This is a genomic window from Oceanidesulfovibrio marinus, assembly GCF_013085545.1.
GTDB classification, from domain to species: domain Bacteria; phylum Desulfobacterota; class Desulfovibrionia; order Desulfovibrionales; family Desulfovibrionaceae; genus Oceanidesulfovibrio; species Oceanidesulfovibrio marinus.
Genome location: NZ_CP039543.1, coordinates 3,151,641 through 3,208,007, shown reverse-complemented (window position 1 = coordinate 3,208,007; position 56,367 = coordinate 3,151,641). Strand labels below are relative to the sequence as shown.

At 62.5% G+C, this 56,367-nt stretch carries 54 protein-coding genes and 2 tRNA genes (2 of these 56 running past the window's edge); 22 read left to right on the top strand and 34 right to left on the bottom strand.

The window, feature by feature from the left end; genetic code table 11:
• Positions 1–567 carry the 3' end of a glycosyltransferase gene (locus E8L03_RS14195; RefSeq protein WP_171267694.1) on the top strand. The gene continues 633 nt to the left of window position 1, outside the view, so 567 of the gene's 1,200 nt are visible here — the last part of the coding sequence; its start codon lies beyond the left edge, outside the window; it ends in the stop codon at positions 565–567.
• A 133-nt stretch (positions 568–700) separates the two neighbouring features.
• On the opposite strand, the gene E8L03_RS14190 is transcribed toward E8L03_RS14195, so the two are convergent.
• Positions 701–1,549, bottom strand: coding sequence for a hypothetical protein (locus E8L03_RS14190; RefSeq protein ID WP_144234221.1), 849 nt, complete (start codon positions 1,547–1,549; stop codon positions 701–703).
• Positions 1,550–1,698: 149 nt separating this feature from the next.
• Here E8L03_RS14190 and E8L03_RS14185 point away from each other — a divergent pair, with 149 nt between their 5' ends.
• A complete protein-coding gene (locus E8L03_RS14185; protein WP_171267693.1) occupies positions 1,699–3,291 on the top strand; it encodes a leucyl aminopeptidase in 1,593 nt (530 codons plus the stop codon).
• Between the two features lie 250 nt (positions 3,292–3,541).
• Here the strand turns inward: E8L03_RS14185 and E8L03_RS14180 are convergent, their stop codons facing one another.
• On the bottom strand, positions 3,542–4,402 hold the full coding sequence (locus tag E8L03_RS14180; RefSeq protein ID WP_171267692.1) for a 1,4-dihydroxy-6-naphtoate synthase: 861 nt from the start codon (positions 4,400–4,402) through the stop codon (positions 3,542–3,544).
• A 151-nt stretch (positions 4,403–4,553) separates the two neighbouring features.
• Here E8L03_RS14180 and E8L03_RS14175 point away from each other — a divergent pair, with 151 nt between their 5' ends.
• The 4 genes from E8L03_RS14175 to E8L03_RS14160 are packed head-to-tail and all read left to right on the top strand — an operon-like array spanning position 4,554 to position 8,351.
• Positions 4,554–5,222 (top strand): TetR/AcrR family transcriptional regulator, encoded by a 669-nt coding sequence (locus tag E8L03_RS14175; RefSeq protein ID WP_144234224.1) that lies wholly within the window; start codon positions 4,554–4,556, stop codon positions 5,220–5,222.
• A complete protein-coding gene (gene mqnE / locus E8L03_RS14170; RefSeq protein WP_171267691.1) occupies positions 5,216–6,340 on the top strand; it encodes an aminofutalosine synthase MqnE in 1,125 nt (374 codons plus the stop codon). Before E8L03_RS14175 ends, mqnE begins: the two co-directional genes overlap by 7 nt.
• The gene (gene mqnC, locus E8L03_RS14165) at positions 6,334–7,482 is read left to right on the top strand and encodes a cyclic dehypoxanthinyl futalosine synthase (RefSeq protein ID WP_244963531.1); all 1,149 of its coding nucleotides are present in this window, start codon (positions 6,334–6,336) and stop codon (positions 7,480–7,482) included. The genes mqnE and mqnC overlap by 7 nt, the downstream gene beginning before the upstream one ends.
• Positions 7,479–8,351: a menaquinone biosynthetic enzyme MqnA/MqnD family protein gene (locus E8L03_RS14160; RefSeq protein WP_171267690.1), complete on the top strand. Its 873-nt coding sequence runs from the start codon at positions 7,479–7,481 to the stop codon at positions 8,349–8,351. The genes mqnC and E8L03_RS14160 overlap by 4 nt, the downstream gene beginning before the upstream one ends.
• Positions 8,352–8,589: 238 nt before the next feature.
• On the opposite strand, the gene metK is transcribed toward E8L03_RS14160, so the two are convergent.
• From metK to E8L03_RS14135, 5 genes are all read right to left on the bottom strand, one after another.
• Complete coding sequence (gene metK, locus E8L03_RS14155; RefSeq protein WP_144234227.1) at positions 8,590–9,759, bottom strand: methionine adenosyltransferase; 1,170 nt, start codon at positions 9,757–9,759, stop codon at positions 8,590–8,592.
• Positions 9,756–10,472, bottom strand: a complete 717-nt coding sequence (locus E8L03_RS14150) for a DUF502 domain-containing protein (protein ID WP_235896517.1) — start codon at positions 10,470–10,472, stop codon at positions 9,756–9,758. The genes metK and E8L03_RS14150 overlap by 4 nt, the downstream gene beginning before the upstream one ends.
• Positions 10,469–11,341, bottom strand: coding sequence for a pantoate--beta-alanine ligase (panC, locus tag E8L03_RS14145; RefSeq protein WP_171267689.1), 873 nt, complete (start codon positions 11,339–11,341; stop codon positions 10,469–10,471). The genes E8L03_RS14150 and panC overlap by 4 nt, the downstream gene beginning before the upstream one ends.
• 135 nt (positions 11,342–11,476) lie before the next feature.
• Positions 11,477–12,910 (bottom strand): adenosylhomocysteinase, encoded by a 1,434-nt coding sequence (gene ahcY, locus E8L03_RS14140; protein ID WP_144234229.1) that lies wholly within the window; start codon positions 12,908–12,910, stop codon positions 11,477–11,479.
• Between the two features lie 17 nt (positions 12,911–12,927).
• Entirely contained in the window at positions 12,928–13,845 is a 918-nt protein-coding gene (locus tag E8L03_RS14135) for an ArsR/SmtB family transcription factor (RefSeq protein ID WP_144234230.1), read from the bottom strand.
• Positions 13,846–14,094: 249 nt separating this feature from the next.
• On the opposite strand from E8L03_RS14135, the gene E8L03_RS14130 reads away from it, so the two are divergent.
• The 8 genes from E8L03_RS14130 (at position 14,095) to E8L03_RS14095 (ending at position 21,309) form a co-directional block, all read left to right on the top strand.
• Entirely contained in the window at positions 14,095–14,574 is a 480-nt protein-coding gene (locus E8L03_RS14130) for a DciA family protein (protein WP_144234231.1), read from the top strand.
• A gap of 131 nt (positions 14,575–14,705) precedes the next feature.
• Positions 14,706–14,996 carry a hypothetical protein gene (locus tag E8L03_RS14125; protein WP_144234455.1) on the top strand — a complete coding sequence of 97 codons (291 nt, stop codon included), beginning with the start codon at positions 14,706–14,708 and terminating at the stop codon, positions 14,994–14,996.
• Positions 14,997–15,211: 215 nt separating this feature from the next.
• Positions 15,212–15,285: transfer RNA gene (locus E8L03_RS14120), tRNA-Gln, on the top strand.
• A gap of 19 nt (positions 15,286–15,304) precedes the next feature.
• A tRNA-Glu gene (locus E8L03_RS14115) sits at positions 15,305–15,382 on the top strand.
• Positions 15,383–15,692: 310 nt separating this feature from the next.
• Positions 15,693–16,643, top strand: coding sequence for a GAF domain-containing protein (locus E8L03_RS14110; protein ID WP_171267688.1), 951 nt, complete (start codon positions 15,693–15,695; stop codon positions 16,641–16,643).
• 4 nt (positions 16,644–16,647) lie between these two features.
• Positions 16,648–16,833: a hypothetical protein gene (locus E8L03_RS14105; protein WP_171267687.1), complete on the top strand. Its 186-nt coding sequence runs from the start codon at positions 16,648–16,650 to the stop codon at positions 16,831–16,833.
• Between the two features lie 718 nt (positions 16,834–17,551).
• On the top strand, positions 17,552–19,558 hold the full coding sequence (locus E8L03_RS14100) for a methyl-accepting chemotaxis protein (protein ID WP_167512342.1): 2,007 nt from the start codon (positions 17,552–17,554) through the stop codon (positions 19,556–19,558).
• A gap of 548 nt (positions 19,559–20,106) precedes the next feature.
• Positions 20,107–21,309, top strand: coding sequence for an iron-containing alcohol dehydrogenase (locus E8L03_RS14095; protein WP_144234233.1), 1,203 nt, complete (start codon positions 20,107–20,109; stop codon positions 21,307–21,309).
• 144 nt (positions 21,310–21,453) lie between these two features.
• On the opposite strand, the gene E8L03_RS14090 is transcribed toward E8L03_RS14095, so the two are convergent.
• The 15 genes from E8L03_RS14090 to E8L03_RS14020 form a co-directional block, all read right to left on the bottom strand.
• A complete protein-coding gene (locus E8L03_RS14090; protein ID WP_144234234.1) occupies positions 21,454–22,146 on the bottom strand; it encodes a DUF1847 domain-containing protein in 693 nt (230 codons plus the stop codon).
• Between the two features lie 192 nt (positions 22,147–22,338).
• Positions 22,339–23,721 (bottom strand): aspartate aminotransferase family protein, encoded by a 1,383-nt coding sequence (locus E8L03_RS14085; RefSeq protein WP_171267686.1) that lies wholly within the window; start codon positions 23,719–23,721, stop codon positions 22,339–22,341.
• A gap of 78 nt (positions 23,722–23,799) precedes the next feature.
• On the bottom strand, positions 23,800–25,311 hold the full coding sequence (locus E8L03_RS14080) for an NAD-dependent succinate-semialdehyde dehydrogenase (protein ID WP_244963530.1): 1,512 nt from the start codon (positions 25,309–25,311) through the stop codon (positions 23,800–23,802).
• Positions 25,312–25,321: 10 nt separating this feature from the next.
• A complete protein-coding gene (gene ald, locus E8L03_RS14075) occupies positions 25,322–26,449 on the bottom strand; it encodes an alanine dehydrogenase (protein WP_171267685.1) in 1,128 nt (375 codons plus the stop codon).
• Between the two features lie 115 nt (positions 26,450–26,564).
• The gene (locus E8L03_RS14070; RefSeq protein WP_171267684.1) at positions 26,565–27,050 is read right to left on the bottom strand and encodes an Lrp/AsnC family transcriptional regulator; all 486 of its coding nucleotides are present in this window, start codon (positions 27,048–27,050) and stop codon (positions 26,565–26,567) included.
• 100 nt (positions 27,051–27,150) lie between these two features.
• Positions 27,151–28,341: an ectoine hydrolase DoeA gene (doeA, locus tag E8L03_RS14065; protein WP_171267683.1), complete on the bottom strand. Its 1,191-nt coding sequence runs from the start codon at positions 28,339–28,341 to the stop codon at positions 27,151–27,153.
• Positions 28,342–28,350: 9 nt separating this feature from the next.
• Positions 28,351–29,343, bottom strand: a complete 993-nt coding sequence (gene eutC / locus E8L03_RS14060; protein WP_171267682.1) for an ectoine utilization protein EutC — start codon at positions 29,341–29,343, stop codon at positions 28,351–28,353.
• Positions 29,344–29,361: 18 nt separating this feature from the next.
• Positions 29,362–30,372, bottom strand: a complete 1,011-nt coding sequence (eutB, locus tag E8L03_RS14055; protein WP_171267681.1) for a hydroxyectoine utilization dehydratase EutB — start codon at positions 30,370–30,372, stop codon at positions 29,362–29,364.
• Entirely contained in the window at positions 30,369–31,199 is an 831-nt protein-coding gene (locus tag E8L03_RS14050; RefSeq protein ID WP_171267680.1) for an aspartate racemase/maleate isomerase family protein, read from the bottom strand. The genes eutB and E8L03_RS14050 overlap by 4 nt, the downstream gene beginning before the upstream one ends.
• A 167-nt stretch (positions 31,200–31,366) precedes the next feature.
• Entirely contained in the window at positions 31,367–32,752 is a 1,386-nt protein-coding gene (gene ehuR, locus E8L03_RS14045; RefSeq protein ID WP_144234242.1) for a MocR-like ectoine utilization transcription factor EhuR, read from the bottom strand.
• Between the two features lie 54 nt (positions 32,753–32,806).
• Positions 32,807–33,244, bottom strand: coding sequence for a universal stress protein (locus E8L03_RS14040; RefSeq protein ID WP_171267679.1), 438 nt, complete (start codon positions 33,242–33,244; stop codon positions 32,807–32,809).
• Positions 33,245–33,268: 24 nt separating this feature from the next.
• Entirely contained in the window at positions 33,269–34,555 is a 1,287-nt protein-coding gene (locus E8L03_RS14035; RefSeq protein WP_144234244.1) for a TRAP transporter large permease, read from the bottom strand.
• On the bottom strand, positions 34,552–35,136 hold the full coding sequence (locus E8L03_RS14030) for a TRAP transporter small permease (RefSeq protein ID WP_144234245.1): 585 nt from the start codon (positions 35,134–35,136) through the stop codon (positions 34,552–34,554). Before E8L03_RS14030 ends, E8L03_RS14035 begins: the two co-directional genes overlap by 4 nt.
• A gap of 167 nt (positions 35,137–35,303) precedes the next feature.
• A complete protein-coding gene (gene dctP / locus E8L03_RS14025) occupies positions 35,304–36,353 on the bottom strand; it encodes a TRAP transporter substrate-binding protein DctP (protein ID WP_144234246.1) in 1,050 nt (349 codons plus the stop codon).
• A gap of 85 nt (positions 36,354–36,438) precedes the next feature.
• Positions 36,439–37,632, bottom strand: a complete 1,194-nt coding sequence (locus E8L03_RS14020; RefSeq protein ID WP_144234247.1) for a M20 metallopeptidase family protein — start codon at positions 37,630–37,632, stop codon at positions 36,439–36,441.
• A 1,117-nt stretch (positions 37,633–38,749) separates the two neighbouring features.
• Here E8L03_RS14020 and E8L03_RS14015 point away from each other — a divergent pair.
• The gene (locus tag E8L03_RS14015; RefSeq protein WP_144234248.1) at positions 38,750–39,178 is read left to right on the top strand and encodes a ferritin-like domain-containing protein; all 429 of its coding nucleotides are present in this window, start codon (positions 38,750–38,752) and stop codon (positions 39,176–39,178) included.
• Between the two features lie 173 nt (positions 39,179–39,351).
• Here E8L03_RS14015 and E8L03_RS14010 read toward each other — a convergent pair whose 3' ends face one another.
• Both E8L03_RS14010 and uxx1 read right to left on the bottom strand, forming a co-directional pair.
• Entirely contained in the window at positions 39,352–40,569 is a 1,218-nt protein-coding gene (locus E8L03_RS14010) for a glycosyltransferase family 2 protein (RefSeq protein ID WP_171267678.1), read from the bottom strand.
• 290 nt (positions 40,570–40,859) lie between these two features.
• Positions 40,860–41,060 carry a UXX-star selenoprotein family 1 gene (uxx1, locus tag E8L03_RS21115; protein ID WP_144234250.1) on the bottom strand — a complete coding sequence of 67 codons (201 nt, stop codon included), beginning with the start codon at positions 41,058–41,060 and terminating at the stop codon, positions 40,860–40,862.
• 986 nt (positions 41,061–42,046) lie between these two features.
• Here uxx1 and E8L03_RS14000 point away from each other — a divergent pair.
• From E8L03_RS14000 to E8L03_RS13985, 4 genes are all read left to right on the top strand, one after another.
• On the top strand, positions 42,047–42,406 hold the full coding sequence (locus E8L03_RS14000; protein WP_171267677.1) for a DUF4019 domain-containing protein: 360 nt from the start codon (positions 42,047–42,049) through the stop codon (positions 42,404–42,406).
• 343 nt (positions 42,407–42,749) lie between these two features.
• Positions 42,750–43,433, top strand: coding sequence for a DUF2959 domain-containing protein (locus tag E8L03_RS13995; RefSeq protein ID WP_171267676.1), 684 nt, complete (start codon positions 42,750–42,752; stop codon positions 43,431–43,433).
• Positions 43,434–43,548: 115 nt separating this feature from the next.
• Positions 43,549–44,142 (top strand): MarC family protein, encoded by a 594-nt coding sequence (locus E8L03_RS13990; protein WP_171267675.1) that lies wholly within the window; start codon positions 43,549–43,551, stop codon positions 44,140–44,142.
• A gap of 42 nt (positions 44,143–44,184) precedes the next feature.
• Positions 44,185–45,141, top strand: coding sequence for a DUF1835 domain-containing protein (locus tag E8L03_RS13985; protein WP_171267674.1), 957 nt, complete (start codon positions 44,185–44,187; stop codon positions 45,139–45,141).
• A 78-nt stretch (positions 45,142–45,219) separates the two neighbouring features.
• Here the strand turns inward: E8L03_RS13985 and E8L03_RS13980 are convergent, their stop codons facing one another.
• From E8L03_RS13980 to E8L03_RS13965, 4 genes are all read right to left on the bottom strand, one after another.
• Complete coding sequence (locus E8L03_RS13980; RefSeq protein ID WP_144234255.1) at positions 45,220–45,615, bottom strand: OsmC family protein; 396 nt, start codon at positions 45,613–45,615, stop codon at positions 45,220–45,222.
• 228 nt (positions 45,616–45,843) lie between these two features.
• Positions 45,844–46,200: a hypothetical protein gene (locus E8L03_RS13975; RefSeq protein ID WP_144234256.1), complete on the bottom strand. Its 357-nt coding sequence runs from the start codon at positions 46,198–46,200 to the stop codon at positions 45,844–45,846.
• 3 nt (positions 46,201–46,203) lie between these two features.
• Positions 46,204–46,797: a DUF8043 domain-containing protein gene (locus tag E8L03_RS13970; protein WP_144234257.1), complete on the bottom strand. Its 594-nt coding sequence runs from the start codon at positions 46,795–46,797 to the stop codon at positions 46,204–46,206.
• Positions 46,798–46,919: 122 nt separating this feature from the next.
• Positions 46,920–48,557 carry a glycosyltransferase family 9 protein gene (locus tag E8L03_RS13965; protein ID WP_171267673.1) on the bottom strand — a complete coding sequence of 546 codons (1,638 nt, stop codon included), beginning with the start codon at positions 48,555–48,557 and terminating at the stop codon, positions 46,920–46,922.
• A gap of 122 nt (positions 48,558–48,679) precedes the next feature.
• Between E8L03_RS13965 and E8L03_RS13960 the strand changes: the two genes are divergently transcribed.
• Positions 48,680–50,002 (top strand): malic enzyme-like NAD(P)-binding protein, encoded by a 1,323-nt coding sequence (locus tag E8L03_RS13960; RefSeq protein ID WP_171267672.1) that lies wholly within the window; start codon positions 48,680–48,682, stop codon positions 50,000–50,002.
• Positions 50,003–50,236: 234 nt separating this feature from the next.
• Positions 50,237–51,184 (top strand): pseudouridine synthase, encoded by a 948-nt coding sequence (locus E8L03_RS13955; protein ID WP_171267671.1) that lies wholly within the window; start codon positions 50,237–50,239, stop codon positions 51,182–51,184.
• Positions 51,185–51,195: 11 nt separating this feature from the next.
• On the opposite strand, the gene E8L03_RS13950 is transcribed toward E8L03_RS13955, so the two are convergent.
• The 5 genes from E8L03_RS13950 to E8L03_RS13930 form a co-directional block, all read right to left on the bottom strand.
• Positions 51,196–51,942 carry a TlyA family RNA methyltransferase gene (locus E8L03_RS13950; protein ID WP_171267670.1) on the bottom strand — a complete coding sequence of 249 codons (747 nt, stop codon included), beginning with the start codon at positions 51,940–51,942 and terminating at the stop codon, positions 51,196–51,198.
• A 5-nt stretch (positions 51,943–51,947) separates the two neighbouring features.
• Positions 51,948–52,547 carry a DUF6125 family protein gene (locus E8L03_RS13945; RefSeq protein ID WP_216367907.1) on the bottom strand — a complete coding sequence of 200 codons (600 nt, stop codon included), beginning with the start codon at positions 52,545–52,547 and terminating at the stop codon, positions 51,948–51,950.
• Between the two features lie 12 nt (positions 52,548–52,559).
• Positions 52,560–53,423, bottom strand: a complete 864-nt coding sequence (gene folD, locus E8L03_RS13940) for a bifunctional methylenetetrahydrofolate dehydrogenase/methenyltetrahydrofolate cyclohydrolase FolD (RefSeq protein WP_171267669.1) — start codon at positions 53,421–53,423, stop codon at positions 52,560–52,562.
• 78 nt (positions 53,424–53,501) lie between these two features.
• Positions 53,502–54,809: a phosphopyruvate hydratase gene (eno, locus tag E8L03_RS13935; protein ID WP_171267668.1), complete on the bottom strand. Its 1,308-nt coding sequence runs from the start codon at positions 54,807–54,809 to the stop codon at positions 53,502–53,504.
• 86 nt (positions 54,810–54,895) lie between these two features.
• Positions 54,896–55,717 (bottom strand): type III pantothenate kinase, encoded by an 822-nt coding sequence (locus tag E8L03_RS13930; RefSeq protein WP_171267667.1) that lies wholly within the window; start codon positions 55,715–55,717, stop codon positions 54,896–54,898.
• Between the two features lie 205 nt (positions 55,718–55,922).
• Here E8L03_RS13930 and E8L03_RS13925 point away from each other — a divergent pair, with 205 nt between their 5' ends.
• Positions 55,923–56,198, top strand: a complete 276-nt coding sequence (locus E8L03_RS13925; protein WP_144234265.1) for a hypothetical protein — start codon at positions 55,923–55,925, stop codon at positions 56,196–56,198.
• A 94-nt stretch (positions 56,199–56,292) separates the two neighbouring features.
• Here the strand turns inward: E8L03_RS13925 and E8L03_RS21010 are convergent, their stop codons facing one another.
• Positions 56,293–56,367: the end of an addiction module antidote protein gene (locus tag E8L03_RS21010; RefSeq protein WP_235896518.1), read on the bottom strand. 786 nt of this gene lie beyond the right edge of the window; the window shows 75 of its 861 coding nt (coding positions 787–861); its start codon lies off the right edge, out of view — the gene reads right to left on this strand; the stop codon is at positions 56,293–56,295.

The following is a 56,367-nucleotide window of genomic DNA, read 5'->3' as shown; positions in this document are numbered from 1 at the left end:
GCCATGGCCATCACCCGCCGCGCCTACCACCAGTACGGCGTGGACGCGCTCTGGCGCACCAACATCGTGGACGACGTCTCGCTTACCGTGCTTGCCCAGATGCTGGGGTTCCCCATTGTCAACGCCTCGCGCGCCTGCCTGGTTTCCCCGGCCGCAGGCACGACCTTCTCCTTCTGGACCGCGTGGCTCACGCGCCAGATCCTCTACCTGCGCTTCTGCATGCCAGGCACGTGGATCGCCGCGGGCCTCGGCTTTCTGCTGCTGGCGTTGCCGCCGTTCCTCGCCGTTGGACTTCTCCTCGCCGCCGTGCTTGGCTGCGCTCCGCTCTGGGCCGGGCTGGCCGGCATCGTCTACCTCGCCGTCGGCGCCGTGCTCCTCGCCAGCACGCGCGACCTCATCCCGGAGCGGCCGCCCCTCAAGCCCTGGCTCCTGGCCGGGCTGGCCACCCTCGTGCTCTCGGCATGGTGCTACCTGCGCACGTGGACCGCGCGCCGCATGTACTGGGGCATCAAGGCCTACGCCGTGGGCCGCGGCGGCCGGGTGAAGCAGGTGGATACTGTTCGCTGAGGGAGGCACGGCTATGCCTCCGGCGGCTGGGGGAATACTATCCCTCTGGACCCCAGAATAGGGTCCAGGGAGCAATGCTCCCTGGCGGGGTTCAAGGGGCAGAGCCCCTTATCATGAAACAGAGAACTGGTGCTTAAATCATCTGATTGAGCAGCATGCCCGCCTGTGGGGCGGCGTACTGGGCTGCGGCAGCCATGTCGTAGGCCGAGGGAGCGGCGGCGCCGCTTTCTTCGGGCACGGCCTGGGCGATGAGGCGCTGGAGGCGATCCGGCGTCAGAGTGGTGGGGTCGAGCTCGGCCTGCTCCAGAGTGGTCACGGTCTCGTCGGTAAGGGCGCCGCCCTCTGCCAGGCTGTCGCGCAGCATGTCGATGAGCGAGGGCAGGTCCACGTCGTCCAGACTGCCGCCCAGATTGGCCGCGTTGAGGGCGGAGGCCATGTTCTGGCTCACCTCGGGCGTGACGGCGAAGAACGTTTCCTGGAAGCCGTTGTCGAAATAATCGTTAAGGGCGTTGTTCAGCTCGCCGTTGAGCTGTCCCATGAGCGTGTCGCCGGCGGCGAACCCGTAGTTCTTGTCCACCATGCGCACCACGTTGAGCAGGCCCTTGCCCAGGTTCTCTTCGGACAACGGACCGTCGCCCACGCTCTTGTAGATGATGCCCATGGCGGCTGTGGCGGCGTCGTCGCCGAATTTGCCACGGATGAACTCCGCCGTCTGCGCCAGGGCGCTCCCCAGGCGGGACGCGTCCGGTTGCTCGGTTTGGGTGCCTGCATCGGTCTGCTCAGAAGCTGCGGCGTCGCTGGGCGCGCTTTTCGTCGCGGCGTTAGGAGAGTCTTGAAGCCGGCGCGCCATGTCCAGGCCGAACGCATCGCTGGCGTCCGATGCGCGGCGGGAGCTGCCGGACAGGGTGAAGCCTTGGCCGGATGCGGCGCCGTAGCCCGAAAAGGACTGGAACAGGGAAGTTGTCGTACCGTCGATCTGCATGGGAAATCCTCGCTGGATTACCCTTTGGATCGGCAGATGTGCGCAAGGCTTTAGTGTTCCGGGTTATTCTTTGTGATTCCGCGATCAGGGTTGCACGAATGCGGTGCGCGACGTAGATATGATAGCTCCGAACAACACCCGGAGGACCAATGCCCATAGAACTCACCCCCCTGGAATCTACCCGTTGGGAAACCGACGCCTTGCTCCTGTTCGCCTTTGAGCCTGATGACGAGCATGCCGCCGAAAGCCTCGGGCCCGAGCTTTTCGCCCGCTTCCCGGGCCTCACCGCCCGCACTCTGAAAGCCGCGCCCTGGCTGGCCGAGCATACCGGTCTGCTGGACTGCCGCGGCACATCCCTGGATGTGTGCGTGCTCCACGCCCCTGGCAACGCCCCCATACGGCGTGTTCTTATCCTGGGGCTTGGCAAGCGCGCGGATCATACGGCGCAACCCGATGCGGGCCCCCAACGCCTGCGCGAGGCAGGCGCCGTGGCGTTGCGCAAGGCGCGGGAGCTGCGCTGCGACTCCGTAGCCATTCCCGGCGCTGCCCTGGAGACGCTGGCCGAGTACCTGACATTGCGCTATCCCCTTGCCACGCTTCCGGAAGCATGGGCGCTCGAAGAGCTCGCATACGGAATGTATTGCGGATTGTATACGTATCGTAAACACAAGACGGAAAAGGATCCCACGCCGCCCGATCCGTCTACTATCAGTCTGTTTTTGCAGGAGTCTCCTGCGCCGGAGCTGGAGCAGGCCGCCTTGCGCGCGGAGGCTACGGCCCTTGGTATTACGTTTGCGCGCGATCTGGTGAACGGGCCGCCCAACCATATCACCCCGGCCGCCATGGCCGACGCAGCACAGGCCCTGGCCGATGCCTATGGGTACTCCTGCCGCGTGCTCGACGCCCAGGACTGCGTCGACCTCGGCATGGGCGCGTACGCCGCCGTGTTTCGCGGCAACCCGGAGGCGGCACGGTTCATCGTGCTGGAGCACACTCCCGAGGGCCACGCCGAGGACGCGCCCCTGGTCTTTGTGGGCAAAGGCGTGACCTACGACTCCGGCGGCCTTTCGCTCAAGCCGTCCAACAGCATGGCCACCATGAAGGATGATATGTCCGGCGCGGCTGCCGTGCTCGGTCTGTTCCGCGCCCTGGGCGAGCTCAAGCTGCCGCGGCGCATCGTGGGTCTGATGCCCTGTGCGGACAACATGCCCGACGGCAAGGCCACCCGCCCCGGCGATGTGGTCACCAGCCTCTCCGGCCTCACCGTGGAAATCCTCAACACCGACGCCGAGGGTCGTCTGCTGCTCTGCGACGCCCTGGCCTACGCCAAGCGCTATGACCCGGCCGCGATCATCGACCTCGCCACCTTAACCGGGGCCTGCGTCGTGGCCCTGGGCTACGGTACGGCCGCCGTGTTCACGGAGAATGAGGCCCTGGAAGAGACCATCCGCGAGCTCAGCCTGGCCATTGGCGAGCCTTTCTGGCCTATGCCTCTGTGGGATTCCTACGCCGACGTGCTTAAGAGCGAGATCGCCGATATCAAGAACGTGGGCCCGCGCGAAGGCGGCGCCATCCATGCCGCCAAGTTCCTGGAGAAGTTCGTGGATCCGGATACGCCGTGGGCGCACCTGGATATCGCCGGCCCGGCCTGGGCCGAAAAGGCTACGCCCCTGTGCCCCGAAGGCGGCACCGGCTTTGGCGTGCGCACTCTTGTCCAGCTCGTTCTGCGCTGGCAGTCGTGATCGCCTGATATATTCGATGTGTGGTGCGAGGGGCTCTGCCCCTCGCGCACCCCGCCAGGGAGCTTAGCTCCCTGGACCCAACTTTCTGGGGCCTACGATTCTCCAGGACAGGAGATTCGGACCGGTGCGCGACGCGAACCGACCGTAAAAATTCTGGTCCTTAGAATAAGGATCAAGGGGACTGTGGTCCCCTTGCAGGGGGCTTGTTGGGGGACGGCGTCCCCCAACGCCGGGGTTCTTCTCGCCTTCTTTACTCCGGAAAAATCGCCGTCACAGGCGCGCGGTCCTGCACGTCGCGGGCGCCGTTGAGGAATGTCCGCACGCAGGCTTCGCCTTCGGAACCCAGCTCCATGCTGAAGTTGTTGACAAAGGTCTGCACGTGCTGGCCGATGACGCGGGGGTCCAGCTCCTGGGCGTAGCCGGCGATGAACTCGCTAGCGCGTTCCGGGTGGGCCAGGCCGGCGGCCAGGCTTTTGCGCAGGGCCTGCTCCATGGCCACATGTGCTTCCCGGCCAAGAATCCGACGCATCACGATGACGCCCAAGGGGATGGGCAGCCCCTTGGCCTCTTCCCACCACGCGCCCAGGTCCTGCACCTTGGTCAGGCCATGCTCCTGAAAAGTAAAGCGGCCCTCGTGGATGATAACGCCGGCGGGAATCTCGCCGCGCTCCACCGCGCCCATGATCTCCGAGTAGAGCATGACCGGCCGATTCGCCTCTGTTGATGGGCCCAGCCCTTTGCTGCGGCCGCAGAGCTCCAGAAGAAGCGCGGCTGTGGTCATGCGGCCGGGGATGGCGATGGGGCCGGCCCAGATGTCCTCGATGGAAACGTTCTGCTGAGCCAGCAGAAGCGGGCCGCAGCCGTAGCCCAGCGCGCCGCCGCAGCGCAGCACCACGTACTCGTCCAGCATGAAGGCCGCGGCATGGGCCGAGACCTTGCACACGTCCGGCTCGCTGGCCAGGGCCATGCGGTTCAGCTCCTCCACATCGGCATAGGTGGTGTCGAAGGTATACGGGGGCGGCGTCATCTCGGGTTGCGCCTCCGGATGCAGCAGGCCGTGGAAGATGAATGTATCGTTGGGACAGGGGGATATGCCGAGTCGCAGCTTCATTGTCGTATCCGATGCCAAAGGAAAAAGGTGGAACCCGGATTGACAGCATCCGGGATGAGTCCTACAAACGCCCTGAATGACCAGGTGGTCATTCTGATACAAACCGCTGTTTCACGCAACCATGCTCCCCAAGTGAGCTGCCGTAAAGATCATGGAATCCATCCATCAAAATACTGACGCCCCGGCTTCAGCCACGTTTCTCAATTTGCCGGAGGAAAAGCAGCAACGCGTCTACCAGGCCGCGCTGGACGAGTTCTCGGCGCACGGCTTCGGCAGCGCCAGCTCCAACCGCATCGCGCGCGCTCTGGGCATCGCCAAGGGCTCGCTCTTCCAGTACTTCGGCAACAAGGAGCGCCTCTTCCACTACGTATTCGACCGTGTGGCCGGGCAGTTTGCCGAGCCTTTGCGCTCCGTACGCGACGCTACCCGCGATGAGCCTCTGGGCCAGCGCATCCGCGAAGCGCTCCTGACCGTCAGCGCTTTTCTGGAAGCGCACCCCGAGGTCTACCGCCTGTACACGCGCATGCTCTTTCAGGAGTCTTTTCCGTTACGCGAAACACTGCTGTCACGAGTCCGCAGCCTGTCCACGAAATACTGGCGCTCCCTGGTGGAGGACGCCAAGGCCCGCGGCGAGCTGCGGCCGGATGTGGATATGGAAGCGGCCGTCTTCTTTCTGGACGCGCTTATGGATCGATTCTTCCAGGCGCGCACCTTACCCTATATGGACACCGGCTTCGGCCTGCACGACGACGCCCGGCTGGACGCGTGCATCGACGCCCTGGTGTCCTGCATCGAGCGAGGTTTGATCGCACCATGCTGAACCCCCGATTCTACGAGGCCCTCGGAATAGACGACATCCGGGAAAAAGTGCAGGCGAGCGAGCGCCTGACCATCGAGGACGGCCGGCGGCTCTTCGAATGCCCGGATCTCTCCTCCGTGGCCGCTCTGGCCCATTATGTGCGGATGCAGCGCCACGGCATGCGCGTTACCTGGGTCCGCAACCGCCACGTCAACTACACCAACGTCTGCGCCAACGACTGCCGTTTCTGCGCGTTCCACCGCCGCGTGGGCGAGGAGGGCGGCTTTACCCTGAACCTGGACGAGATCGTGGACAAGGCGACCTCGGCAGGAGACATCACCGAGCTGCACATCGTGGGCGGCTGCCACCCGGAGCTGGGCCTCGACTTCTTCGAGACAGCCCTGCGCACCCTGCACAAGAAGCTGCCCAACACGAGCATCAAGGCCTTCACACCCGTGGAGATCGAGCATTTCGCCAAGCTGGAGTCCATCTCCACCCGCGAGGTACTGGAGCGGTTGAGCGCTGCCGGCCAGGAGATGATGCCCGGCGGCGGCGCCGAGATCTTCGACCCGGATGTTCGTGCGCGCATCTGCCCGGAAAAGGTGAGCGGCGACGAGTGGCTGCGCATCTCCAAGGAGGCGCACTCCATGGGCATCCGCACCAACTGCACCATGCTTTTCGGCCACGTGGAAAGCGTGGAGCACCGGCTGGACCATCTGGACAAGCTGCGCCGGCTGCAGGACGAGACGAACGGCTTCATCTGCTTCATCCTCCTGCCGTTTCTCATCAAGAACAGCGCGCTGGAGCTGCCGGAAGGATTCGCCGGCGTCTCGGCCCCGGATATCCTGCGGACCCTCGCCATCTCCCGGCTCATGCTCGACAACATCCCGCACATCAAGTCCTACTGGGTCATGCTCGGGGTCAAACTGGCGCTCACGGCACTGCACTACGGAGCGGACGACTTCGACGGCACCGTGGTGGAGGAGAAAATCGGCCATATGGCCGGCGCCTCCAGCGAGCAGGCCCTGACGCCGGAGGGCATTGTGGCCATGGCCTGCGACTGCGGCTTTACCCCAGTGGAGCGGGACGCCCTTTTCCGGCCCAAGAACACCGAACCGCAAGGAGAATCGCCGTGCTGATCGCAACCCTTCCGGACGCCGTCCGCTCCGTGGCCGACGCTGTTCTCGACGGGCAGCGCATCGGCAAGGACGAGGCCCTGCTCCTGGCCTACGAGGCTGATCTGCATACCCTCATGCGCCTTGCCCACGCCGTTCGCATGCGCAAGGCCGAGCAGCGCGGCGATGTGGAAAACGGCGTGGCCCGGGTTACGTATGTTGTGGACCGCAACATCAATTACTCCAACATCTGCAGCTGCGGCTGCAAGTTCTGTGCGTTCTTTGCCGCGCCCGGCGATGCGCGCGGCTACGTTCTTTCCACGGAAGAGCTGGAACGCAAGGTGGCGGAGACCGTGGCCCTGGGCGGCTCGCAGATCCTCATGCAAGGCGGTCACCATCCGGAGCTGCCATTTTCCTTTTACGAGGACATGCTGCGCCACATCCGGGACACCTTCCCGACCATCCACATCCACGCCTTCTCCCCGCCGGAGATCGTCTACTTCTCCGAGCTGTACGGCATGGAGGTGGCCGAGGTCATCCGCCGGCTGCACGAGGCCGGCCTGGCCTCCATTCCGGGCGGCGGCGCCGAGATTCTGGTGGACCGCGTGCGCAAGCACGTCGCCCCCAACAAGTGCTCGGCCGGGGCATGGCTCGGCGTAATGCGCGAGGCGCATCAACAGGGGCTCAAGACAACCGCCACCATGATGTTCGGCCATGTGGAAACGCGCGCCGAGCGTATCGACCACATGCTGGCCGTGCGCGATCTCCAGGACGAGACCGGCGGCTTCACCGCGTTCATCCCCTGGGGCTTCCAGCCGCACAACACGGCCCTGGCCAAGGACGAGAACGGCGCGGCCCGCCGCCCGCCCACAAGCTGCAGCTACATGCGGGTGCTCGCGCTCTCGCGCATCGTGCTGGACAACGTGCCGAACATCCAGGCCTCCTGGGTGACCATGGGACCGCAGATCGCGCAGCTCGCCCTGCTCGGCGGGGCCAACGACTTCGGCTCCACCATGATCGAGGAAAACGTGGTCGCGGCCACGGGCGTCAGCTTCTCCTTGCCTGAAAACGATATCCGCCGCCTCATCCGCGAGGCCGGATTCACACCGCGCCGCCGGCGCATGGACTACACCCTGCGCGACGACGATGCCGAGGACAAACAATGAGCGCATCGACTGAGCAGCACACGAAAATATCCATGAAGCTTGGGCGGATAGGCTACCTCAACGTCCTGCCCATCTACGAACCCATCGAGTCCGGCGATCCCGACGTTCTGGGCGATCTCGACTTTGAGATCGTAAGCGGACCGCCATCTTACCTCAACGACCGCATGGCCGCTGGCGAGCTACCCATCTCGTCCATGTCCTCTGTGGAGTATGGTCGCCGGCACGAGCAGTATCTGCTCATCCCGGATCTGGGCATTGGCAGCCGTGGACCAGTGCAGTCCGTGCTTCTGCTCTCACGCAAGCCCATCAAGGAGCTCAACGGGGGGGGCATCCTCGTCAGCGCCCAGACGCACACCTCGGCCACGCTTCTGCGCATGCTCCTGGCCGATCACTACGGCCTCGATTCATTGCGGTATACCACGGGAAACGCGACTGCGATTCTAGAGTCCGGCGAGCGGCCCCAGGCCATCCTCTGCATTGGCGACGAGGCCCTGACTCTGCGCCGCCACCCGGACTATCCGGTCCGACTGGACCTGGGCGAGGCCTGGCGGGAGTGGACTGGCTTGCCCTTCATCTTCGGGCTCTGGGGTGTGTCCCGCAAAACCTTCCAGGAGCAGCCGGCGCAGCTTCGCGCCGCGGCACGCGCTCTCCTTGCCAGCAAACGCGCCGGCGTGGCCAAGCTGCCCAGCCTGCTGCCTGCCGTCTCCCAAACCACCGGCATGACCGTGGACGAGCTCACCGATTACTTCGCCGGCCTGGTCTACGACCTCGGCCCCGAGGAGCTCGACGGGCTGCGCGCCTTCTACGCTGCGCTTGCCCGCCACGGCATCATCGACTCGGCTCCTGCGTTGGAGTTTATCGATATCTAAGGACGTAGGGGAGTTGGGCTCTGAGAGACGTTGTCCCGCAAGCTCTCTGTCAGGGGAGCAATGCACGGAACGGCATCCCCCTAAATTACCGTGGGCACATCCCGCAAGGAAGCCCGCGAGATTGCACAACACAAAGGCCGCGTCTTCCGAAGAGGGCGCGGCCTTGTGCATGGGGAAGCGGGGAGCGGTTCCTCCCCCCGCAAGAGTCACATTGTCTGGTCTTGCAGCAGACGCCGCCTTAGACCTTGGCGGCCGTACGGAGATCGTCCACAGCGTCGGTCCGTTCCCAGGTGAAGTCCGGGTTGGTGCGGCCGAAGTGGCCGTAGCAGGCGGTCTTCTTGTAGATGGGGCGGAGCAGATCGAGGCGCTTGGTGATGTAGAAGGGCCGGAGGTCGAAGACCTCGTTTACGGCTTTGGTCAGCAGCTCGTCCGGCAGCTCGCTGCTACCCATGGAGGTAACCAGCACGGAGACAGGCTCGGCCACGCCGATGACGTAGGCGATCTGCACTTCGCAGCGGGGCGCCAGGCCGGCGGCCACCACGTTCTTGGCTACGTAACGCGCCATGTAGGCGGCGGAGCGGTCCACCTTGGACGGGTCCTTGCCGGAGAAGGCGCCGCCACCGTGGTTGCCCATGCCGCCGTAGGTGTCCTGGATGATCTTGCGGCCGGTCAGACCGCAGTCGCCCATGGGACCGCCGATGACAAAGCGTCCGGTGGTGTTGATGAAGATGCGGGTATCCTTGTCGAGGTACTCGCCGGGGATGGTCTTGTTGATGACCTCCTCGCGCACGGCGTCCACGAGGTCCGAGTGGGTCACGTTCTCGGAGTGCTGCGTGGCCACGACAACGGTGTCGATCTTCTTGGGCACGCCGTCCTCATAGAGGAAGGAGACCTCGGTCTTGCCGTCGGGACGGAGGAAGTCGAGGATGCCTTCCTTGCGCACGTAGGCCAGGCGCCGGGAGAGCTTGTGCGACCAGTAGATGGGCGCAGGCATGAAGGTCTCGGTCTCGTCGCTGGCAAAGCCGAACATCATGCCCTGGTCGCCGGCGCCCTGGCTCTCGGGGTCGTCGCGGTCAACGCCCTGGGCGATGTCGGCGCTCTGCTTGTCGATGGACGAGATGACCGAGCAGGTCTCCCAGTCAAAGCCCATGTCCGAGTGGTTGTAGCCGATATCCTTGATGGTCTCGCGGACCACGGAGGGGAAATCGGCGTAGCCGGTGGTGGTGATCTCGCCGGCAATGAAGGCCAGGCCGGTGGTCACGAGGGTCTCGCAGGCCACGCGGGCGTTCTTGTCCTGGCTCAGAATAACGTCGAGGATGGCGTCGGATATCTGATCGGCCACTTTATCGGGATGGCCTTCGGTAACGGACTCGGAAGTAAAGTGGTACTTTCCCTTGTTCGGTATCATGTGGTCTTCTCCCTGGATTTCTTGAGCCCAGGCATTTTCAGGGCTCCATTCATTTTGCTTTTCCTCTGTTGCTCCGGGCTGAGAATGCCGCCGGACATGAGGAGCTTGAACGATTCTTCCACGCTCATGTCCAGAGGGATGACGTCATCCTCGGGCACGATGAGGTAGAAACCGGTAGTCGGGTTCGGCGTGGAAGGCAGAAACACGTTGATGCATTTCTGCTCGGTCTTATGCTGGACCTCGCCGGTGGCCACCCCCGTGACATATGCCAGGGCGTACAGCCCGCGGCGGGGGTACTCCAGGAGAACCACACGCTTGAACTCCTTGGAAGAAGTTATGGTGATGGTTTCCAGAAGCTGCTTCACGGCAATGTAGATCCAGCTCACGAAGGGGATCTTGGAGAGGAACCACTCCCAGAACTCGAGAAGCTTGCGGCCGATGAAGTTCCGTACAAGGAAACCGCTGAGGAACAGGACCATGAGCAGCAGCACAAGGCCCAGACCCGGGATATGGAACGGCAGGAGCTCGTCCGGCCGCCATGCCGGCGGGAGAACGTTCCAGATGCGGTCCACCCAGGTGACGAACAATCTGAGAAAGAAGATCGTCGCCACGAGGGGTACGAGAACAAGGATGCCGGCGACGATGTTCACCTTGAAGGCGGATTTCATCTCGGCGACAAGCCGCTGGAAAAAACGTCTTAGTATAGATTTCACTTCTCAGACTCGCGCCCGCTGGGCGGATCGATACGCAGGTTGTCGATGAGCCGCGCCTTTCCAAGACGTAGCGCAACGGCGACCCGGCAGGGGCCATCGGCGCGTGTCATGGGGACAAGGCTCTCGGGGTCAACGAACTCCAGATAATCCAGCTCTCCCAAAGGGAGATTCTTGGCGTAATACGATTCGACATACTGTCTGACCGCGGCTATGTCGCGCTCGCCTCCGGCCACCACATCCTGCGCCGCGGCAAGCCCCTTGTACAGCTGGGGCGCCTGGGCGCGTTCTGCTTCGGTGAGGTAGGCGTTGCGCGAGCTCAAGGCCAGGCCGTCGGCCTCGCGCACGATGGGCATGCCCACGATCTCGGTGGGCAACATCAGGTCGCGGACCATACGCTTGATCAGGGTGAGCTGCTGGTAGTCCTTCTCGCCGAACATGGCGATGTTCGGCATGGCGAGGATAAGCAGCTTGGTCACCACGGTGGCCACGCCGCGGAAGAAGGTGGGCCGGCTGACGCCGCAGAGACCTGCGGCCAGGCTCGGCACCTCCACCCAGGTGGCGTGGTCGGGTGCGTACATCGAATCGCGCGTGGGGGTGAACAGAACGTCCACGCCGTGCTCGCGGGCGAGCGCTTCGTCGCGCTCGGCGTCGCGGGGATACGTGTCGAGGTCTTCACCGGGACCGAACTGGGTCGGGTTTACGAACAGGCTCACCATGAGCCTGTCGGCGTTCTTTCGGCCATGGTCTATCAGCGTAAGGTGCCCTTCGTGCAAGTAACCCATGGTGGGCACGAGGGCGGTGCGCAGACCGGAGCAGCGCCATTCACTGGCGCGGGTCTGCAGATCGTATGGGTTGGTTACAATTTCCATGGCGTTTGTCCGGGGTGAGAATTTCGAGTGAAGCGTTAGCCTCTACACGTGCTGGAGGTTCGTTGTCCAGAGAGCGGACCCGGCGCCGGACAGGCGCCGGGAATGTCTCCATGGTTCCGGGAGCGTCCGGATTTCCTAATAGCGGTAGTGGTCCGGTTTGAAGGGACCTTCCACTGGCACGCCGATGTAGTCGGCCTGCTCCTGGCTGAGCTTCTCCAGCTTGACGCCCAGGCGCGCCAGGTGCAGCCCGGCGACCTCTTCATCCAGCTTCTTGGGCAGCACAAAGACCTCGTTCTTGTGGTCCTTGGCGGCCAGCTCCAGCTGCGCGAGCACCTGGTTGGTGAAGCTGGCGCTCATCACGAAGCTGGGGTGGCCGGTGGCGCAGCCCAGGTTCACAAGGCGTCCCTCGGCAAGCACGATGATGGAGCGGCCGGACTCCAGAGTCCATTTGTCCACCTGCGGCTTGATCTCGTCGCGGGTGCACTTGGGGTTCTTCTCCAGGTAGACCATCTCGATCTCGCTGTCGAAGTGGCCGATGTTGCAGAGGATGGCCTCGTCCTTCATCTTCTCCATGTGCGCGCCGGTCACCACGTGGTAGTTGCCGGTGCAGGTGACGAAGATGTCGCCCAGGGGGGTGGCCTCGTCCATGGTGGTCACTTCGAAGCCTTCCATGGCGGCCTGCAGGGCGCAGATGGGGTCGATCTCGGTAACCAGCACGCGGGCGCCGAAGCCGCGCATGGACTGGGCGCAGCCCTTGCCCACGTCGCCGTAGCCCACAACCACGACCACCTTGCCGGCCACCATCACGTCCGTGGCGCGCTTGATGCCGTCGGCCAGGGACTCGCGGCAGCCGTACAGGTTGTCGAACTTGGACTTGGTCACGGAGTCGTTCACGTTGATGGCCGGGAAGAGCAGGGAGCCTTCCTTGGCCATCTGGTAGAGACGGTGCACGCCGGTGGTTGTTTCCTCGGAAACGCCGCGGATCTTCTCGGCCACGCGCTGCCAGCGGGTCTTGTCCGTCTCGTAGCTCTTGGCCAGGCGGTCCATGATCATCTGGAACTCTTTGACGTCGTACGACTTGTCCAGAAGGGACGGGTCCTTCTCCACCTTGACGCCCTGGTGGATGAGCAGGGTGGCGTCGCCGCCGTCATCCACGATCAGGTCCGGGCCGGAGCCGTCGGGCCAGGTCAGGGCCATCTCGGTGCACCACCAGTACTCCTCCAGGCTCTCCCCCTTCCAGGCAAAGACCTTGGCGGAGCCGGCCTCGGCAATGGCGGCCGCGGCGTGGTCCTGGGTGGAGAAGATGTTGCACGATGCCCAGCGGATGTCCGCGCCGAGCTCGTAGAGCGTCTCGATGAGCATGGCGGTCTGGATGGTCATATGCAGGCTGCCGGTCACCTTGAGGCCCTTGAGGGGCTTTTGCGGCCCGTACTTCTTGCGAAGCTCCATGAGACCGGGCATCTCGTTTTCGGAAAGCTGCATTTCCTTGCGTCCCCAGGCGGCCTGGGAGATGTCCGCGACTTTGTGGTCGAGGCTCAGGTCGAGTTCGGGGGCTGTCGACTTCAGCATGCTTCCTCCAATGCGCTTCAGCGTTTGCGTGTTTTCAACAAGCGGACGAACAGGCCTTCGTTCACCGGGAACTCGGCCGATTCCTCCACATCAAATCCATACGTGTCGAGCCAGGAGTCCATCTCCTCGTGCTCGAATCCAAGCCAGCGGTCGCCGTAGCGTGAACGCATGGTCTCCCGCTGGTGTTTGGCAAAATCTGCGAGAATGAAGACGCCGTCCTTCTTGAGGACGCGCGACGCTTCGGCCACGCCTTTGCGCGGCTCGCTCAGGTGGTGGAACACCAGGCTGGTCACGACGCAGTCGGCTTCCCCGTCGCGCACGGGCAGGTGCTCCAGAGCGCCCAGGCGCAGGGATACGTGGCTGCCGTTTTCGCTGAGCCTGTGGCGGGCCGCATCCAGCATCTTGGATGAGGAGTCCACGCCGATGACGTAATCCGACTTGCGCCGGAGCACGTCCAGCAAACGGCCGGTGCCGCAGCCCAGATCCACCGCAGTGCCGCATTGCGGCAACCGCATCTCGATCTCGCCGGAAAGGTCGAGGCTGCCGAGAATCTCCCGCGAGAGCTTGTCCCACTTGTCGGAGATGGAGTCGAAAAATCGCGTCGTGGCGTGGGCTCTGTCCTCCAGGGCGCGCGCCGCCGCACTCAGGTCCTCGGTCTCGGCCTCCTGGTCCGGAAACATCCGGCGCAGGGTGGTCACCAGCTCCATGGCCGGGCTGTCCTTGTCCGCCTCATAAAAGACCCACAGCCCGTCCCGGCGCGAGGAGACCAGGCCGTTGTCGGCCAGGATCTTCAGGTGGCGGGAGATGCGCGACTGGCCCATGCCCAGCACGGAGACGAGCTCGTTCACGTTGAGCTCGTACTCGGAAAGCAGGCGGACAAGACGCAGCCGGGTTTCGTCGGCCAGCGCCTTGCAAAGGGGCAGGGCTGTCAGCATGGGTCGTGTGGCGGAGATCTCTCGTGGTGTTCCGGGTGGCTCAATCGATAAATCAAGATATCTTGATGCAGCTATTTATAGGCCCTGGCTCCCTCTGTCAAGCCGAATCCCGAAACATGGATGCTTTGTCAGGCCGGGGAAATACTGTTAGGATGGCCGCTCTCGACTTGACCTTTTGGCATTTATCTTGGTATGAGCGACAACTTTTCGTCTGGGCGTACGCGTCTTGGATGACGAGGGAGCCCGGTCATGGACCGAATCGGACGTACCCTGCCGCGATTTCTCCGCGCCAGCCTTGGCGCGGACCTGCCATTCCGCCTAGTGTTGCTGTGGCGGCACTGGGATGAGATCGTGGGCGAGGAGGTCGCGAGCCTGGGCCGGCCTCTGGGCAGACGAAAAACCACGCTGCGCATCGGCGTCGAGGACGTCATGGCCATGCAGGAGCTCACCTTCCATGCGCCGGACATACTCGATGCGGTGCACGGATTTTTGGAAGAGCCCGTGTTCGACACGGTACAGGGCGAGCTCCTGGGCGACAGGCACGGCGTGGATGCCGAGCGATTGACGATTCCCGTACGGGAAAAGCCAGTGAAGCCGGCCCGGATCGGCAGCCTGTCAGGCAAATTTGTGGACAATCCAACGATTGCGGAAGCCTACCGCAAGTACGTGGAATTTTTTAAAGAGCAAGAAAGCGGTAAGCAAAACCGCAATTCGGAGGAAGACACATGAGCGATGAAACGAAAGAGCAGGAAGTGACGGAAGAGACCGCCGCTGAGGCTACCGAGGCTCCGGCCGAGAAGAAGGCCGACGAGAACGAGCTGACCCTGGACAGCCTGGGCCTGAGCAAGCCCCTGGACAAGATGACCGCCAAGGAGCTCCGCCAGCTGGTCATGGACAAGATTCCCCAGATCACCGGCGCGTCCGGCATGGGCAAGGAAGAGCTCGTCGCTGCCATCAAGGAAGTCTTCGGCATTGTTGACGAGGAAGGCGCCGTCTCTCCCTACAAGAAGCAGATCTCCGGCATCAAGAAGGACATCGCCGGCCTGCGCGAGGAGCGCCTCCAGGCCAGCTCCCGCAAGGACCGCGAGATCCTGCGCAAGAAGATCAACAAGCTGAAGAAGCGCTCGCGCCGCCTCGCCCGCGCCGTGTAGCACCGCGCTTCGCGAAACACTCCGTAGCGGCGCGTCTGGCAGCGCTCCCGGTTCGCCGCGAAGTCCGGCCGGGAGAAGGGCGCCACAGCCATGTTCGCGCATGGTTTATGCCGCGCGGAAAGCAGGAACAACGCCGCCTGTAAAAAAAGCGGTCCTGGAGGCCATAAATGGTTGACAGGGAGGTTCCGGCTTATATATAGACTTCGTTCTCGCGCTGGGGGATCGTCTAGCGGCAGGACGACGGGTTCTGGCCCCGTTAACCAAGGTTCGAATCCTTGTCCCCCAGCCAATTTCATTTTCCGTCCTGCGTCCCCATCGTCTAGCCTGGTCCAGGACACCGGCCTTTCACGCCGGCGACAGGGGTTCAAATCCCCTTGGGGACGCCACCCGACCTTTCAGGGCTCACACAACCGTGTGGGCCCTTTTTTTGTTTCTGGGTTTGTCGCTGCTCAATTCGAGGGGCGGTTTCCTCTGCCCGTTGAAGCCAAGACATCAGGGCTAAAGCTAGCGCTGGCGGCGGGCATGTGCCCGGGCGGCTTTCAGTTTGCGATACTGATAAAGAGACTTGTGTATTTGCCTTTCTGCTTGCTACAGGAACAAGGAAGAAAATGAGGCCAGCGCCAAGGTGCGCGTTGCATCGAATAGGGGAGTTCATAGATGTTCTGCAATATTTAAGGGCGAGTGTAGAGGTGAGTAGTGAGAAGCTTACATGAGGGCATTAAAGAACGGTACGAAAATGCAAAGCATCATGTTGTTCGTTTCGCATCAAATATACAAACGATAAAATTAGTTGCTCAAATTGCGATAACAATCGTATCCCCAATCGTCTTCTCGCTATATGTTGGTCAACTCATTACTGCTGATCTTAAAGTAGAAAATATTTCAGTTTGGTGGACTATTAGCTTTGGATTGGTGCTAGGAGTTCATATAGCAAGTGCAGTTTTTTTATATTTTATAGCAGAATATAACACAGCTAAAGATTTTGCCTTTTATGAAAAGGCTTTGACTAAAGTTAATTATTACGAAAGGTACCATGAAGAAGTTTCCAATTTTCATATGGCCTTGAGGAAAGTAAATTTAAATGCAAAATCACTAAGTTTAAGATTAGTATCTGTTGAGGATCTAAAGAGTGATAAGACATATTTGGATACACTACTGGATCCAATCAAGCCTTGCCTATGTGAAATATTCAATTATAACCGATCTGCACATATGAACTTCGCAGTGTTCCTTGCCAATGAAGAGGAAAGGAAACTCGAGTGTGTTTATAGATATAGAAGCATGAAGTTAGAACGAATCAAGAAAGATATGCCAAGCAGATCGTGGCCCTACGGAGTTGGTCACGTGGGGGCTTGCTTTGTTGATGGTGATCCTATTGCGATAGATGATTTGACTACATTTGGTTACTATTCAAAAAATAAAAAGGATGATGATGATAAGTTTTATCGTGCTGCGATGTCTGTCCCTCTATGTCAAACAACAGCTTTGGCATTATCAGATGGGTATAAAGATGATATCAAGCCTGTAGGGGTTATAATTCTCACAAGTAGCCATCCTGGCCAATTTACGAAATATCATCTCGCGATGCTTGAGCTCTTGAAAAACCAAGTAGAAATGGTTATATCTAATGAAACCGTACAGGGGTAATGTCATGAGAAAGAAAAGCATTCCAGGCGGTTATGAGTTTATTAGACCTTCGGGGTTTGAAGATTTTCAATCCCCCTTTAGAGATTCAAGGGTGATTACCCTGGAAAAGGAATCCCCTAAGAAATCTGCTCATGAGATCCGCAAGGAAGAAGAAGTGAAAGTGCAGTGCTGTTCAACGGCACCGGCATAAGTTTGGCTTTCTCTAAACTCACTGCGATCAAAAGCCGCCTTGCCCGCCAAGGCGGCTTTTAAATTAATTTGTGTTTAACGAAAAAACAAAAGTTTACCTTTTAGTTCGATAAAGCCTCAGTCGTAAATTTGGTCGGGACATAGCAGTGAAAACCCGTTTTCCACGCCAGTAATCCGAGTGAAAATCGGTGAAATAAGGCTTCCAGCGTATCCTTTCACGCCGGCGACAGGGGTTCAAATCCCCTTGGGGACGCCACCCGACCTTTCAGGGCTCACACAACCGTGTGGGCCCTTTTTGTTTCATGTCATTTCTGTGTCACGAAATAAAGTGGCGTATGCGTTAGGCTTTCGGAGTCAGCTGGTCATCCTATGTGGGAATCGTTGTTATGACGTAGAGATATGCGCGGCGTAAATTTGAAAATCAGATAGCATCGATAGTAATTGCAAAAGAACGTATTCCTTGTCCGCAAGTTTCATTGTGCGGGCGGTGTGACTGGAGTGTGATGAATATAATTCCATAAATTCATGTTGCGTGATAATGATTCCTGGGGTGTAATTCGACCGTAAAGTCGGGGCACTATATGCCGATGGAAAGAATACAGCACTCAAGGAGGTGTATAGTGGGTGTACGTGGAAAATTGATCACCGCAATAGTCCTGCCCATCATTATTTCTGTCGCCATTGTCTCTGTCGCCATTTCGGTTCGGATACAGGACGCCATGAAAACGCGATACCATGAGTCGTCGCGGGAGAGTCTCGTCCTGGTGCAGCGGTACGTGAACGAAATCCTGAACCAGGCCAAGTACACCAGCGCGTTCATGGCGACTCTGCCCGAGGTCAAAGGGGCCATGGGCAAGTGGACCCGCTACTTTGAGCAGGATAAGCCCACGCCGGCCGGCGCCGTGGCCACGGACCCCTCCGAGATCCTGATAAAACGGATGTGCGACGACATGATGAGCGCGCACCCGGACTTCGCCTACGTGTACATGGGCTTCGAGGACGGCGGGTATACGCAGAACGCCGAGGAGGTCATGGCCACCGATTATGATCCGCGCCGCCGGCCGTGGTATACGCAATCCAAGCAGTCCGCCACCGACACCACGCTGCTCTCGGCGTACATCACCACGCAGGGTGTCCCGAACATCGGTGTCACCACCAAGATCTACAACGACTCCGGCAAGTTCATCGGCGTTTCGGCCGTTGATATCAGCCTGGGCGACCTTACAGAGATCGTATCCAATCTCAAGATAGGCGAGACCGGCTATGTGATGCTTGTCCAAAATGACGGCACGATCCTTTCCGATCCCCACCATTCCGACAACAACTTCAAAAAGATCGGCGACGTTGAAGGCGATGCCTACAAGCGCATCAGCAACACCGCCGACGGCGACCTGGACAATCTGGAGCTGGACGGCGTTGGATACGACGGTGTTGTGCTCACCTCCAAGGAGACGGGCTGGAAGCTCGCCGCCCTGGTCGAGACCAGCGAGATCAACGCCGCAGCCAACCAGACCATCATCAATGTGTTGATCATCGGCTGCATCGTGGTGCTGGTCTTCGGCGTTCTGGGAGGCCTGTACGCCACGGTCGGCGTTGTGCGTCCCATTCGCTCCCTGGTGGATATGACCAAGGACATAGCAGCCGGAAACTACGACTCCCTGCCAGACGCGGCGAAGTTCAAGTCCGAGTTCGCCGTCTTGTTCGAGAACATGCGAACCATGGTCAAGGAGCTGGTGAAAACGATTTCCCTGGCCGAGGACAAGACGCGAGAGGCCGAGGTCAAGAGCGCCCAGGCCAACGAGGCGCTTGACCAGGCCGAGGATGCGCGGTGCCAGGCAGAATCGGCAAAGACCGAGGGCATGCTCCAGGCCGCGCAGCAGCTCGAAGAGATTGTGGAGCAGATATCCTCGGCCTCCACGGAGCTCTCCGCACAGATCGAGGAATCAAAACGCGGCTCGAATGAGCAGCGGAACATGGCCTCCGAGAACGCCACGGCCATGGAACAGATGAACGCCTCGGTTATCGATGTGGCCTCCAGCGCCTCGAAAAGCTCGGACAGCGCCATGCGGACCAAGGAGGAAGCGCGCTCCGGCTCGGAGATCGTGGACCAGGTGGTGTCCTCGGTCGGCACCCTGGTTCATGAAACAGACAAGCTGAGCCAGGAGATGGAGCAGCTCGGCAGCCAGGCCGAGTCCATCGGCAACGTCATGAACGTGATTACGGACATTGCCGACCAAACGAACCTTCTGGCGCTGAATGCCGCCATCGAAGCGGCGCGGGCCGGCGAGGCCGGCCGCGGCTTTGCTGTGGTTGCCGACGAGGTCCGCAAGCTGGCCGAAAAGACCATGGGCGCGACCAAGGAGGTCGGTGCCGCCATTCACTCCATCCAGGACTCAACCGCCATGTCGATTGATTCCATGCAGGAAACACGGCGGGTGGTGGAATCGACCACCAGCCTGGCTACCCAAGCCGGCGAAGCGTTGGGCAACATTCTGCAGCTAGTCGACGAGGTGGCAGGCCAGGTGCAGTCCATTGCCTCGGCCGCCGAGGAGCAGAGCGCGGCATCCGAGGAGATCAAGCGGGGCACCGGCGAGATCAGCCGGATTGCCGAAGAAACCGCGCACGCCATGGACGAGTCGGCTGTGGCCATGGAGCAGCTCGCGCGCCTTTCCAACAAGCTGAGCCAACTCATCGACGGGTTGAAGAATATCGGGGAAGGGCCGTAGGGATAGCGTCTGGACGTCAGAGAAACACCCGCGCCGCGCGGGCACGCGCGTCAATATGAGATGAAGCCGGTCAGGGACACACCTGGCCGGCTTTTTTTTCGGAAATCGCCCCGCATGGCGCCATGGGAAAAGGTGTAGAGGAGTTGCCAAGAATCCTAATAGTTGCGTGATGTTCTGTGGGTTCAGCTGGCGGAACCAGTTTTTTTTGAAATGTATTGCCTACAATAGACATTTCTTGATATCACGCTTGCAAAAGCTTTCGGGACGCGTCGGGCATGCCTGCGTGACGGGGATTCTGATGATCTGCAGGGTGCGCGCCGCATGAGGAAGGCTTCGGCTGGATTACGGCCCATAATTGGGTCAAGTTTTGGTGCTATGTGAAAAAGCATTCGCAAGACCTGAAGCGGGCAGCGTCAACTGAAACCGCTTACATCGGGGCAAGCCATTAAGGAGGATTCGTCGAACTGAGCAGGCCTGTCGCATATCATGCACCTTAGCCCATGAGACTCAAAGACGCTATTCGACAACCAATAGTTAAGGAGAATGTCATGAGCAGTTGGGAAGCCAAAATCGACATCAACCGTGTTTTCGTCCTGCAACCCACACGTCCCCTTACCTACTTCGGCGTCGGCGCCGTTCAGAAAGTCAATGATATCCTCGAAGGCCTTACCCAGAAAGGAATGGGCAACATCCTGGTCGTGACCGATAACTGCGCCTACAAGGCCAGCGGCGCCTGGGATACGGTCGAACCGGCCCTGAACAAGCATGCCAAGTCCTGGAAACACTACGACAAGGTCCGTCCCAACCCCACCTATGACAACTGCGAGGAAGCCGCGGCGGCTGGCCTCGAAATGAAGGCCGACTGCATTCTGGCCATCGGCGGCGGCAGCTCCATGGATACCGCCAAGACCGCTGCCGTGCTGATGAAGCATCCCGGCAAGAAGTCCGTTGATTTCTATGAGAAGGGCGAAGGCATCAACGACGCCGTGCCCCTGCTGCTGATCAACACCTCCCACGGCACCGGCTCCGAGTGCGATGCCTTTGCAGTGGCACAATCCGATGGCGAGGACAAGCCCGCCATCAACTCTCCGCACATCTACGCCACATACACCATCGAAGACCCGGCGCTTACGGCAACCATGCCGATAAAGCAGACCATCTCCACCTCCATCGACGCGGTCAACCACGCTCTGGAGGCGGCCACCACCATCACCACCACGCCGTACTCGTTCGGCCTGGCCAGAGACGCCATCCGCCTCGTGTCCAAGTATCTGCCCCAGGCCATCGTGGAGCCCGGCAACCTGACCGCGCGCTACTGGCTGATGTACGCCTCGGCCATCGCCGGCATCAGCTTCGACCTTGGCCTGCTGCACATCACCCACGCCATGGAGCATGCCATGAGCACGCACGACGCCAAGGTGACGCACGGCGACGGTCTGGGCATTCTCATGCCGGCCATGGTTCAGGAAATCTATCACGCAGTGCCGGAGCAGCTCGCCGAGTTGCTCAAGCCCATCGTGCCCGACCTGGAAGGCATTCCGGCGGAACGCGACAAGGTTGTGGAAGGCCTCAGGAAGTGGTTCAACTCCGTGGGCCAGAAGACCGACATGTCCGACTACTTCACCGAGGCCGACATCCCGGCGCTGGTCAAGCTGACCATGGATTCCTCCCTGGCCAAGATGCTGCTGCCGCTTGCCCCCATCAAGGCGGACGAGAAGGTTGTGGAGCGTATCTTCAGGAACTCACTGTAATTTAAGGACAAGGGGCCTACGGCTCCGCGTCTGATTTGCCCGGAAAGGCCCGCGCATTGTGCGTGGGCCCTTTTTCGTGGAGCTCTTGCCCGTAATCTATTGTGCACACAGCCTGTTATGACATGCTGTCGCACGGCTGGTGTCTCAGGCGAGAGGGCATTTGAGGTTCCGGTAGTAGGCGTCGTACTGGTACACGGCCGTGAGCGGTGCGTGGCCAAGTAGCCGGTCCTTCACCGCCAGTACCGTGACAGGCGCCTCGGCGTGTTTGATGAACAGGGAGTCGTGGCCGACGCAGAGGCCCATCAGCACGTTGAGCTCAACGTCATGTTCGTTGGCGAGCAAGGCCTGGAGCACCGGGTTGCACATGGTCTCCTTCTCCTGGGAGGGGTCCACGTGGTCCGCCTGGGTGAGGCCGATGGCCTCTTTGGGCGTGCGGCCGGCCTTGCAGCAGATGGAGACGAGTTCAAGGCCATTGTCCGTGAAGATCTTGTGGACCACCTCGGCTTCCTTGCGCAGGCCGATGCAGAAGGCCATGCCCAGCCGGTGGTACTCCATGCGCTTGGCGAACTCGACGATCTCCTGAATGCGGGGCTTGGCCGGTTTGATGTTGGCATAGCCTTTTTCCCGGCCCGAGTAGCCGGCCGTCTCCTGCAAGGACGCCTGCGTAGCGAAGTTCATCAGCGCCGGGTCGGCGCGCAACAGCTCCAGGGAGCGCTCTTTCAGCGCCTTGTGCCGCAACGAGGGGCAGTTTTTCGGACCCTTGCCGCCTTCCTTGCGGCAGTATCGTTCACTCCAGTCGTATGGGCAGACGGCGCATTCCGGGTGGAAGTCTTGCATGGCGTGGTCTCCTGGTCTAAATGAATACCGATTCTGGGGGAGGGTAGAATTTCCGTATACTCTTGTCCACCTCGTGATACTTTGTGGTATTCACTCCACCAGCTGCTTGGTTACTCCGCCCCGTCGAATGCAAGCAAAAAAGGCGCCTCGCTCAATGCAAGACGCCTTTTTCTTTACCAATTCAATTTCGTATTACAAAGCAGCATACACCTTGTCGACAGCCGTCTTGGCCTTGGCCACGATGGTGTCGATGTCGTCCTTGGTCACGATGAGGGGCGGGGCAAAGCCCAGGATCTCGCCGTGGGGCATGGCCCGGGCGATGAGGCCCTCTTCCAGGCAGGCGCCGGCCACGGAGTAGCCCACCTTCTTGGAGGGATCGAACCGTTCCTTCTTGTCCTTGTCGGCCACGAACTCCAGGGCGGCCATCAGACCCACGCCGCGAACTTCGCCCACCATGGGGTGGTCGCCGAAGGTCTCGTGCAGCTTCTGCTGGAAGTAGCCGCCCACCTCACGGGCGTTGGCCGGCAGGTCTTCCTTGTCAACGATGTCCAGGTTGGCGTTGCCGGCTGCGGCGCACATGGGATGGGCCGAGTAGGTCCAGCCGTGGCCGATGGCGCCGAACTCGTCCGTGCCCTGCTCCAGCACCTTCCACACGCGCTCGCCCACGATAACGCCGGAAAGCGGCAGGTAGGCCGAAGTCAGGCCCTTGGCAATGGCGATGAGGTCGGGCTTCATGCCGTAGGTGTGGCTGCCGAAGTACTGGCCGGTGCGGCCGAAACCGGTGATGACCTCGTCGGCGATGAGCAGCACGTCGTACTTGTCCAGTACCTTCTGGATGGCCTGCCAGTAGCCGGCCGGCGGGGGAATGATGCCGCCGGTGCCCAGGATGGGCTCGCCGATGAAGGCGGCCACGGTATCCGGGCCCTCGGCGATGATCATCTTTTCCAGCTCGTCGGCGCAGCGCTGGCTGAACTCTTCCTCGGTCTCGCCGTCCATGCCGTTCCAGTACTGGTGCGGGCACATGGTGTGCTTGATCACGTTCACGGGCAGATCGAAGTGGTCCTGGAACAGGCCAAGGCCGGTGAGGCTGCCGGTCATGATGCCGGAGCCATGGTAGCCGCGCTGGCGGGAGATGATCTTCTTCTTCTCGGGCCGGCCCAGCACGTTGTTGTAGTACCAGACCAACTTGATGTTGGTCTCGTTGGCGTCGGAGCCGGACATGCCGTAGTAGACGCGCTGCATGCCCATGCCGGCCTTGCGCACGATGCGCTCGGAGAGCTTGATGACGGGCTCGTGCGAATGCCCCACATAGGCGTGGAAGTAGGCCAGCGTGTTCGCCTGCTCGGCAATGGCGTCGGCGATTTCCTTGCGGCCATAGCCCACGTTGACGCAGTAGAGGCCGGAGAAGCCGTCCAGGCTGCGGACGCCTTCGGCGTCTTCGATGTAGATGCCCTCGGCCTTGGTGATGATGCGGTTGGGGGCTTCACCCCGTGCAAACTGGGCCAGATGCGTCGAAGGGTGGAAGACATTCGCCCGGTCCGTTACGGAAAGCTCCGCTATGCGTGCCTTGTCCATGAAACCATTCTCCTTGTATTTCTGCGCCCGACGGGCCGGTCCAATCATCGGCCCGCTGGTCGACGCTCAGGTCAACGCCTAGGCCGCCTTGATCGCGGCGCAGATGTATTTGGTATCCAGATACTCATCCAGTCCCCAGTGGCCGCCCTCGCGTCCCAGACCGGACTGCTTGACCCCGCCGAAGGGGATGGGCCCGCCCGTGACCTTCACGCAGTTCACGGCCACCATGCCGTACTCCAGCATCTCGGTGATGCGACAGACGCGGTCGTGGTCGTTGGTGAAGAGGTAGGCCATGAGCCCCAGCTCGGCGTGGTTGGCCAGCCCGGAAAGCTCGGCCTCGCTGCCGAAGCGCGAGACGGCGGCGACAGGGCCGAAGGTCTCCTCGCTGCTGATGGCCATTGCCGGCGTAACGTCGGCCAGCACCGTGGGGTCGAAGAACAGCCCGCCCAGCTCGTGCACGCCGCCGCCGTAAAGACGGCGCGCGCCCTTGGCCATGGCGTCGTCCACGTGCTGCTGGCACTTGTCCACGGCGCGGGCGTTCATCAGCGGCCCGACGTCCACGCCCTCGGACAGGCCGTTGCCCACGCGGAGGGCCTGCACCTTCCTGGTGAACAGGGCGAGGAACTCCTCGTACACGTCCGCGTGCACGTAGATGCGGTTGGCAGCCAGGCAGTCCTGCCCCGAGGTCTGGAACTTGGCTGCCACGGCCTGGGCCGCCGCGTCGTCCAGATCCACGTCCGGGAACACGATGAACGGGGCGTGCCCGCCCAGCTCCATGCTCATGCGCTTCACCGTGTCGGCACTTTGGCGCAGCAGGGTGCGGCCCACCTCGGTGGAGCCGGTAAAGCTTACAGTTCGTATTACAGGATTGGCGCAGAGCTCGGCCACGATATCCCGCGAGCCCGGCACAACCGAGAACACGCCGGCCGGAATGCCCACGCGGTCGGCCAGCTCGGCCAGGGCCAGGGCGGAAAGCGGCGTCTCCGTGGCCGGCCGCACGATCATGGTGCAACCGGCGGCCAGCGCCGCGCCTGCCTTGCGGGTAATCATGGCCGAGGGGAAATTCCACGGGGTGATGGCCGCGGTCACGCCCACGGGGCGGCGTTTGACCAGCATCTGCCGCTGTGGCAGGTGGCCGTTCACCACCTCGCCGTTGACCCGCCGCGCTTCCTCGGCAAACCACTCCAGGAAGCTGGCCGCGTATTCGATCTCGCCTTTGGCCTCGTGCAGCGGTTTGCCCTGCTCCAGGGTCATGATCAGGGCGAGGTCATCGCGGTTCTCCAGCATGGCCTCGCCCCAGGCGCGCAGCAGACGGCCGCGTTCCTGCGGCAGGAGATCGCGCCACGCCGGAAAGGCGGCGCGGGCCGCGGCTATGGCCGCCCTGGCTTCCACCGCGCCGCAACGCGGCACGCAGCCAACGACGGAACCTTCCCCGCCCTGTTCCTCGGCCGGGTTGGTCACTTCAATCACCTCGCCGCTCTCGGCGTTTTGCCACTTTCCGTTGATATACGCCCACTCCTTGAGCAGACGCGCATCGTCCAGATGCCGCACAGCCATGCAACGGCGTCGAGGAGAAGAGATGATATCCATGGCGCACCACCTATACGGCTTGTCGGAGCGTCAAAGCCTGGTTCGGGTTGAGGTAGTCGAGGCCCAGGTCACGGGCGACGGCTTCGTACGTCACGGAACCGCGGTAGATGTTGAGCCCGTTGAGGAAGTGCGGATCGTCCTTCAGGGCGTCCAGGCCGCGAGCGGCCAGCTTGCGCGCGTACTCCAGGGTCGCGTGGTTCAGGGCGTAGGTGGAGGTCCGGGCCACGCCGCCGGGCATGTTGGCCACGCAGTAGTGGACAACGCCGTCCACGATGAATGTGGGGTCGTCATGGGTGGTGGGGCGGGTGGTCTCGGCGCAGCCGCCCTGGTCCACGGCCACGTCCACAATGGCCGAGCCGGTCTTCATGCGGGAGACCAGGTCGCGCGAGATGAGCTTGGGCGCGGAAGCGCCGGGGATGAGCACCGTGCCGATGACCAGGTCGGCGTCAACCACGTGGCGCTCGATGGCCGCTTTGGTGGAAAAGACGTTTTTGACGCGGCCGCCGTACTGGGTGTCCAGGCTGCGCAGCCGCTCGGGGCTGCGCTCCAGGGCGACGACCTCGGCCCCGGCGCCCACGGCCATCTCGATGGCGTGGCTGCCGGCAACGCCCGCGCCCAGGACCACGACCTTTGCCGGCTCCACGCCGGGAACGCCGCCCAGCAGAATGCCGGAGCCGCCGGCCGTGCCTTCCAGACAGTGGGCACCGGCCTGCACGGACATGCGGCCGGCCACCTCGGACATGGGAGAAAGCAGCGGCAGACCGCCCCTGGGCGAGGTCACGGTCTCGTAGGCGATGGCGACGCAGTCGGATGCGATAAGCGCCTGGGTCTGCTCCGGATCGGGCGCGAGATGGAGGTAGGTGAAGAGGATCTGGCCGGAACGGAGCATGGCGCACTCGGCCGGCTGGGGCTCCTTGACCTTCACGATCATGTCGGCGGTGGCGAAGATCTCCGCCGCCGTGGGTACGATGGTGGCACCGGCCTCGGCGTACGCTTCGTCGCTCTTGCCGATTCCCTCGCCGGCGGCCGCCTCGACCAGCACCCGGTGCCCGTCGTGGACCAGCTCGGCGACGCTCTCGGGAACCAGCCCGACGCGCTTCTCCTTGATCTTTATTTCCTTGGGTACACCAATCTTCATATACGCCCTCCGTTAGTAGCGTGATTAATTGAACGGCATGCTACCAGCGGAGGCGCAGAGGGTGCTTCTGAATTGGCTGGGGGTTTCGAGGATTTTTTCGGCCGGTCGGCCTGTTTCAGGAGAGTTTTTCCAGAAGCGCGTCCAGGGACGGGCCGGCGCTTTTTTTGACCGGCTTGGTGACGATGTAGCTGAAGTAGCGGTCGATGCCGATGTCGCTCTCCAGCAGCCGGTCCATGAACCGCTGGTAGCTGTCCACGTCCGTGGTTACCACGCGCATCATATAGTCCAGGCCGCCGCCCGTGGCCATGCACTCTACAACCTCAGGCATCTGCTGAATGGCGCTTTCGAAGTGCTCGAAGTCCTCGCGCTGGTGGCGCTTGAGCACAACCTCGACCATGACCGTGGTGATGGGTGCGATCTTGCGCACGTCCAGGCGGGCGGAGTAGCCCGTAATGATGCCGGCTTCCTCCAGCTTGCGCAAACGTTCCCAGGTGGGGCTGGGCGAGAGGTTCACGGCCTCGGCCAGCTTCAGCTTGGTAATGCGGCCGTCCTGCTGCAATACGCGCAAAATCTTGAGGTCGTACTCGTCGAGCTTGGGCATGGTCGCCTTCCGCGGAGTTCTCCGCCGGGCTGAGGGCGGATGTCGCAAAAGTGGGCGCGGGAGCGGAGCGAAGAACCCCCGCTCCCACGTGCGCCCGTCATTACTTCTTGATCACCAGGCTTCGGTCCAGGTTGGCCAGCGTCTCGGCTCCACCCGGGGTGATGACGATGGACTCGGTCAGCTCCAGTCCCCAGGAATCCTGCCACAGGCCGGTCATGAAGTGGAAGGTCATGTTCGGCTGCAGCACGGTTTTGTCGCCGCGGCGCAGGCTCATGGTTCGCTCGCCCCAGTCCGGCGGGTAGCTCAGGCCGATGGGGTAGCCGGTGCGATTGTCCTTGGTGATGCCGTAGCGCTCCAGCACGTCGAAGAAGGCGATGGCCACGTCCTCGCAGGTGTTGCCGGGCTTGGCCGCGGCAAGGCCGGCCTCCATGCCTTCCAGCACGGCCTTTTCCGCCTCCAGGTAGTACTGCGGCGGCGTGCCCAGGAACACGGTGCGCGAGAGCGGGCAGTGGTAGCGGTGATAGCAGCCCGCGATTTCGAAGAACGTACCCTCGCCGCTACGCATGGGCTTGTCGTCCCAGGTCAGGTGCGGGGCCGAGGCGTCCTCGCCCGAGGGCAGCAGAGGCACGATGGCCGGGTAGTCGCCGCCGGCGCCGTCCACACCGCGGATGGCCACATCATAGATCTCGGCCACGAGGTCGCACTTGCGCATGCCGGGCTCCACCTTCTCGGCGATGCGCTTGTGCATGGCCTCCACGATGCGCGCGGCCGTGCGCATGTACTCGATTTCCTGGTTGGACTTCACGGCGCGCTGCCAGTTGACCAGGGCCGTGGCGTCCTTGAACGTGGCCTTGGGCAGGTTCCGCGTGAGCGCGGCGAATGCCGCGGCCGAGAAGTAGTAGTTGTCCATCTCCACGCCGGTGACCAGACCGTCCAGGCCGCGCTCCTTGAGCCGCTCGGAGAGGTAGTCCATGGGGTGCTGCTCCGGGTTCTGGACGTAGTGGTCCGGGTAGCCGATGAGTCGGTCGTGGTCCAGGTAGGACGTGCGCATGGCGCCGTTGCGGTCCTGGCCGCGGCCGTACCAGATGGGGTCCTGGTCCATGGGTACGATGACGCACTGGTGCACGTAGAAAGACCAGCCGTCATAGCCCGTGAGCCAGGCCATGTTGGAAGGATCGGTGACGATGAGCAGCTCGATGCCGCGCGCCTCCATGGCGGCGCGGGTTTTGGCCAGCCGCTCGGCAAACTCCTCGCGGGTGAAGAACAAAGTCGGTGTTACCTGATTTTGCATGTCAGTTCCTTATGATTCGAAATCGGCGCCGCAGCCGGAAGCCATGGCGCGTTGGAAAGCAAAGGTGGCGATTGCCGTATCCTGCAGGCCCGTGCCGGTCAGGTCGGCGATGACAATGTCCAGGTCGCTTGCGCGGCCGGTCTTCATGCCGGCGATGACCTCGCCGAGCTCGGCGAAGTCTGCGTTCGGAGCCACGATGCCGGCATCGATGGCGTGGTGCAGCTCGCCCAGAATGCGCACCTGGGAGAGGCGGTCCGGCACGTAGGCGTCGGCCTTGGCAATGGCCGCGGGCTCCAGCTCGTTCTTGTGCTCGGCGTCCGACCCCATGCAGATGGCGGTCTGGCCGGGTTCCAGCCAGTCGGCCATGAGGATGGGCGAGGTAGCCGGGGTGGCCGTGACCACGATGTCCGCGCCCGTAACCGCGGCCTGGGCGTCGGTCTGGGCCGTGACCTCGATGTTCAGTCTGTCGGCCATGAGCGCGGCGGCTTTCTGGGCCGACTCGATGTGCGGGGCCCAGTAGCGGGCGCGCTTCACCGGCCGCACCAGGCTGATGGCTTCGAGCTGCAGCCGTCCCTGCTCGCCGGCTCCCAGAACGGTGACGGTCTCGGAGTCCTCGCGCGAGAGGTTCCTGGCGGCCACGGCGCCTGCCGCGGCGGTGCGCACGGCCGTAAGGTAGCCATTGTCCAAGAGCAGCGCCTCCACCAGGCCGGTCTTGGCGCTGAACAGGGTCATCAGACCGTTAAGGCTGGGCAGGCCGATCTTGGGGTTGTCGAAAAAGCCGGGGCTGATCTTGATGGCGAAGCTGTCCAGGCCGGGCACGTAGGCGGTCTTGACGTCCACCTCGCCGTTGTTCTCCTCGATGTCCAGGCGCAGGATGGGCGGCATGACAACGCCGCCGCCGGCCAGGGTGCGGAATGCGTCTTCGACGCAGGCCACGGCCTCCGGGTTGAGCTGTACGCAGCTTTTGAGCTCGGCTTCCGTCAGAATCTTGATAGTCGCCATATCACTTCCTTGGTCTGTTCATTCGGCGGCGAGGTCCACGTCCTCGCCGGAAATAATGCGGTAGTGCAGGGCGTGGTCGATGTTCCGGCCCGAAAGCAGCGCGACCACCGGAGCGTCGGTCTTCGCCTTGACCTTGCCGGCCAGAATCGCGGCCACGCCCACGGCCGCCGCGCCTTCCACGATCTCGCCTTCCTTCCAGTAGATGTGTCGCACGCCGGCCGCGATCTCGGTCTCGGAAAGCAGCACCACGTCGTCGAGGAGGTCGCGGACCATGGCAAAGGTGTATTGGTTGTCCAGGCCCACGCCGCCGCCCAGGGAGTCGGCCAGGCTGGGATACTCGCGCACCTGCACGGGTTTGCCGGCCTGCAGGCTGGCGTGCATGGCCGCGCCGCGTTCCATGCTCACGCCGACCACGCGGATGTTCAGGGCCAGGGTCTTGGCCGCCAGGGCCACGCCGGCCGCCAGGCCGCCGCCGGAAAGGGGCACCAGGAGCGTGCCCGCCTCCGGGCAATCCTCCATGGTTTCCAGCCCCAGCGTTCCCTGTCCGGCAATGACGTCGGGATGGTCGAAGGGCGGCAGCATGATCATGTGCTCCTCGGCTACCAGCCGATCCACCTCTTCCTGAGCCTCGTCCTGGCTTTCTCCCAGGATGCGCACCTCGGCGCCCAGGGCGCGGACGGCCTCCACCTTGTTGGCCGGCACGAGCCTGGACATGCAGATGATGCAGCGGACGCCGGCCTGCCTGGCGGCATGGGCCAGGGCGCGGCCGTAGTTACCGGTGGAGACGCCCACCACGCCGCGCTCCTTGTCCGCATCACTCAGGGAGAACACGGCGTTGGCCGCGCCGCGCAGCTTGAAGCTGCCGGTCACCTGGCAATGCTCCAGCTTGAGAAACACGGGCGCGCCGAGAATTTTCTCCAGACTGCTTGAGGCAGCCATGGGCGTGCGCCGGATGGTTGCGGCGATACGCTGCCTGGCGCGCAGCACGTCGCGCATGGTCACGGCTCTGTGGTTGGCGGCGGGAGTCATGGAATATCCTTGGTCATCAGCCGGCCGAATGGGGCCGCCGAGGTGTCGATACCTGCGGTTTTAAAGGAGTACCAGGCTGCGGCTTGGTTGCTTGTTATTACAGGTATGCCGATTTTCTGTTCAATTTGTGCTGCGGTCTGCATGGAACGCAATGCGGTGCAGGAGATGAACAATGCCTGGGGGGCAGGGCCGGCGCTCCTGGCTACGGCCTCTTTGGCAGCCTGCACCAGAGAATCGGTAGTGATGCGCGCCATGTCCCGGTCGTCCCCCAGGCCGAGGTAGGAGACGTGGCTGGCCTCCACGCCGTGATCCACAAAGTAGCCGACCACCGCTTTGGTGGAGTCCTCGGTGTATGGCGTGAGCATGCAGAGCCTGGAGACGCCCAGGGCGGAGCAGGCGGCAGTGGCCGCTGTGAGCGGGGTGACGGCTTTGGGCGCGGGTTGTCCGTCCGCAGCCGGCATGGCGTTCTGCACGGCTGCAGCCACCACGTCGTCGCCGATCACGGCCGAGCCCGAGGTGCAGCTGAAGTAGACGGCCTTGAGCGGCATGACCGGAGCGAGCAGGCCGGCCGCCTGGCCAAGGCGCGGTCCCATGGCGCGGAGGTTCTCCGGAGTCACGGGGTTGGCGTAGGCCACGCGGGTGGCGTGCAGCCGGAGCCGGTCGCCGCCGCAGATGCGGGCCATGAGCGCGAAGTCCTGCTCCGTGGTCATGTCCGTGGCCAGCAGGATGAGGCCAAGCCGGGTGAAGGAGCTTTCGTCGTCAAAGGCGATGGGGACGCTGCTCTTCGCGGCAGGTACGTCACCAGAACAATTTTTGCGGCCTGTCATTCCGTTCTGTTTCACAACACACCGTTATCATGAGTATTTAAACTGCTGTTCTTGCCAAGTCACGCGGCGCGTCAGGGCATCAACACGATCATTTCCATCAAGAACGGCTTTGAAGTCAGTACAATTTGAACGCAATGCCTCCTGCTGCAACCATGCATGCCACCACATCAGAACGAGTTGAGAATCAGCTCGGGCTCGAAGCTCAGGAGCTGTGCGAGCACGCGGAGCCCGCGTTTGAGGTTGCGCGTGTTGGCCGAGCCCAGGGACACGCGGACCGCCCGCACGTCCGAGTCAGGATCGAGCACAAAGGGGCCGGACGGCGCGATGGCCACACCCTGTTTCTGCGCCTGGGCCACGAACTGGTCCGTCTTCCACTGGTCGGTGAGCGACAGCCAGATATGCATCGCGTTGGGGTTGGAGCGGAACTCCAGATTTCCCAAAATGTGCGCGGCGATTCGGTTCCGTTCATGTATGGCCTTGCGCTGCCACATCACCAGCTCCTTGGCCGTGCCGTCCGTCACCCAGCGGGAGGCGATCTCGGCCATCAGAGGGGTCGCCATCCACGCGGTAGCGAGCAGGCGGTTGCGGGTGGTGAGCAGCATGCCGGGCGGGATGGCCATGTAGCCGCTCCGCAGGCTGGGCATGATGCTCTTGGTGAAGCTCGTCAAATAGAAGGTGCGCTCCTTGGCCAGGGCGGCCAGCGGCGGCGGCTTGTGCGGCACTAGCGGGCCCAGCACGTCGTTTTCCACAATGAACACGTCGTTGGCCCGGGCGATGTCCACAATGGCCTGGCGGCGGTCCTCCGGCATGAGGGTGACGGTGGGGTTGGCTAGGTTCGGAATGAGGTAGAGCACCTCGACCTTGGACTCGGCGCAGGCGCGCTCGAAGGCGTCGGGCACGATGCCGTGCTCGTCGATGGTCAGCCCCTTGAGCTTCAGGCCCAGGTAGGAGCAGAGGCCGGCCAGGGAGTGATGGCCCACGGCCTCGGCAACCACCGTGCCGCCGGGCTTGCACGCGGTCAGCAGGGCGGCCGTGGTGCCCTGGGTCACGCCGTTGGTGATGAGCACGCGGTCCTGGTCCACATCCAGCCCGCACATACGCAGCCACTCGCGGCCGGACGCGATGTGCCTCGGTATGCCCTCGTTGGGCCGGAAGGAGAAGAGCACATCATCGGGCACGTCCTTGCTGAGCTGGGCCAGGGTCCGGCTCATGCGCTCCTTGTGGATGGAGGCGGCCACGGGCTTGTAGATGGAAAGATCCACCGTGGTGTCGGCCAGACGGTCGGCGCGGAAAGGCGTGGCCTCTATGTAGCCGCGCGCCTGGACGAATGTGCCACGGCCCACCTCGCCCTGCACCAGGTTGCGGCGGCGCAGCTCCTCGTAGGCGCGGCTCACGGTCTGAAGGCTGACGCCGATCTCGGCGGCAAGCTCCCGCTGCGCCGGCAGCCGTTCGCCGGGCCCCAACAGGCCCTGGGAGATGGCGTCGCTGACATGCTGCACCAGCGAGAGGTACGCCGGCCGCTTGAGCATGGATTTATCGGGTCGCCAAGGCATTTTCGGACTCGGGTTGCATGGGTTTGTTCATGGAATGCGTGCTGTATCAGCAGGTCAGCGTTTGGTTACGAAGACGTCGACCGGCGAGTTGCGCAGGACTTTTTCCGAGGTGCTGCCCATGAGCACGTGCTTGACCCTGGACTCGCCGTGGGAGCCGGCAAAGACGATATCGTAGTCGCCCTTTTCCAACTCGTAGAGGCAGTTTATGTACGGCGTGCCCCGCCGTATCTTGGTCTTGCAGGGCACGGAGTTGAGCTCCGGGACCTTCTCGAATAGCGCCTTGAAGGCGCGCTCCACATGCTTTTCCATCTTGTTGTCCACGGAGCGGTACTCGTCGTCGGACAGGATGAAGCTCAGGTTGGTGCTGTCGTGGATCACATGGAGCAGGGTGATGGACGCCTCGTAGCGTTTGGCGAACTCCACGGATGTGCGCACGGCGTGCTCGGCATCCTCGGAGAAGTCCGTCAGGACAAGCAGGTTCTTGTATTCCATGAGCTCTCTCCTGTGTCTTCGGGTCTAATTCATCACCATGTTCGGCAGCACGAGCGCGATCTGCGGGAACACGATCAATATGGCCGTGGCCAGCAGTAGTATGAGCAGGAACGGCAACGAATGGCCGATAACCTCCAGATATGGTCGTCGGAAGATGAGCTGGGCCGTGAAGATGTCGCAGCCAAAGGGCGGCGTGGCCGAGCCGATGGCGGCCTGGAGCGTGACCAGGGTTCCCAGCAGGATGGGGTCGACGCCGGCGCTGACCACATAGGGCTGGAAGATGGGGCTGAGGATGAAGATGGCCACGATGGGATCGACGAACATGCAAGCCACGAAGTAGGAGGCGACCACGATGAGGATGACACGCATCATGGACGGGTCGGCTCCGAACAGCGGCGGCAGGAACTGCTGGGGGATCTGCAAGAAGCCGATCATCCAGGAGAATGCCTGGCCCGCGCCCACGAGGATGAAGACCACGCCGGTGATGACGCCGGTCTGCAAGAAGGAGTCCACGATCCGCGGGAAGGTCAGGCTGCGGTAGACCAGGAGCTCCAGGATGAGGGCGTAGAACACGGACGCCGCGGCGGCCTCCGTGGGGCTCAAAAAGCCGGTGTAGATGCCGCCGACGATGATGACGGGGAAGCCCATGACGGGCAGCCCGTCCTTGATGGCCCCCACGCGCTTGGCCCAGCTCGCCTTGGGCAGCAGCGGAATGTTCCTTCGCTTGGAGTAGATGTAGCAGTAGATCGAGAACAGCACGAGAATCATCAGGCCGGGCAGGATGCCTGCCAGGAAGAGCATGCCGATGGAGGTGCTGGTCGCCACGCCGTACACGATGAAGCCGATGCTGGGCGGGATGAGGAAGGCGATGTCGCTGGAGTTGATGATCAGCCCCAGGGTGAAGGAGCTGGGGTAGCCGGCCTCCAGGAGCATGGGCCGCATGGTGCCGCCGATGGCCGCCACGGTGGCCTGCGTGGAGCCGGACACCGCGCCGAAGAGCGTGCAGCTGGCGTTGGTGGTGATGGGCAACCCGCCGGGCAGGTGGCCCACAAACGTTCTGAGCATGCGGATGAGCCGCGCCGAGGACTCGCCTGAGGTAACGATGCTGGCGCTGAGAATGAACATGGGCACGCAGACCAGGGCCGGCGGCGACACGCCGGTGATGACCTGCTGCACCATGGTGGTGATCAGCTTGGGCGCAATGGCCGGCATGTTGATGTAGACGTAGATGATGAGCGAGGCCAACAGGGTGACCATGAACGGAAACCCGATCAGCAGCATTGTCGCAAGGTTGACTCCGAACAGGATCATAGCGTTGCACCCCCGATCTCTTCGTCCTCGTACTCGCTCTGCTGATCAGGGGACTGCCACGGCTCCTTTTCCGTCAGGTTCTTTATTATGGTGCGGACGTACTGAATGCAGGCCATGCCGAACCCGATGGGCACGATGACATAGAACGTCCACTTGGGCACGCGCAGGGCGGGCGTCATGTGCGACATCTTCATGGCATGGGCCAGATACTTGTAGGAGTACCAGGTGAGCACGGCCATGGTGATGGCGCTGACGAAGCAGATGAAGATGAGGAAGGCCTTTTCGAGCTTGGGGGGCATGGCGTCCAGGAAGGCCCCCATGCGGATGTGGCGCGCCTTGCGCACGCCGTAGCTCACGCCGATAAAGGTGATGAGTATGACCAGGAACTGGGAGACTTCTTCTGCAAAGTAGATACTTTGGGCAAATGTTCTGGCAAAGACGTTGACAATGAGCAACACGGCTAGAGCGGCAATGCAGAGCACGAGGATGGTGACTTCAATACCGTTGATGATGATTCCGATTCGCGTGTTGATTCTGCTTAGTATTCCATGTTTGCCCGTATGATTTTCGGTGTCACTCATGACATCCTCTCGTATTGCTCGAAGCGGCGTATGCGCAGGGTGCGACTTGGGGAGAAGCGCCCACCGCTCGTTAAGTTGTCAGGCATGGAAAGTACGAGGCGAGACTTTCCGGGCGTAAACAGCCGACGCTGCAGCGGACCTGCCGTTGCAGCGCCGGCTGCCATCATTTACTTCATGCCAAGGGCTGCCTTGGCGTTTTCGACGTCGGCCAGCAGAGCGTCCAGCACTTCCTGGGCGCCGTCACCGCCGATCTCGACGAACTTGGGATAGACCGTCTGTGCGGCGGCCTTGAACTCGGCCAGGGCCTCGCCTTCCAGGGTCGTGAACTGCACTTCCGGACGGGCTTCCTTGATCTTCTCCATGTCCGCGGCGTTGCGCTCCATTATCCACTTGCCGGCCGGGATGATGGAATCGGCCCAGAACTTGCGCATCTCGGCCTGGGCTTCAGGCGTCAGGCTGTCGAACCATTCGGCGTTCACGGTGGGAATGCCGATGAAGGGCTCGTTCTTCAGCTGGGTGAAGTAGTCCTGCACCTCGTAGAACTTCATGCTGTAGTCCGCGAAGAGCGGGTTCACCTGGGCGTCGATGAGGCCCATCTGCAGGCCGCTGTACACCTCGCCGTAGCTCATGGGCGTGGGGCTGGCGCCGTAGGCCTTGTAGTCTTCCACCAGCAGCTTGGAGGACATCAGGCGCAGCTTCAGGCCCTTGACGTCGTCCATGGTCTTGATCTCCTTCTTGGAGGTCATCCACTGCCAGCCTTCGAACATGATGCCCAGGGGCACCAGGTCGTTGTCGCGGAACTTTTTCTCCAGCAGGGGGAAGAACTTGCCGTTCCGGACCATCCAATCCAGGATCTCGGGCACCTTCTCGGTGGGGAAGAGGTAGTTGAGCGCCAGCACCTGGGCCTGGGGCACAAAGGAGCTGATCCAGGCGTAGTCGGAGAACACGAACTGCACCACGCCGAGCTGGCAGAGCTCGTTGATGTCGCCGGTCGCGCCAAGGGTGCCGTACGGGTAGACTTCGATGTTGATCTTGCCGTCCGACCACTCCTTCATGTGGTCCGAGAAGTTGTTCGCCCACACGGTCATGAAGTCGCCCTCGATCTCCTCGGAAGCCAGCTTGGCGGTAACCGCGTCTCCTGTGTACTCGCTGGCCAGCGCGCTTGTGGCGGTCAGCACAAAGATCATAGCCAAAGCAATTAGATACAACTTTCTCACGTTGCCCTCCTCACTGGGTTCAAATGGTTCAACGGCGTTTCACTGTAACGGTTCGTAACTTTAAAGGTAATGTGGCCCAGCTTCTTCAGCTGGGCTGCCTCTGCGTCTCGAAGTAGCGTAGCGCGGTGCGGACAAGGAGCTCCACGCCGTGTTTCATGACGCTTTCGTCTATGTCGAATTTTGGGTGGTGGTGGGGGTAGTTTGTCCGACCGGGGGCGCCTGCCCCCAAAAAGCAGAAGACGCCGGGAGCCCGCGCCGCGAACTCGCTGAAGTCTTCGCCGGCCAGGCTGGCCATGGGTTGGATGGTCAGGTCGTTGGCCATCTCCACGTTCAGGATTCCCGTCAGCATGGCGGTCATGCCTGCGTCGTTGACCAGGGTGGGGTGGCCGCACTCGAAGTCCAGCTCATACTCTGTGCGATGGGCGGCGCAGATGCCGGCGACCACGCGCTCGAACCGGCCCCTGGGGCTGTTCTCCCCGTTGTCGTCGCCAGAAAAGAGGTAGCGGATGGTTCCTTCCATGACCACCTCGTCCGGGATTACGTTGGAGGTGGTGCCGCCGTGGATCGTGCCGAACATGATCACCGTAGGCTCGCTCAGGGCGCTGATCTCGCGCGTCTGGATGGTCTGCACGGCCTGGATGATCGCGGCCGAGCAGATGACGGGGTCGACGGCTTCCTGCGGGTTGGCGGTGTGGCCGCCCTTGCCTTTAACGGTCAGATGGAAGTGGCGCATGCCGGCCATGATCGGCCCCACGGTCACGCCGATCTTGCCGGATTCGAGCTGGTTCCAGATGTGCATGCTCACGCAGGCGTCCACGTCCGGGTTGGCCATCACGCCTTCGTCGATCATGGCCATGGCGCCGGCCTTTTCCTCGTTGGGCTGGAACACGAACTTGATGCTGCCGTGCAGCGCCTCCCGCTCGCCGGCCAGGACCTTGGCCGCCGTGAGCATCATGGCGGTGTGGGCGTCGTGGCCGCAGGCGTGCATCATGCCGTCGATGGTGGAGCAGTACTCGGCGCCGGTCTCCTCCTGGATGGCCAGGGCGTCCATGTCGGCGCGCATCAAGAGGGTCGGGCCGGGGTGGCCGCCGCGCAGCAGCCCGGCCACGCCGGTCACGTTCAGACGGCTCACCTCCATGCCCAGCGCGGCCAGGTAGTCGGCGACGATCTGGCCTGTGCGCTGCTCTTCGAGCCCGAGCTCGGGATGGCGGTGAAAATCACGCCGCAGCAGGATGCACTCGTCTGCCACGACCTTGCATTTTTCGGCGATGTCGCTCAACGCCGCCTCCTTTGAACGATTCCGTGCTGGAGTGCCGAAGAGGACCGGTTGAGGCGCGGCCCCGGAAGCCTGCCGGCACGGCACGAATTTGTTAAAACAGTCGAACCCTATGCTCTACCAGGAAAAACGAGCCGACTGATGAAGATCCGACATAACGCGTCACCAAATGTTGCCAAAATATGAATCAAGAACAATTATTGCGCAATACATTTAATGAATCATAACAATACAATGGTTCAATATTTAGAGATTAAGTAGGAAAATCAATATATTAAGCTCATGAAAATTGTGGCGATAGTGAAACAATATAACACGATGGTAACGAAAATGTACGGGTCGACACCGTACAATTTCCACATCATTTCTAATATTTGAAACGCGCTGGGGGCTGAATAACCAAGGCATGTTTTTACAATATTGACAAGATATCTGGGGCCGCCAGGACCTGAAGAGACGCGGTGCGGCTGCGATCTGTCCTGGGCGCGGACTTTGTGTGAGAGGAAGAAGTTTTAACTTCTTAATAGGTTAAAAGAAGAAACGCGAAGAGCTCTCGCCGGCGCACGCCTGTTTCCATCCCGCGACGTGATAGTGCGAACATTATATGGATGCAGGGCGGCCGCGTCATTTTTGGCCGGCAAAACGCGACAGGAAGTCTGGAAGGCTCTCTCGGTCCGGCCTGCCCGAGACGCTTTGCCCCTCCGCAATACATGCCACCGGAACGCAGCGATTTCCCGGGACTTCCACGACCTGCGGCTTACCTGCGCATGCCCGGAAAGGCTGCCGTCATCGATCTGACCAGGAATCGGGTATATTTCCAGCGGTCCACCATTCTGCAGAGCCGTCATGGTACAAGGATAAGACCGCTCTCGCGGCAAAGCCGCCGTGGCATAGAGATCGTATGCTTGCGGAAACCAGCGCTTTGGTGGCGTTTATCCGCAACCACCATACAGTCTGTTTCCTGCCGGCGTTGGCCGAAAAGGAGATGTCCATCCATGCGGGTTTATACAGAGTAACGTGGGATAGTGGACGGTTCCGGGGTTCGGCTGGCTTCGACGTCAGCGCTCGATTCGTTGCGTGCAGGCCAATGAACCGCAATGATCATCAAGGAGGATTGACCATGGCTGTGCCACCCAAGGTATCGAAAGAGCTTCTGGACATGCTGAACGACGCCATTGCCCGGGAGATATCCGTATCCGTCTCCTACATGTGGCAGCATGTGCAGATGACGGGCATTCAGGGCTTTGCCGTCAAGGATGAGATCAAGAAGATCGCGATCGTGGAGATGAAGCACGCCGAGGATATTGCCGAGCGCCTGGTCTATCTCGGCGGCAAGCCCACCACGAAGCCTTCGCCCATCACCGTCGGCGAAACATTGAGGGATATGCTGGAGATCAACACAGGACTCGAGGTTGAGGCCATCGAGCTCTACCGCAAGATAATCGACAAGGCCAAGGACGAGGGCGACATCGTAACGGCGCAGCTCTTCCGCAAAATCCTTGCGGAAGAGGAGGAGCACCACGACACCTTCAGCGGGCTGCTGGAGTAGATGGTCGTCTGCCCAAAGCTTTCGGGCCGAGGCCGGTAACGCTGATATCGGAAAGGGCGCCTGCCGAGCAGGGGGCGCCCTCTGTCATGTTCGTTATTACCGCAATACTGGCTGACGAGATCGCAACCAGCCCGCATATCGAACGGCGTATCGTCCGTCCGCGGCGGGCAGGCTCAAGCCCTATGTCCGCCGCCATGCGCGTCCAGCCACGCCGAGTACATATTTACAATATATTCAAGCTCTTCCTGCCGGGACCACTCCAGGCTGGTCTGCGCTAGCTCGATCAGTTCGTCTTTCTTATTGATGGAAGCGATGACCCTGGCCAGGGACTGCTTCCATCTGTTCACAGCTGCGGTATCCTCAACCGCCACGGCCAGCCGCAGCGTCTGCTCGTAGGCGTGCCGGCTGGGGCAGAGGGCAGCGCGGACTTCGGCCCAGGGCAGCGCCGCGGCCGGATCGTGGGCCAGCAGCTCCAGCATAGCCGCATAGCCCTTCTCCCAGAGCGGCTCCTCCTGCAGCGCCTTGCTCAAGGCCGCGATGTCGTCCGTAGGGCAATCGGGTGCGGAGTTGTGGGGGCGCACCATGTAGGGCTCCAGCCAGGCCGTCAGCGCCAGGCCGTATCCGGCGCGGGCCGCGAGGCGGTGAAGGTCCGGCACGAAGCAGCCGCGGGCCCGGCGGTTCAGCACGGTCGCGTTGTGCGCCGTGTGGTCGTACCGTCCGGGCGTCATGCTTGTGGCGTGATGCAGCACGCTGGAGGGGACAAGCGCCAGCCGCCCCCCATTGCGGCGGAGCATGCACGAGAGGTCGAGGTCCTCGCTGCCGTTGATGAACTCCTGGCAGAATCCGCCCGCTGCCTCGAACGCCTGCTTGCGCACGAGCAGCGCGGCGGCGCTGAGCGCCTGCAACCCCCGGACGCTACGGAGCGCCTTGTGGTTGCCGGGGAACTGGCTGAAGCAGTGCACGGGATGGAGGTTGGGGTCGAACGCAACGCCGGCGTGCTGCACGCGATGCGTTTCCGGAAAGAGGAGCAGGGGCGATGCCGCGTGTACGCCTGTCTGGCGCTGCATTGCCTGCAGAAGAATTTCGAGCCAGCCCGGCGTGGCGGTGACGTCGTTGTTCAGGAAGAGCAGATACGCTGTGTCCGCGCCCTGCGCGCCGGTATTGCAGCCGCGGGCAAAGCCCTGGTTCTGCTCCAGCCGGCGGTACTCGAACGCGCCGGGAAAAAGCGACTTCCCCAGGCTCGGACACGCCTTGGGCGTTTCGTCGGTGGAACCGTTGTCCACAACCACAACGCGGAACGAGCTGCCACGGGCGCAACTTGCCAGGCTTTCCAGGCAGGCGCGGGTGTACGCCCAGAGATTGAACGCCGGGATAATGATGGTGACGGACATGGCTGCCTTTGCCGCGCAGTGTGTATGGAGGACGCCGCCGGACAGGACGTTGTGGCCACGCGCATCCGGAGCAGGGCGCCATATACTGCGGGCAGCAACGATGTAGCCGGTTTTTCGCATCAAGACCAGCCGCCGGCCTTTTTGCGCAAGGCGGAAAAGAGGACGCAACAGTGCGTTGCAGCCCGAAAGGGCGGCGCGCATATCCGCATAGCCAGCCCGGAAAGATCCGGTCCGGCGTGTTCAATCGGTTTTTGTGAAGGGCCGACCAACCTGGCCGGCGGCTACACGCCTCAGGACCCGCCGTAGCCGACGGTCACGGCGCCGTCGTCCGCAACGATGACCGGCACCTTCCGCTTTCCGCCGGAGAGCTTGAGCATTTTCTCCAGCGCGTCCTTCTTCTGCTTCACGTCGAGGTATGCATGGCCGGGGTACGCCTCACGGGCATTGGAGGTGTACGGTCAACCAGACTTTCCATAGATAGTCGCAGGCATTGTCGGCTCCAATGGAAGATGTTTGTCTATGGTTATGGGGTACCATATTTGGGAGCCGAGTCAAAGGATGGCCAGGGCGCGTGCAGTGTCCGTCGATGCAGAGGCGCATCCAGACCAGCGGCAGTTTGCGGAAAGAGAGCTCTGGCGGATTTCTCACACGGGCATGACCGAACCACTCCCTGATTTTTCCTCGATGCATTTTTCTGCCGCCTGCTGTGTAAGGAAGCGCGAAAACGCGAGCGCATTGCCAAACCATTCGGCAAGGAGGCGGCCATGCGAATCGTCGTCCTATGCGCAACCACAGCTCTGATGCTGTGTGCAACAGCCGGCGTGGCCAACGGGTGTCGAGGCGCCCATTCGAGCCGTGCCAGGGAGGCCCACCGGTATGCGTTCCGCCAGACAAGCCCGTGGAGGAACGCCAAGCCGGGTCCGCCTTCCCAAAGCGATACGGTCAACCGGCAGAATACCGTGTCGGATTCTCCTGACACTTTCTGAAATTGATCGGTACCGGACCCGGTACGACGAGCACCGGGTGTCCGACGGCGTGCGTGCGCTCTGGGCAGAGTCGCCGCGGCCGGAATTCTTCCTTTGGGGAGAACGCAGCAGCTCCAGTCAAACCGGTGCAGAGGCTGCCTTGCGCCCTGATCCCCACACGCAGAAAGACTCCATCCTCAGTTCTTTGGTCTATAGCGCGCCCCCCCAGGCCCGCGATTCAGTGGCCGGCTCTATTGGTTCAGCTCCGGGCCCCGATGGATAGGGGATGGGAGGCACGAATATGTTGCGGCGATATTGCCGCAATGGTGGTGATGGTGTATGCAAAAGACGACGTACAGGAAATGGAAGGATAGAATAACACGATACAGTTATTCATGGAATGTACTACCTGGGGGGCTTGCATGAGAAGTGTTGCAATTGCGTTTACTGTTGCGATATTGTTAATGTTGGCTGCATTTCCGCAATATGCTGTGGCGGCGGATACGGACGAGATGACAGCGGAGAAGGCCACTGCGAAGGCCGTGCCGGCAGCCGAGGCATGGCTCAAGCTGGTGGACAGCGGCGCATACGAAGAGAGCTGGGACCAGGCCGCGCCCATGTTCAAAGACAGGGTGCAGAAAAACGACTGGACCAACGCCGCCCAGGCTGTGCGCGAACCCCTGGGGCCAGTGGCGGAACGCACCGTGGAGACAACCCGGTACGCGACCGAGCTGCCGGGCGCGCCGGACGGCCATTACGTCATCATCCAGTTCCGCACCGTGTTCGCCAACAAGAAGAACTCCGTGGAGACGGTGACGCCCATGCTTACCGATGGTGGCACATGGCGGGTATCCGGGTATTATATCAAGTAGACCGCAACATATTTTTAAGAATGAAACGCAATGAGCCCGGCGCCGTGTCCGGGCTCTTATTTATGGGAAGGCGGTTTGCCTCTGCCGGATATTATCCAACATATAAAAAAGATAATCAGAGAACACCAAAGGCCGAGTTGCCGTGCAGGCCCGTGCATGACGTTATGAAGATGATAGTGCCTCGTTTGCGTTCACAGCAAACGCAATGGACAGACAAGGAAACACCGGCCGGGCTTCACAACAACCCGCGGCGTGGGCTATGCTGAGGAATAGGTATGCGCGTAATCGCCGGCACCCGAGGCCGGCCGCGCCGTCCCACCACACCAGACCTCCCGGAGCATCCATGCTGCAGCGAACTGTTCCAGCTCTTCGATATGACGGCCCTTCGTGGCGTATCCTCGTTATTCTCCTCGTCCTTTCGTGTGTAGCAGGTTGCCAGAGCGTCTACTACGACGCCATGGAGCAGTTCGGCGTGCACAAGCGGGAGATCCTTGTGGATCGCGTGGAGTCGGCTCGCGACTCCCAGGAGGAGGCCAAGCAGGAGTTCGCCGACGCGCTGGAGCAGTTCCGCAGCGTAGTCGCCTTCCACGGCGGCGAGCTGGAGCAGCGCTACGAGACGTTGCGCGCCACGCTGGAAAGGGTGGAGGGCCGCGCAGACGACGTAACCAAGCGCATCAACAGCGTGGAGAATGTGGCCGAGGCGCTGTTCGCCGAATGGGAAGGCGAGCTGGACCAGTATACCAGCGCCGAACTCCGCAGCCGCAGCGCAAGCAAACTGCGGGAAACCAGAGCCAGGTACGACCAGCTCATCCGCGCCATGCGCCGGGCCGAGGCCTCCATGCAGCCGGTGCTCCGGACACTGCGCGATCAGGTGCTCTTCCTCAAACACAATCTCAACGCCCAGGCCATAGCCTCTTTGCAGAGCGAGCTCGACGTGGTCCAGCGCGACGTGGACTCCTTGATCCGCGAGATGGAGCGCGCCATCGACGAGGCCAACAGCTTCATCAACCAGATGGTGTCGCGATGAGCCTTGCCTGATGATCCTATGATCACACCCCTTGCATGATGGGGGCGGAGCGATTATCGAGGACGGCTCGACAGGGACGCACAGTCATTCACCAGCGCAACCCAAGGAGCTCCGGGTGCCCGCTTTTTTCAATATATTCATCAAGTTCTTCGTTCTGCTCACGCCGTTCTTCGTGCTCACGGTGTTCCTCTCCCTGACGCGGGACGACACGCCGGCGCGGCGGCGGCAGATTGCCGTGCGGGTGACCATTGCCGTGCTCATCACCACGCTCGTGCTCTTTTACTTCGGCGGCGTCATCTTCGACGTTTTCGGCATCACGCTGGACGCCTTCCGCATCGGCGCGGGCAGCCTGCTGTTTCTCAACGCCGTGGCCCTGGTCTCGGGCAAGGCCGCGGCTCCGGGCGACCAGGTGGAGGGCGGCGACATGAGCGTGGTGCCGCTGGCCATTCCCATCACGGTGGGGCCGGCCACGGTGGGCGCGCTGCTCATCTTCGGCGCCAAGGAACAGACCATGGGCGAACTGCTCGTGGGCAGCGGCGCCTTGATCGCGGCTGTGCTCTGCGTGGGGGTCATCCTCTATGTGGCCACGGCCATCGAGAAGCTGCTGGGCCGCTACGGCATCTCCATCCTCACCAAGCTCACGGGGCTCATCCTCGCGGCGCTTTCGGCGCAGATCACTTTCACCGGCATCAAGGGATTCCTGGGCTAGCAAACCGGAGTCCGGATGCCGCCGATTCGAGCGGAGGCTCTTATGCCGCGGGCTCTGCACATCCGTTGCGGCAGCGACATTCGGGAGGCCATCGCCGGCCTGGGCGGAGACTTCCTGGAGTTCTCCGACCCCATCTGCCAGGGGCCGGTTCCCGGTGGTGTGGATTTCGATGCGTACCTTGAAAGCCGGGTCGCGTACCTTGCCGATACGGTTGGGGCCGGCGAACGCGGCGCCCTGCACGCAAGGCTCCGGGCAGAGTACGAAGGCCTCGGCAGGGCAGGGGAGTACGACGCCGCCATCCTCTGGTTCGAGCACGATCTCTACGATCAGGCGCTGCTGATCCGCGCGCTTTCCTGGATGCAGGAGAAGGCTGCCATGCCGGGTGATTTGCGCATGGTCCGGCCGGATGCGTTTCTGGAGCGGGAGGGGTTCCGCGGCCTGGGGCAGCTTACGCCGCAGGAGCTGGCCGGTCTGGAGGAAACGGCCGTGCCCGTCACGCCGCAGCAGCTGGAATGCGCCGTCCGAGCCTGGCGCATCTACTCCGGGGATGACCCGCAGGCCGTGCTTGAGCTGGCCAGGGACGAGAATCTACCGCTGCCGTACCTCGCTCTGGCATTGCGGCGGCACCTGGAGGAGCTGCCCTGGACAGGCTCGGGCCTGTCTCTGACCGAGCGGCTGATTCTCCAGTCCTTGCAGGACGGTGCTGGAACGCCGGCCGAGGCGTTTCGCCGGATACTCAATGGGGCCGACTGGCAGCCTTTCTGGGGCGACGCTCTGTTTTGGCCGGTGGTGCGTCGTCTGGCCGAGGCGCCGGAGCCTGCGCTCGCGGGATACGCCGGCGAGTGGGAGCCAGTCTCGCTCACGGAGTACGGACGCGCACTCCTGGAGGAGCGGGCGGACTGGCTCCAGAATAACTCGCCGAATCGCTGGTGGGGCGGTGTGGACCTCGATGCGCGACCGGTGCGCTGGAACCAGCGCACACAGTTCATCGAAGAGTAACCGCAATCGCTGTTCTCCTGCGATGTATTATCTAGCCCTCTGAATATATGGAAACGATAGGGTGCTGTATGACTGCGATCAGTTGACGAACGCAGCATCCAGCTCGATGCTTTCCTTGAGATGCTTTTTCACGTGGCAGGCGTGGATGGCCCGCTCCAGCGGCGCACGTTGCTTCTCCGGGAAGCCTTCCGGCACGGTGATCAGCGTGGTGATCTTCGTGATCTCGTTCGTCTTCTCGTCGGTCTCATACTCTATGCCGATGGACAACCCTTCCGCATCCATCTCACGCGCAGCAAAGTACATGAGTGCAAAGTAGTTGCTGCAGGTGGCCACCGCGGCCAGCAGCAGGTCGGTGGGGCTGGGTTCGGACCCTTCGCCGCCTTTTTCCGGTGGCAGGTCGGTGCGCAGGGTGTGGCCGTTCACAACGGCTTCCAACTTCATGCCTTCCAGGCGGCGTACGCTAATCTCTTTCACGAGGAATACTCCTTGATGGAATGTTGAACATCTCACCACGGTAGCGCCTCGGAAAGGCAATTGCAAAGAGAAGCGAAAGAAAGATGGCCCGGCTCCGGGCGGAGCCGCATCGTCGGGCGCGGGGAATGGTCGGAGACAGCCGGGCAGAACGTGTGGCGCTCCCCCCGGCACAAAAAAGAGGAGCGGACCGGCGGCGTGCAAGCGCCGATCCGCTCGAACAATGGCTGTCTAGCCGCGTCTGGAGAGCGCGCTCGTAATGAGCGGGGCCGTTCTCATGGCGCTGCCGTAGCCCGCATGGCGTTTTGTCTCCTGCCGGGAGCGTTTGAGCTCCTCCTTGATCCGGGCATGGAGCTTGCGCGCCTCGTCGGTCAGGCGGTTTTGCATAGACTGCAGCTGCACCAGCTTGTCGCGCAATGGCTTGAGCTCGTCCAGCGTGCCGGAGTTCCAGGCGCGTTCAATGAGCTTGCTCCGATCCTCGGCCAGGACGGCCGCCTCGTCCACCTCCCCCTCTTCAAGCAGGGCAAGCTCGCGATTGGCCACGTCGAGGGCGCGGTCCAGCAAGGCTTCGGCTTCGGCGCGGGCCATGGGCTACTCCGAAATGTCCTGGCGCAGCAGGGAGATGACTCGGTCCCACTTCTCCACGCTGGGGATGAACTCGAACTCAAGCAGGTCGGCCAGCAGAATCCAGTCCTCGTTCTCCAGGACCTCGGAAATTTCGGTGAGCACGCCGGAAATTTCCTGGGAAGCGGCGTTGAATTCGGTGCTCTTGGACATGTCGAACTCCTCGCGCAGCACGGCGATCATGCGCATGAAGTTCTGGGTCACGTCCAGAAGATCCTGGAACAGCTCAAGTGCCTCGGCGTCGTCGGCCTGGCGGAAGAGTTCGGCCACCTTGCGGCCGCCCTGGGACATGATCTGTACGACCGTTTCCAGCTCCGTGGTGATGGAAACGGCCATGTCGGTGACGGAGACGGACTTGATCTCCACCTTCTGGATGGACGAGGTCTCGATATCCTCGGCCTGGTGCGGGTAGATCTCGCTGAACGCCTCGTCGTCCACAAGCACGTCGGTCACAACGCGGCTTTCGAGGTTCTCAGATTCCATCATCTTCACAAGCAGATCTTCGAGGTTCTCGTAGTTGCTCACGGTGAGACCGGTGTTCTGGCCGTCAATGACAATCATGATGCACGCTCCGTGTGTTTGCGTATGGTATTCGGCGCCGGCTGCATGGGCGGCCGGCAAAAACTGCGCGGGGTATGCGCACGACTGGTCTTTTCCAAGAACCATGCCAAACACATGCGCGATCAGGAGTGTACGATTCGGGTCAAGGCGTCCACACAGGCGGCGTACCGTGCGGTAAGGGCGAGAATGGAGTCCAGATCCCGGCCTGCCTCCTGGGAGTTGGAGGCGAAGAGATAGCCGAGCACGCTGAGGTGCTCGCTGGACTCCAGAAGGTGCTGGATGCGCTGGAACGTCGCGAGAAACTTGCCTTTCAGCGATTCGATGGGCGCACTGGCCAGGGCGCGGCCCTGCTGCGTGAGCAGCATGAAAAGCTGCGCGGCCTGGGTCAGCTCGGCCTGGAGCTGGGCGAGGTTTCCCGGCGAGAGCGTGGCCGCATTGTGCGCGTCGAGCTTTTTTTTGATGCGCTCCAGATCGGCGGCCTCGAACACGCCGTTGTCAAAGAGATGGCGGTATGTTTCCCGCTGGATGCGCAGCCACCGCGTGCGGTCCTCACTGTCGTGGCCGGATAGGGAGCGCAGGTCCATGAAGTGATGATCGTCCGAGACCGTCTCCCAGATGCGCGCCGTTCCGCCGGATTGCGCCATGTTCTCCGGCCAGGCGCCGGTCTCCAGCCGCGTGCGCACCAGATCCGCCATCAGCCGAGGTCCCACGGCCCGGCGGCAGGCCTCGTCGCGGGGGCATTCACTGCCGTAGGCGCAGGGGTGGCAGTCCATGGCCGGCTCCAGGCAAACGTTGCCGGCGCGGTACGGTCCGGTGTCCCATGGTTGGGCCGTGGCCAGGAACACGGCGGCCACAGGCACGCCCAGCCCGGCGGCCAGGTGCATGGTGCCCGTATCGTTGCTTACCAGCAGGTCGCACGCCAGGAGCACGGCGGCGAGCTCGGTCAGGTTCGTTTTGCCGATGCAGCTCACCAACGGCGCGCCCGGCGCCATGTCCGCATAGAGCTTCTGGAAGCGCTCGCCGAGCGCGGCCTCGCCCTTGGCGCCCAGCAGCACGGGGATGCGGCCGGTCTCGGCGTGCAGCGCGGCGGCGAGCTCGGCAAAATGAGGCACAGGCCAACGCCGGCGGTCCACGCTGGCGCCCATCTGCAGCGCCACATAGCGGTTGTCGGATTCCGGTATTGTGCCGAAGTCTTCCACAGACTGGCGCAGCAGCTCGGCTGCCGCCTGCGTGTCCTCGGGTCCGGGCGACTTCAGGGCGAAACGTCGCGGCGCATCCGGCAGGCCCGAGACCTTCCAGAACAGGTCCACCAGATTGAAAGGGCTGACTCCGCGTCGCTTGGAGGAGGCGAGCAGGAAGGAGACCCACGGGTTGTCGCTGACCGAGAAGCCGAAGTCGTCCAGCAGAAAGCCGCGGCCGCCCTCCACGTGCCCCATGGACAAGAACCGCGTGAGCAGCCGCACGGGCATGGTCGCCGTGAGGTTGAAGACGTCGTCGAAGGGGAACTCCTGCCGCAACGACGTCTTGAACTCATCCAGGAACCCCAGCGCGTCCTTCCAATCCTTGTCCATCAGCGAGAGCACCCGCGATCCGGGAAAGGCGCAGACGTAGTCGAGATCGGAAAGCAGCCTGGTGGCCGGCGCAAAGTTTTCCAGGCAGAGCAGCCCCACGCCCACGCCACGCTCGGCCAGACCATGTATGACGGGTTGGGTTTGGAGCAGGTCGCCGAAGCGCGTGAGGTTGCAAAGCAGCGTGTTCATGGGTGCTGTGTTATACGGAACCGATTTTCTTGCAATCCCCAACAGTGTGCCTTACCGTGTCGCTCTTTACAATTGCGTAGCGTCTTGCCCACGTACTCAAGATTCCAGTGGAGGAAATCGATATGGCCTTGTTCACGAAGCAGGACGCCCTGGATTACCACTCCCAGGGCCACCCGGGTAAACTCGAGACTGTGCCCGCCAAGCCGTGCCAGACGCAGAAGCATCTCTCCCTCGCCTACACGCCGGGCGTTGCCGAGGTGTGCCGCACCATCGCAGCAGATCCCCATACCGCCTATGACTACACGAACAAAGGCAACCTCGTGGCCGTGGTTTCCAACGGCACCGCCGTGCTCGGCCTGGGCAACATCGGCCCTGCGGCCGGCAAGCCCGTCATGGAGGGCAAAGGCTGCCTGTTCAAGGTCTTTGCCGACGTGGACTGCTACGACCTGAACATCGACACCAAGGACCCGGACAAGATCATCGAGTTCGTCAAGCTGCTGGAGCCCGGTTTCGGCGGCATCAACCTCGAAGACATCAAGGCTCCCGAGTGCTTCTACATCGAGGATACGCTCAAAAAAGAGATGGATATCCCCGTGTTCCACGATGACCAGCACGGCACCGCCATCATCTCCGGCGCCGGCCTCATCAACGCCCTGGAGATCGCCGGCAAGAAGGCCGAGGACGTCAAGCTGGTGGTATCCGGCGCCGGCTCCGGCGCCATCGCCTGCACCAGGTTCTACGAGTCCCTCGGCGTGAAACGCTCCAATATCTTCATGTACGACTCCCGCGGCCTCATCCACAAAGGCCGCACCGATCTGAACCCCCAGAAAGAGTACTTTGCCCAGGACAAGGACCACGGCACCATGGTCGAGGTCATCAAGGGCGCCGACGCCTTCCTGGGCCTGTCCGTGGCCGGTCAGCTCACCAAGGAAATGGTCGCCTCCATGGGCGAGAACCCCATCATCTTTGCCTGCGCCAACCCGGACCCCGAGATCTCCTACCCGGACGCCAAGGAAGCCCGGCCCGACGCCATCATGGCCACCGGCCGCTCGGACTACCCCAACCAGGTCAACAACGTCCTGGGCTTCCCCTTCATCTTCCGCGGCGCTCTCGATGTCCGCGCCTCGGCCATCAACGAAGAGATGAAGGTTGCCGCGGCCAACGCCCTGGCCGAGCTGGCCAAGCAGCCGGTGCCGGACGAGGTCAAAAAGGCCTACGGCGTAGACAGCATGGAGTTCGGCATCGACTACATCATCCCCACGCCCCTCGATCCGCGCGTTATCGAGTACGTGTCCGCGGCCGTGGCCCAGGCCGCCATGGATACCGGCGTTGCCCGTGAGCCCATCGCGGACATGGACGGCTACCGCGCCGCTCTCAAAGACCGCTTCAACAAGGGTAGAGAGCGCATGTCCGCCTTCGTGGACAGCTACAAGCTGGGCTTCTAACGCGCAGCATCGCACCATCCGACCCTACACGGCGCGGCTCCGCTTTGGAGTCGCGCCTTTTTATTGTAGAAGTTAATCGCGCAGGTTGTTCCGAGGGCTCTGCCCTCGGGCACCCGCCGGGGACCAATGGTCCCCGGGCCCCAGATCTGGGGTCCAGGGGAACCGTGTTCCCCTGGCAGGGGCTTGGGGACGGAGTCCCCATGGAAAGTCCTCGTATACAAAAAGTATTACAAAATGAAATCAACCATAATTCCAGAAGAATACGCAGGGCAGCGGCTGGATAAGGCGTTGCTGCTGTTGTTTCCGGAAACGAGCCTGCGCCACAGGCGGCGGCTCGTTTCATCCTGGGACATCCGGGTGGACGGCGTGGTCCGCGGGCCGGCGTACAAGGTGCGGGCGGGCGAGACCCTGACGGCGGCGGAGCCGGCAGAGGCAGAGGTCGCCGCGGAGACTAAGGGAGCGAGCATCCACGCGGTGTCTCGGCCGTGGGCGGCGCTGTACAAACCGGCCGGGCTGGACAGCGAAACCCTGGCCGGTGGTGCGCGTCCGGGGCTGGACCGCTTGTGCGCGGAGCTCGATGCGCAGACGCGTGCCGCAGAGAACGCGGCGTTAGGTCAAAAAGAGGCGTGGCAACTGGTGAGCCGGCTGGACCGCGACGTCTCCGGTCTGGTGGCTGCGGCGCAGGGCACGGAGGCCGTGGCGCGGTTCCGGACATTGGAGGGGGCTGGCGAGGTGGGCAAGACGTACCTCCTGCTCGCCGCGCCGGAGAACGCCGCGAAGCTCCCGGCCGGGAGCGGGCATGTCATCAAAAAGGCTTTAGACATGGCCAACCGCATGCGGGTCCGTGCGCTGGAGGCGGACGATCCGGACCCGGCGCGCTGGACGCGGTTCACGGTGCTGGGGTCGCTCCTCCTGGGCGATGAGGAAGCATTGCTTGTCCAGGCGAACATCGCCCGCGGCGCACGGCATCAGATACGCGTCCACGCCGCCGCGGCAGGGCTGCCTATCGTGGGCGACCCTGTGTACGGGGCAGGCGACCATCCCACCGGAATTCTGTTCCTGCACTGCGCTCAGCTACGCATCGAGGACTTCGAGACTGAAGCGCCGCCGTCGTGGGGCGAGGCGCTGGGAAGCGAGTACGAGCGGTGTCTGGCGCTGGCCGGAATGGATCGGCAATCCTGAGATAACGACAGCTAAGGAAGGATCAGGTGGGCCAGGTACTCCTGGTTGCCCTTGGGCCCCTTGATGCGCGAGGGCACGCAGCCCTGCACCTGCAAGCCGCGGGACTCGGCCCAGGTCAGCACGCCCTGCACGGTCTCGTCGCGCAGAGCCTCGTCGCGCACCACGCCCTTGTCCGTGCGGCCGGGCCCGACCTCGAACTGCGGCTTGATGAGCGTGACGATGGCGCCGCCGGGCCGCAGGAACCCGGCGATGCCGGGCAGGGCCATGGTCAGGGAGATGAAGGAGAGGTCCGCCACGATGAGGTCCACCCCTTCGGGTAATAGCTCCGGCGGGGCGTAGCGCAGGTTCACGCCGTCCATGGCGATGACGCGTCCGTCCTGCAGGAGCTTTTCGTGGAGCTGGTTCTTGCCCACGTCCACGGCGTAGACGCGCGCCGCGCCGTTTTGCAGCAGGCAGTCCACGAACCCGCCGGTGGAGGCGCCGGCGTCCAGGCAGACGTGACCGGCAACGTCCAGGCTGAAGGCGTCGATGGCTGTTGCGAGCTTCTCTCCTCCGCGAGAGACGAATCGCGGCGCTTGCTTGAGCAGGAGCTCGGCCTCCGGGGAGAGCTGCTGGCCGGGCTTGGCCACGGGCTCGGTCAGGCCGTTGCCGGTGACCAGCAGGATCTGGCCGGCCATGACGAGCCGCTTGGCGCGCTCTCGGCTTTCGGCAAGCCCTTGCTCAAAGGCGAGCTGATCGGCGCGGATTTTTTTGGCCATGCGCGCTACTCCGACGCCCCTGCTTCGGCAGCCGTGGCGGTATCGGCGTCTTCATCCAGATAGAAGCGCCAGGCGCACTCCAGATGCTCGTAACCCTTGGGCTTGGCCTCGGGCGGATCGGGCGGCGCAAATAGGCACTCCACGCGGATGCGCGGATCGATCTCCTGGGTGAAGGCTGCGAACTCGCCAACATGCATGTGCTTGCATGCGTACGGCGTCTTGCAGTGCTTGCGCCGGGCCGCGTGGGGTGGGCACTCCGCCATGGTCAGCTCCAGGGAGCCGTCGTCCATGGGCTTGAGCTCGTGCCCGGCCAGAGGTGCCCAGGGAAAGAGGGCAAAGGCGCGGGCAAAGCCTTCCAGGCCGCCGTCATCAATACCGTGGGACGCGCCGAAGCGCGCCTTGATGTCCCGCGCGGCGAGCTTGCCGATGATGGCCCAGACCTCTTCGTTGAGCCGCTCGGCGTCCGGCAGACCATAGCGCTCCTCGGCGCGCAGGAACCAGAAGGCGTCCACGAGCCGGAACTGCCAGAGCACCGAGCCGATGTAGTCGAGCAGCTCCTCGCGGCTGAAGCCCTCCAGCGCGCTGAGGTCGACATTGCGTGACATGGGAGCGAAGCCCTAGGCCACGCCGATGCGGCGCTTGTATGCAATCAGCGTGTTGGCCAGAAGCTGGGCAATGGTCATGGGGCCCACGCCGCCAGGAACGGGCGTCATGGCGCTAACCTTGTCCTTCAGTCCCTCGAAGTCCACGTCGCCGCACAGACCCTCGTCGGTGCGGTTCATGCCCACGTCCACGACCACCGCGCCGTCCTTGACCATGTCCGCGGTCACGAGCCTGGCCCGGCCCACGGCGGCAAAGACGAAGTCGGCCTGGCGGATGACCGCACCCAGGTCCGGCGTGCGGGAGTGGCACAGGGTGACCGTGGCGTTGCCCATGGGGCCGGGCAGGCCCAGCATGATGGACAAAGGCTTGCCCACGATGTTGGAGCGGCCGATAACCACGGCGTGCTTGCCGGCTGGGGAGAGGCCGTAGCGCTCCAGCAGCACCATGACGCCGGCAGGCGTGCAGGAGCGGAAGCCTTCGCGGCCGAGCACCAGGTTGCCCACATTCATGGGGTGGAAGCCGTCCACATCCTTGGATGGATCGATGGCCTCCAGCAAGGGGGTGGCGTCCAGGTGCTTGGGCAGGGGCAGCTGCAAGAGGATGCCGTCCACGTCCTCGCGCTCGTTGAGCTGCTGGATGAGGGAGGCGAGCTCCACCTGCGTGGTGGAGGCGGGCAGGCGGTGCGCCTCGGAGGCGATGTGGGCGGCCTCGCAGGCGCGTTCCTTGTTGCGCACGTAGATGGCGGAAGCGGGATCGTCACCCACAAGGATGACGTGCAGGCCGGGCTGGCGGTTGCCGGCGGCGGTCAGGGTCTGGATTTCGGCGGCGATTTCCTCGCGGATTGTCTGGGCCGTCGCCTTGCCGTCGAGCAGAATCATGAAAGATCTCCGTACAGTCTTGCGTCAAAGAAAAAACGGCCGGAAGGCTGCGCGCCCTCCGGCCGTGGTCAGAGTGCTTTAGTCTTCTTCGTCGTACTCAAGGTAGCCGAAGTGGTCGGCAATGACCGGACCGAAGTAGAAAGCGTCGTCCTCCAGCTCCTCCTCGATGCGCAGGAGCTGGTTGTACTTGGCCAGGCGGTCGCTGCGGGAGAGGGAACCGGTCTTGATCTGGCCGGCGTTCACGGCCACGGCCAGGTCGGCGATGAAGCTGTCCTCGGTCTCGCCGGAGCGGTGGGAGACCACCGTGGTGTAGGCCGAGGTCTTGGCCATCTCGATGGTGTCCAGGGTTTCGGTCACGGTGCCGATCTGGTTGAGCTTGATGAGGATGGAGTTGCAGACCTCGCGCTCGATGCCCTCGGCCAGGATCTCGGGATTGGTGACGAAGATGTCGTCGCCCACGAGCTGCAGGGAGTCGCCGAGCTCGCCGGTGAACTTCTCCCAGCCGTCCCAGTCGCCTTCGGCCAGGCCGTCCTCGATGGAGATGAGCGGGAACTGCTCGGCCAGCTTGGCGTAGAACTCGATGAGCTCGTCCACGCCCATGGTCTTGTTCTCGCCGGCCAGCACGTACTTGCCGTCCTTGTAGAACTCGGACGCCGCGGCGTCGATGGCCAGGGCAATGTCGTTGCCCGGGTTGTAGCCGGCGGCCTCGATGGCCTTCATCATGTACTCGAAGGCCTGCTCGTGGCTCTTCAGGTTGGGAGCGAAGCCGCCTTCGTCGCCCACGGAGGTCACGTGGCCGTCCTTGGCCAGGATTTTCTTGAGGGCATGGAAGGTCTCGGAACCCATGCGCAGGGCTTCAGCAAAGGTCTCCGCGCCGATGGGCATGAGCATGAACTCCTGGATGTCCAGGTTGTTGGGGGCGTGGGCGCCGCCGTTGATGACGTTCATCATGGGCACGGGCATGAGCTTGGCGTTCACGCCGCCGAGGTACTGGTAGAGCGGCAGGCCCAGGAAGTTGGCTGCGGCGCGGCAGGTGGCCATGGAGACGCCGAGCATGGCGTTGGCGCCCAGGCGCTCCTTGCTCTCGGTGCCGTCCAGCTCGATGAGCAGGTTGTCCAGAGAGACCTGGCGTATGGCGTTCATGCCCACCACGGCCTCGGCGATCTCGCCATTGATATTGTCCACGGCGTTGAGCACGCCCTTGCCCAGGTAGCGCTCCATGTCGCCGTCGCGCAGCTCCAGGGCCTCGCGGGTGCCGGTGGATGCGCCGGAGGGCACGGCGGCGCGGCCTGTGACGCCGTTTTCCAGAGTGACTTCAACCTCAACCGTGGGGTTGCCTCGCGAGTCGAGAATCTCCCGACCCCAGACGGAAACGATAATGGACATGGCTTTCTCCTGAGTTCTCTGCAGAAAAAGGTGCGTTAGAAACGTATTGTTGTTGGGTAGCCTGATAAAGGTTTTTTGTGAAGGCGTCAGCGGAAATCAGGCGCCTGGTCGTACAACGATTTCAGCCCGGAGAGCAGCAGGTCCGGGTCGAGTATTACGGGAGTTCTGGCTACGCGGCACACGGCGTGGGCCACGCCGCCCGTGGCCACCACGGCCGGCGGCTCGGCAATGTTCCAGGGAGCGTCCTTCAGAATGGCGGAAAGCCGCTCCACAACGCCGTCCACCATGGAGGCAAAGCCGAACAGGATTCCGTGGGTCAGGCTCTGGGAGGTGGAGCGCCCGATGGCTGGTCTGGGCTCTGCCTCTTCCAACACCTGAAGGCGAATCTGTGGCAGCTTGGCGGTCTGGCCGGCCAAGGCGCGGGATGAGGATATCACCCCCGGGCAGATGAGCCCCCCGAGATATGCCCGGCCGACGACGCAGTCAAATGTCGTGGCCGTGCCAAAATCGATCACGATGTGCGCCGGCGCCGGATGCAGCTCCACGGCGGCGTAGGCCGCCAGCAGCCTGTCCGCGCCTACCTCGCGGGGGCGTTCGTACCGGTTCTCCATGGGGAATGGCAAGCCGTCCGGCACAAAGTGGACCGAGCAGTCGAGGTATTTGGCGCAGGCCGCGTCCAGAATGGGGTCCATGGACGGCACCACGGAGCTGGCTACGCACGCGGCCACGGAGCCGACGCCGGCGTGCCGGAGCGACGCCTCCAGGGCCAGGCCCAGGGAATCCACCGTGGCGGCCGGGTCCGTGGGCAGGGTATAGGATGCGGTGATGGCGGCTCCCGGCTCGGCCGGGGCCATGCCGATCTTCATGCCGGTGTTTCCGATGTCGAAAAGGATCACGTGGCTCGTCATGATAGTTTCTTTTTAGCCTGTCGAATCGCAAGAGGGAAGAAAAAGCGCGCGCTGTGACGATTCCTCGACTCCCTGGCGGAACGTTTTTCCGGGCTCAGGCAACGTTGTGTTCGCAATCGCCCGAAATCCGGCGTCCTTCTGCTTCTTGCATAGAGATTGCATAGATTTCTCCCGGACACGAACGATCAGTCACGAGGAGATCACCATGGCGTTTCGTATCGATAATTCCGCAGCAACCAGCGCCGAGACTCGCAAGACCGAACAGCTCCTGGCCAGGGTTGCCGAGCTGAGAAAGGCGCGCGAAGCCAGGGCGTCGCAATCGCAACAGACGGCGGCTAGCGAAGTACGCGAAAAACCGACGACCATCAATGCGCAGAATCCGGAAGAGGTGTCGGAGTTTCTGGACAACCTGCCCACGGATGCCGAAGACGCGCACCAGCTCAGCGCAGCCAAGGTCGCCGCGCTGCTGGACCTCGTTTAGCTATTCCACAAAAAGGAGCCGGACATCCGCCGCATCTGCGGGGGAGCCGGCTCCTTCCTTTTCGCAGTCAATATCCTTGCGCAGTCGCGCCCTTTTATGAATGACGCCCGGACTGCTCATCGCGGTACGATGCGCCTTCGATGCCGAGCAGCAGCCGTTTCATGGGCAG

Bases quoted from the DNA above. Each gene is read 5' to 3' on its own strand.
- E8L03_RS14190 (WP_144234221.1), bottom strand. From the start codon at position 1,549: ATGCAGATCGACGGTACGACAACTTCCCTGTTCCAGTCCTTTTCGGGC.
- E8L03_RS14185 (WP_171267693.1), top strand. From the start codon at position 1,699: ATGCCCATAGAACTCACCCCCCTGGAATCTACCCGTTGGGAAACCGAC.
- E8L03_RS14180 (WP_171267692.1), bottom strand. From the start codon at position 4,402: ATGAAGCTGCGACTCGGCATATCCCCCTGTCCCAACGATACATTCATC.
- E8L03_RS14175 (WP_144234224.1), top strand. From the start codon at position 4,554: ATGGAATCCATCCATCAAAATACTGACGCCCCGGCTTCAGCCACGTTT.
- mqnE (WP_171267691.1), top strand. From the start codon at position 5,216: ATGCTGAACCCCCGATTCTACGAGGCCCTCGGAATAGACGACATCCGG.
- E8L03_RS14160 (WP_171267690.1), top strand. From the start codon at position 7,479: ATGAGCGCATCGACTGAGCAGCACACGAAAATATCCATGAAGCTTGGG.
- metK (WP_144234227.1), bottom strand. From the start codon at position 9,759: ATGATACCGAACAAGGGAAAGTACCACTTTACTTCCGAGTCCGTTACC.
- panC (WP_171267689.1), bottom strand. From the start codon at position 11,341: ATGGAAATTGTAACCAACCCATACGATCTGCAGACCCGCGCCAGTGAA.
- ahcY (WP_144234229.1), bottom strand. From the start codon at position 12,910: ATGCTGAAGTCGACAGCCCCCGAACTCGACCTGAGCCTCGACCACAAA.
- E8L03_RS14135 (WP_144234230.1), bottom strand. From the start codon at position 13,845: ATGCTGACAGCCCTGCCCCTTTGCAAGGCGCTGGCCGACGAAACCCGG.
- E8L03_RS14130 (WP_144234231.1), top strand. From the start codon at position 14,095: ATGGACCGAATCGGACGTACCCTGCCGCGATTTCTCCGCGCCAGCCTT.
- E8L03_RS14125 (WP_144234455.1), top strand. From the start codon at position 14,706: ATGACCGCCAAGGAGCTCCGCCAGCTGGTCATGGACAAGATTCCCCAG.
- E8L03_RS14105 (WP_171267687.1), top strand. From the start codon at position 16,648: ATGAGAAAGAAAAGCATTCCAGGCGGTTATGAGTTTATTAGACCTTCG.
- E8L03_RS14100 (WP_167512342.1), top strand. From the start codon at position 17,552: ATGAAAACGCGATACCATGAGTCGTCGCGGGAGAGTCTCGTCCTGGTG.
- E8L03_RS14095 (WP_144234233.1), top strand. From the start codon at position 20,107: ATGAGCAGTTGGGAAGCCAAAATCGACATCAACCGTGTTTTCGTCCTG.
- E8L03_RS14090 (WP_144234234.1), bottom strand. From the start codon at position 22,146: ATGCAAGACTTCCACCCGGAATGCGCCGTCTGCCCATACGACTGGAGT.
- E8L03_RS14085 (WP_171267686.1), bottom strand. From the start codon at position 23,721: ATGGACAAGGCACGCATAGCGGAGCTTTCCGTAACGGACCGGGCGAAT.
- E8L03_RS14080 (WP_244963530.1), bottom strand. From the start codon at position 25,311: ATGGATATCATCTCTTCTCCTCGACGCCGTTGCATGGCTGTGCGGCAT.
- ald (WP_171267685.1), bottom strand. From the start codon at position 26,449: ATGAAGATTGGTGTACCCAAGGAAATAAAGATCAAGGAGAAGCGCGTC.
- E8L03_RS14070 (WP_171267684.1), bottom strand. From the start codon at position 27,050: ATGCCCAAGCTCGACGAGTACGACCTCAAGATTTTGCGCGTATTGCAG.
- doeA (WP_171267683.1), bottom strand. From the start codon at position 28,341: ATGCAAAATCAGGTAACACCGACTTTGTTCTTCACCCGCGAGGAGTTT.
- eutC (WP_171267682.1), bottom strand. From the start codon at position 29,343: ATGGCGACTATCAAGATTCTGACGGAAGCCGAGCTCAAAAGCTGCGTA.
- eutB (WP_171267681.1), bottom strand. From the start codon at position 30,372: ATGACTCCCGCCGCCAACCACAGAGCCGTGACCATGCGCGACGTGCTG.
- E8L03_RS14050 (WP_171267680.1), bottom strand. From the start codon at position 31,199: ATGACAGGCCGCAAAAATTGTTCTGGTGACGTACCTGCCGCGAAGAGC.
- ehuR (WP_144234242.1), bottom strand. From the start codon at position 32,752: ATGCCTTGGCGACCCGATAAATCCATGCTCAAGCGGCCGGCGTACCTC.
- E8L03_RS14040 (WP_171267679.1), bottom strand. From the start codon at position 33,244: ATGGAATACAAGAACCTGCTTGTCCTGACGGACTTCTCCGAGGATGCC.
- E8L03_RS14035 (WP_144234244.1), bottom strand. From the start codon at position 34,555: ATGATCCTGTTCGGAGTCAACCTTGCGACAATGCTGCTGATCGGGTTT.
- E8L03_RS14030 (WP_144234245.1), bottom strand. From the start codon at position 35,136: ATGAGTGACACCGAAAATCATACGGGCAAACATGGAATACTAAGCAGA.
- E8L03_RS14015 (WP_144234248.1), top strand. From the start codon at position 38,750: ATGGCTGTGCCACCCAAGGTATCGAAAGAGCTTCTGGACATGCTGAAC.
- E8L03_RS14010 (WP_171267678.1), bottom strand. From the start codon at position 40,569: ATGTCCGTCACCATCATTATCCCGGCGTTCAATCTCTGGGCGTACACC.
- E8L03_RS14000 (WP_171267677.1), top strand. From the start codon at position 42,047: ATGACAGCGGAGAAGGCCACTGCGAAGGCCGTGCCGGCAGCCGAGGCA.
- E8L03_RS13995 (WP_171267676.1), top strand. From the start codon at position 42,750: ATGCTGCAGCGAACTGTTCCAGCTCTTCGATATGACGGCCCTTCGTGG.
- E8L03_RS13985 (WP_171267674.1), top strand. From the start codon at position 44,185: ATGCCGCGGGCTCTGCACATCCGTTGCGGCAGCGACATTCGGGAGGCC.
- E8L03_RS13975 (WP_144234256.1), bottom strand. From the start codon at position 46,200: ATGGCCCGCGCCGAAGCCGAAGCCTTGCTGGACCGCGCCCTCGACGTG.
- E8L03_RS13970 (WP_144234257.1), bottom strand. From the start codon at position 46,797: ATGATTGTCATTGACGGCCAGAACACCGGTCTCACCGTGAGCAACTAC.
- E8L03_RS13965 (WP_171267673.1), bottom strand. From the start codon at position 48,557: ATGAACACGCTGCTTTGCAACCTCACGCGCTTCGGCGACCTGCTCCAA.
- E8L03_RS13960 (WP_171267672.1), top strand. From the start codon at position 48,680: ATGGCCTTGTTCACGAAGCAGGACGCCCTGGATTACCACTCCCAGGGC.
- E8L03_RS13955 (WP_171267671.1), top strand. From the start codon at position 50,237: ATGAAATCAACCATAATTCCAGAAGAATACGCAGGGCAGCGGCTGGAT.
- E8L03_RS13950 (WP_171267670.1), bottom strand. From the start codon at position 51,942: ATGGCCAAAAAAATCCGCGCCGATCAGCTCGCCTTTGAGCAAGGGCTT.
- E8L03_RS13945 (WP_216367907.1), bottom strand. From the start codon at position 52,547: ATGTCACGCAATGTCGACCTCAGCGCGCTGGAGGGCTTCAGCCGCGAG.
- folD (WP_171267669.1), bottom strand. From the start codon at position 53,423: ATGATTCTGCTCGACGGCAAGGCGACGGCCCAGACAATCCGCGAGGAA.
- eno (WP_171267668.1), bottom strand. From the start codon at position 54,809: ATGTCCATTATCGTTTCCGTCTGGGGTCGGGAGATTCTCGACTCGCGA.
- E8L03_RS13930 (WP_171267667.1), bottom strand. From the start codon at position 55,717: ATGACGAGCCACGTGATCCTTTTCGACATCGGAAACACCGGCATGAAG.
- E8L03_RS13925 (WP_144234265.1), top strand. From the start codon at position 55,923: ATGGCGTTTCGTATCGATAATTCCGCAGCAACCAGCGCCGAGACTCGC.